Below are 56,571 nucleotides of genomic sequence, written 5' to 3' on the forward strand. Positions count from 1 at the left end.
ATGTATCGACACTCGGTTGTGTTGCGGCAGGTCTCGCCGCCGTTGCCGGGCGGGGAATGCTGGACGGTGCACGTCGCGTCGCCGCCGAGAATGCGGTCGATCAGATCCACGCACTCATTGCCGAACGGGGTACACGCGACGGCCATCTGATCAAGTGGCTCGATGGTGACACGGTCGACGGGAGCCTTGCGGCCGTCCTTGCGCCGCTCGGATTCGCCGTGTCCGCGGAGGTGATTTCGAAGACCATCGACGCGATCGAGAATGGTCTGACGGTCGATGACGGTGTTCACCGATACCGCGAGGACACCTTCTTCGGTGGGGGCCAGTGGCCGTTGCTGAGTTGTTTCCTCGGTCTTGCCCAGAGTGTTGCGGGGCGGAACGATCGCGCGCGGGAACTGCTGACGTGGGCGGCGAGCACTGCCACCGACAGACTGGAGCTTCCCGAACAGGTCAGCCGACATTTGCTTGCACCGGGGATGCGGCAGGAATGGGTTGACCGCTGGGGACCGGTCGCCACTCCGTTGTTGTGGAGCCATGCCATGTTCATCCGACTTGCTGTCGAACTCGGTATCGAGGGCCAGCAGAAGGGCACCGCGCGATGATCCGACACCGGCCGTACGGCTCCGGGCATCCATACTCTGACGACACCGAACAGCGTGTTCCTGCCTTTCCCGAGGCTGAGCAGACAGCGATCCTTGGCGTTCGGACATCGGGCTCCGTTGATGCCGTTTCGTGTGAACTCCAGTGGTGCCCCGATGAGGGGGTTAGTCAGTGCGAACATTTGTCGCTCGTGAAAGTCACTCGCTCGTCGCGCGGGCAGGCCATCGACGGAGGGCATCTGGCCTCCGCCCAGGCACGGCTTGCACGGGAAAGCGGCGGGTGGCAAGTTGAGACGCCGAGTCTACGGCCGGACGGTCGATACCGATACCGCTTTACCGCGCACCGTGAACGCGGAAACATGGAACACACCCGTTGGTTCGAGTTTCGCGCGGGCATCTGGGTCTCCGCGCCGGAGGCCGTCGAGTCGCTCGGGCGATCGCGCGTGATTCGCAATTCGATCGCCGTGCTGCACGACGGCACTCGTGCCAGGCGCATCCGATTCGAGTTGCCGCTTATCGCCGGCGAGCACGTAACAGGGCTCGGCGAACGATTCGACGCACTCGATCACCGCGGGGCAGTTCTGGATTCCGTTGTTTTCGAGCAGTACAAGAGCCAGGGCGCTGAGCGTAAGACATATCTGCCCATGCCGTTTGCGCATATCGTCGGCGGCGATGGATGGGGATTTCATATCCGCAGTTCACGTCGCGCCTTCTTCGACTTCGGGGCAGCGGCGCATGATCGTATTGGTGTTGAAGTCGAACTCGACGCCGAAGCGTCGAACTTGACGAGTGCCATCGCCGTGCGCTTCTACGATGGGAAGCCAAGCGAGGTGCTGCGAGAGTTCCTTGGTGACGTCGGTACACCGGCCGAGCTTCCTGACTGGGTGTTCCGGCTGTGGGCCAGCGGCAATGAGTGGAACACTCAGGCCGAGGTGTTGCGGCAGATGGACCTGCACCGCCAACACGATATCCCGGTCGGCTCTGTGGTGATCGAGGCATGGAGCGATGAGAGCACTTTCACCGCATTCCGCGATGCGCGTTATGCGGTAACCGAAGACGGCCGACCACATGCCCTCGCCGACTTTGACTTCCCGGCCGGAGGTGCGTGGCCGGACCCGAAGGGCATGGTCGACGAGCTTCATGAACGCGAGATCAAGGTTCACCTGTGGCAGATTCCGCTGATGAAGATGCGGCCGCATCCGGTCGGACAGGCCAAGGCAGATGCCGATGCGGCCATCGCAGAAAATGTTCTCATTCGTGAAGTCGCGCCGGACGGAGTACTCCGCCCTTATCGAAATCGCGGATGGTGGTTCCCGCTCGGGCTCATGCCCGACCTCACCGACGACCGTGCGGCGGGTTGGTGGACTTCAAAGCGACGCTATTTGGTCGACGAGGTTGGAATCGACGGCTTCAAGACGGACGGTGGTGAGCACGCCTGGGGACGTGACCTCGTTTACCTTGATGGCTGCGCCGGCGATGCGAAGAACAATACCTTCCCCGTCTCGTATGCGAAGGCATACGGTGACCTCCTGCGCTCAGCGGGCAAAGCACCTGTGACATTCAGTCGAGCGGGCTTCACTGGATCGCAGGCTCACGGTGCGTTCTGGGCGGGCGACGAGAACTCGACATGGCAGGCTTTCCGCTGGTCGATGCTGGCAGGGTTGTCGGCGGCGGCGAGCGGCATTGTCTACTGGGGCTGGGACATCGCCGGATTCTCAGGGGATGTGCCCGACGCCGAACTCTATTTGAGAGCAACCGCGGCGTCCGTTTTCGTGCCGATCATGCAGTACCACTCGGAGTTCAATCACCACCGTTCTCCTTCGGCTGACCGCACACCTTGGAACATCGCTGAGCGCAGCGGTCGCGGCGATGTGTTACCGATCTTCCGTGACTTGACCAAGTTGCGAGAGAGGCTGGTGCCCTATCTCTCGGCGCAGGCGCGCGTGACGATTCAGACCGGCCGACCACTCATGCGGCCGTTATATTTCGATTATCCGAACGACGAGCAGGTCTGGTCGACGCAGCCACAATGGATGCTCGGTGACGACCTCGTCGTCGCTCCTGTGCTTGAGCCCGGGGCGGACCGATGGTCGATATATATCCCACAGGGTTCCTGGGTCGATGCGTGGACGGGCGAGCGCAGCAAGGGGGGCGAATACGTCGAAGCGGCTGCGCCCTTGGACCGCATCCCGGTCTACGTCAGGGAATCGGCATGGTCGACGCTGCATGAAGCGTTCACCGGCGACGTGACGCACGCCTGAGGGTGAGGCGGCGCATCCGTTCACCGCGGCGTAGTCAGTCCGCGTAGTCTCTCCCCATGAGATGGCCTGAGCTGCTTTCGACCCTGATCGGGGTCTGCGCGCTGATAGCCATCGCCACGGCGGTGCTGTGGACGTTTCGGGTGCCGCATCGCTGGGCTCCGGCACTCGCCGTGTTGCGAGGCATGCTGCAGCTGGCTGCAATCAGCGTGGTGCTCGCCGGGGTGATCTCCAGCGGGTTCTGGGTGGGGCTCGCGCTTGTCGTGATGTTCCTCGTTGCCACGCTCACGGCATCCCACCGCCTGGGCTGGTCGCTGCCGCGCACCGCCACGGTCACGGGTGCCATGGCGCTCGGCATCGTGGTCACGCTGACCGTCGTCTTCTCGACCGGCGCCATCGCATTCACGCCCCGCTATGTGCTGGCCATCGGCGGCATTGTGATCGGCAACACCATGACCATCGCGACGCTCGCCGGCCGCCACTTCAATGGCTCGGTCGGCGACCATTGGGACGAGGTGGAAGGCTGGCTGGCTCTCGGCGCGACGCCGCGGCAGTCCACGCTCGAGCTGGCCCGTCGTGCCGTGTACTCGGCGCTCATCCCCTCAACGGACCAGACCAAGACCACCGGGCTGGTGACGCTGCCGGGTGCGTTCGTCGGTGCGATCTTCGGCGGAGTCTCGCCGCTGGAGGCCGGTCGCTTTCAGATAGTGGTTCTGGCCGCGATCATGTCGGCCGGGGCCATCACCGCCGTGGCCATCATCGGTGCGCTCGCGCCGGTGCGTGTGAAGCCGGCGCCGCTGCGCTGAGTCGCCGCGGCTCTACCTTGACCCGCGCACGCGAAGGTCTTATGTTGTGATCACTAGACGCGCAAACGTGCGACTAGCGAACAATCGAAAGCGAGCGGATGCGATGGGTCACGTAATCGACAACCGAGCGGCGTCCTGATGCGCACCTCCATTGCCACGGTGAGCATCGGCGGAACCCTCGAGGCCAAACTTGCCGCTGCCGCCGCGGCTGGCTTTGACGGGATCGAGATTTTCGAGAACGACCTGATCGCCAGTCCGCTCTCCCCGGCGGAGGTGCGCGCACGCGCCACTGATCTCGGTCTCACGATCGACCTCTACCAGCCCTTTCGAGACCTCGAGGGGGTGCCCGAGCCCGCGTTCGCGCAGGGCCTGCGCAGGGCCGAGGCCAAACTCGATCTCGCGGTCGAACTCGGCGCGCCCGCCATGCTGCTCTGCTCGAATGTGGGCACTGCGAGCATCGACGACGACGATCTCGTGGCGAGTCAGCTGCGACGTGTCGGTGACCGTGCCGCCGAGCGCGGCATCCGCATCGCGTACGAGGCCCTGGCCTGGGGCACGTACGTCAATAGCTATGAACACTCGTGGCGCCTCGTCGAAAAGGCCGACCATCCGGCCGTCGGGCTGTGCCTCGACAGCTTTCACATCTTCTCCCGCGGCTCCGATCTCACCATGCTGCCGAGCATTCCCGGCGACAAGATCGTCTTCTGCCAGCTCGCGGATGCCCCGGCGCTCAAACTCGACCCGCTCTCGTGGAGCAGGCACTATCGGGTGTTCCCGGGTCAGGGCAGCTTTCCCCTGGTGGACTTCACGCGAGCCCTGCTGAGCACCGGCTACGACGGGCCGCTCTCGATCGAGGTCTTCAACGACGTCTTTCGGCAGACCGATCCCGAGCGCACCGCCGTGGACGCCCTACGATCGCTGCGCTACCTCGAAGACTCCGCGGCGACGGATGCCGAGAAGCAGGGGCAGGCGTCGCCCTCGATCCTGGCCAGACTCACCGACGCCCCGCCCGCCGAAGACATCGACTTCGTGGAGATTCGCACGGTGGCCCATGGGGAACTGGCCGCGGCGCTGCGCGCGCTCGGCTTCTCCCGCCGCGGCCGGCACCGGAACAAGGCCGTCGAACTGTGGTCGCAGGCGGCGGTGCGTCTCGTGATCAATGAGACCGTTCCGGTGCCGCACGAGCCGAGCATCGCCGCCGTCGGCTTCGAATTCGAGAACACGGATGCCGCGGCTCGCCGCGCCGCCGAGCTGCTGGCTCCCCGGCTCGAGCGCGCCTCGTCTCCCGGCGAGGCCGTGCTGCACGGCATCGCCGCCCCCAACTCGACGGAGATCTACATCGGTGAGGAGAGCAGGGAGGGCGAGCCTCCGTGGGTGGGGGAGTTCGCCGGGGAGCCGGCCACGGCATCCGCGGCGGTGGGGATCACGGGGATAGACCATGTGTCGCTGGCGCAGCCCTGGCAATACTTCGACGAGGCCGTGTTGTTCTATCGTTCGGTGCTCGGGCTGCGACCCGAGCAGAGCGTCGACGTCGCCGATGTGAACGGCCTGGTGCGCAGCCAGGTGATGCGCAACGAGAGCGGGTCGGTCTGTCTCGTCTTGAATGTCTTGCCGATGGGCGCCGTGATCGAACCGCATCGAGACGGGCACGGCGGCGCCGATCACATTGCGTTGCGCACCGACGACCTGATTGCCACGGCGAGTGAGCTGGCCCGACGCGGGCTGCCGATGCTGCAGATTCCGGCCAATTACTACGCCGATCTGAAGGCGCGCTTCGACTTGACCGACGAGTACATCCAACAGTTGAGCGCGCTGAATGTGCTGTACGACCGCGATGCCAGCGGGGTATTCCTGCAGGCGTATACGCGCACGATCGGCAACGTCTTCTTCGAGCTGGTCGAGCGCTCGGGCGACTACAGGGCTTTCGGCGCCTCGAACTCCCCGGTGAGGCGGGCGGCACAGAATCGTGGCGCGGTGCCAGCGGCATCCGCCCCACTTCTTCGCTGAGGGGCAAGCTTTGGCCCCTCAGCGCGCGAATCGAGGGGCAAAAGTTCGCCCCTCAACGAGACGGCGGGGTCGTCGACCGGAGGTCCCTCGCTCGCCGGCTCACTCGGCGGTCTGCGGCTAGCTGCGGCGGTGCTGGTAGCCGACGAGGCCGGCCTCGATGCGGCGCACCGTCTCGAGAATGGGCGGCACGTACAGTTCCGCGAGATCGGCGATGGTCTTGCGCGCGGCATGCGCCGACACGTTCACTGCCGCGATGACGTCGCCGCGGCGATCGCGAACCGGTGCCGCGACGCCGCGCAGCCCCTCTTCCAGCTCCTGGTCCACGGTTGCCCAGCCGCGCTCGGCGGTCTGCGCGATCTCGCTCCGCAACTCATCGATCGGGCGCACCGTGCGTTCCAGGCGCCGGTCGTGCTCGAGGCGCTTCAGGTAGGCCTCGATCTGTTCCTGGGGGAGGCCCGCGAGCAGCACTCGGCCCATTGACGTCGTATGCGCCTTGAAACGCGTACCCACGTTGATCTGGATGGAACTCAGGCGTGAACTGGTCGCGAGATCCAGGTAGACGATCTCGTCGCCATCCAGCACCGTCAGCGACGCGGTCTCCCCGAGCTCCCTGGCGATGCTCTGCAGATGTGGTCGGGCGATCTCGACCAGTGACATGCCCGAGAGATAGGCGTAACCGAGTTGCAGCACGTGCGGAGTCAGCGTGAACTGTCGACCCTGAGAGCTGACGAAGCCCAGATCCTGCAGTGTCAGGAGCAGCCGGCGAGCGGTCGCGCGGTTGAGTCGGGTGGCCGCGGCGACCTCGCTCAGCGTTTGACTCGGATGCTCCGCGTCAAAAGCCTGAATCACCTGCAGCGCCCGCTCCACGGCGCGCACATAATACGGCTCCCTTGCCTCGGGCTCAGCACTCATCGCGACCGCCTTTCACGCGAGTGTTCGTCACGCGCACAATGCACACACTACATCGCGGCGCGGCTCAACTCAGGTGAAGCCCGGGTCTCAGTTGGGGTTCGAAGGGACGCGAGGCGATGAGATCTGCGCTGATGCGTGCGGCGGCGAGCTGCAGCGGCGGCAGCAGATTCTTCTGCATGGACTCCACCGAGTGGTTGCTTGTGGTCGTGGAGATATTGATGGCGGCTACGACGGTGCCGTTGGCGTGCCTGATCGGAGCGGCGATCGACCGAAGGCCGTCTTCGAGCTCCTGGTCCACGAGCGCCCAGCCCTGCTGCCGCACGCGCTCGAGTTCGCCCAGCAGCGCATCCGCGGAGGAAATCGTGCGGCTGGTGAGATGTTCGACCTCCATGGCGGTCAGGTGTGCCTCGAGCTCGGCGCGCTCCATTCCGGCGAGAAGAACCCGACCCATCGACGTGGCGTAGGCCGGAAATCGGGTGCCGATGTTGATGCGCACCGACATGATGCGCCGCGCCGCCACCCGGGCCACGTAGACGATGTCGGTGCCGTTGAGTACCGAGGCGGAGGTGGAATCGTGGATGCTTGCCGCCAACTGCTCGAGGTGCGGCTGGGCGATCTCGGGCAGCGACAGCGCAGAGAGGTAACTGAAACCGAGTTCGAGCACGCGTGCCGTGAGCGAGAAGAGCCGCCCGTCGGCGCGTACATAACCGAGCTCGAGCAGGGTCAGCAAGAAGCGACGACTGGCGGCGCGCGTGAGGCCCGTTGCGCGCGCGATCTCGCTCAGGGTCATCTCGGGGTGGTCGGCATCGAACGCTCGGATCACGCTGAGCCCGCGTGCGAGGGATTGCACAAACTGGCCGCTCGGCTCGTGAATGGCCTCATCGTCGATGGCCGTCGTCTTGATCACGGATCCCTTCCCCGCGCACCCACTTGTACGTACTGCGAACGCATGTTCTTGTGCCGATCGTAACATCGCAATTATTTGACCGGCAATAACTCAAACGCGGCGCTCTTGACTATTGCCACCCATGGCTTTATGTTCTTCCTGAGAACATCCGTTCGCTGGACGCGCATCATTCGAAGAACGACGTTGTACGCTCAGCTCGGAAACGCAGTTGTTTCCGGTCTTTCATCACAGCGAGGTGACTAATGACTCAACGTAAAATGACCCGCTTGTATCCCCTTGTCGTGGGTGCGGCTGCGGCAGCGATGCTTCTGGCGGGATGCTCGGCACCCGGACAGAACAACAACTCAAGCTCCGGTGGCTCCTCAGACAAGGGCCCGATCAAGATCGCCGTCGTTGACGCGCAGAGCGGTCAGAACGCCGACCTGGGTGGCTGGGAGCTGAAGGGCGTCAAGCTGGCGTTCAACGCCGCGAACAAGGCCGGAGGCATCGACGGCCGCAAGATCCAGCTCAAGGTCTATGACGACCAGGCCGACCCGACGACCGGCACCAACCTGGCTCGCAAGGTGAAGAGCGACGGCAACATCATGATGATGGGTACCGCGGAGAGCGCGGTTGCGCTCGCGATGGCGCCCATCATGGCCCAGCAGGAGATTCCGATGATGACCTCGGGTCAGTCGCCTGCACTGGGACAGCTGCACAACAAGTTCGTCTTTCTGAACAGCCCGCCGAGCACCGCCTTCGACCAGACTCTCGCCAAGTACCTCATCGAAAAGAACTACAAGACGTTCGCGATGATCAGCAACAACGGCGCATATGGACAGGGCGAGCACAACGCGTTCCTCGCTGCGCTCAAGACGGCAGGGGTCACCCCCGTCACCGATCAGATCGTCACCCCCGATCAGAAGGACTTCAGTTCCGCCCTGACCACCATCGGTCAGAAGAAGCCGGACGTTCTCTTCATCGGGGCAGAAGAGGTGGAGTCTGGCCTGATCGCCAAGCAAGCTCGCCAGCTCGGAATCAAGGCGGTCTTCGCCGGTGGGGCGCCGATGGGTACCTCGACCTACATGCAGACCGCAGGCACGAGCATCGTCGAGGGCAGCGTGGTGAGCACGCCGTACATCAGCAATGATGAGACGGCCGCCACCAAGAAGTTCGCGGAAGCGTACAAGGCCGCGTATGGCGAGGATGCCGAGTTCCACGGCGCCAAGGCGTACGACGGTGCCGAGATCGTTATTCAGGCGCTCAAGGACACCAAGGTCGGAACGGGCAGCAAGCTGGCCGATGCGATTCGCAGCATCAAGTACACCGGTCTCGTCGGGCAGTTCGACTTCGACGCCGACGGTGTCGGAGTTCACGTGACGAAGATTGCCACCATCAAAAACGGCAAGCTTGTAGCCGAGAAGGTCTAAGAGCGAACTCGGATGCGGTCGGTTCCGTCGCGAGAGGCGATGGGACCGACCGCGTCTCTGAGAAGGAGAGAACAATGCAGTTCTTCATGCAGACCATGGTGGGGGGGATCGGCATCGGCGCAATTTATGTGCTCGTTGCTCTGGGATTCTCGCTCGTCTACCGCACCATGGGACTCGTCAACTTCGCGCACGGCGACATCCTCATGGTCGGTGCGTACATCGCGGCGACCCTGTTCGTCACGAGCAAGCTGCCGTTCTGGATCGCCATTGTCGTGGCGATCATCGCCACCGCCATCATCGGTCTGGTCATCGAGCGAATACTTCGGCCGCTGGAGAACAAAGACTTCGACCTGATGCTGATAGGCACGCTGGGCTTCGGCATCATGCTCGAGGGCGTGGCCATCATCATCTGGGGAACCACGGGACAGGCGGTTCCGAGCCCGGTCGGCGAACAGCCGTTCAACGTCTTCGGTATCTACATCAAGCAGTACCAGCTGGTGGTGATCGCCATCGCGGCGGTCGCATCCGCTCTTCTGTGGTTCTTTCTTGACCGAACCAAGCGCGGCATCGCCATGCAGGCCGTGGCGATGGACTTCGAGGAAGCCACGGCCCTGGGCGTCAACGTTGGGCGCAGCAACGCCTTCGCCTTCGCCATCGGCGCCGGTCTCGCCGCCCTCGGTGGTGGGCTTGCCGGCCCGGTGCTGTACGTCAGCCCCACCTTCGGTTCGACCCTCGGCATCATGGGGTTCGCCGCGGCGGTGCTCGGCGGCTTCGGCAATATCAAGGGTGCGATCGTCGGCGGTCTCGGCTTCGGCATCCTCTACGCGTTCGCGCAGGGTCTGTTTCAGGGCTATGCGGATCTCGCCGCCTTCGTTGCCTTCGCCGTGATAGTCGTTATTCGCCCAACGGGCATCTTCGGAGAAAGCACGGTGAACCGCGCATGATCAAGAAAATCGTTCCGCTGGCCGTGCTGGCCGCTCTCACTCTTTATCTGCCCTACATGCTTGACGGCTACACGGTGCACGTCGCGAACGTGGCCATGATCTTCTGCCTGCTGGCTATCGGGCTGTTCCTCTCGATGGGTATTGCTGGGCAATTCGACCTGGCCCAGGTCGCGTTCCTCGGGATCGGCGCATATACGGCGGCGATTCTGACCACGAAGGTCGGCTGGAATTTCTGGCCTGCCGCGTTGGCCGGCATCGTGCTCACGGTTCTGGTTTCGCTGCTGGTGGGCATCCCCGCGCTGCGGCTGCAATCGCACTATCTCGCGATCGTGACGCTCGGCCTGGCGCTCGCCTTCGTGAGCCTCGTTCTCAACCTGCCGCTGGCCGGCCAGGGTTCCGGGTTGAGCGGCATTCCGGCGCCGGTGTTCTTCGGCATGGATCTCTCCAGTGACTACCTTTTCTATTACCTTGAGTGGGCCGTTCTGGTGATAGGCATCGCGTTCGCCGCCTTCATCGTGCACACGCGACTGGGCCGACGGATGCGCGCCATGCGTGACGACCACCTGGCGGCCGCGGCGATGGGTGCCGAGGTGCCGATCCTGAGAATGGTGGCCTTCGCCTTCGGCGGATTGTACGGCGGCATCGCCGGTGTTCTCTACGCCGGAATGATCCGCTACGTGGCGCCGGAGTCGTTCAACCTCGCGAACATGTTCCTTCTGCTGGCCATGGTGGTTATCGGCGGACGGCACAGCCTGCCCGGCGTGATCTTCGGCGCTGTCGCGTTGATCTTCATTCGCGCGTGGCTGGCCGACTTCTCCATCTACGCCCAGCTCGGCTATGGGGCGCTCGTGGTGATCATCGTCGTCTTCCTGCCCACCGGTTTTGCCGGCATCCCGCCACGCATCATCAAGGCATGGAAGGCGCGTCGAGGCGGCAAGGAGGCGGGCAAGCGGGTGCAGCCCTACGTGTCCATCGCGGACGAGAGTGCGCAGCACGCCCCAGCGGCGGATGCGCCGATCGCCCTCGAGGTGAAGGACATCGTCAAGCGATTCAAGGGCCTGCGCGCGCTCGACGGCGTCTCCATCACGGTGCGTGAGGGGGAGATTCGCGGAATCGTCGGGCCGAACGGCTCGGGAAAAACGACCTTCTTCAACGTGCTGAGCGGCATTCACCCGCCGACATCCGGCTCGGTTGCGCTCTTCGGGCAGCGTTCCACGAATACCGTCGCATACAGGCTGTCGCTGCGGGGCATCGCGCGCACCTTCCAGAACCTGCGGCTCTTCCCGCTGCTGACGGTGCGGGAGAACGTGCTCGTGGGTCTCGACCGCACGCGCACGGCGTGGGGCTGGCGTTACGTGTTCTGGCCATTCGGGGTTGTGCGCGGGGATCGCGAGATGGGCAAGAAGGCCGACGCGATCCTTAACCACTACGGGCTGAGCGAGCTGGCGGATGCCGCACCGAGCGAGCTCTCCTACGGTGCCCAGCGGCGCGTGGAGATCGCCCGCGCGATGGCGACCTCGCCGCGCATCCTGCTGCTCGACGAGCCTGCCGCCGGCCTCAACGGCGACGAGATGAACCAGCTCAAGGCGATTGTGCGTGACATTCGCGCCCAGGGCGTGACGGTGCTGCTCATTGAGCACAACATGGGACTGGTCATGTCGCTGTGTGATCGGGTGACGGTGCTCGCGACAGGCAAGGTGATTGCCGACGGTTTGCCGGCCGACGTGGCACGCACGCCCGCCGTCATTGAGGCATACCTCGGCGATGACGCGGCGATTCAAGACGATGTGCTCGAAGTGGGCGGCCGTGAACCAGGCCAGGAGACGAACGGGGTGACCGCATGAATGCAACAGTCGATCCGACGACACGCAAGGTCGCGGAGGCATCCGACAACCAGGCCGCGAAACTCGTGGTGCAGAACCTGGCGGTCAACTACGGCGGCGTCGCCGCGGTGCGTGGGGTGAGCTTCGAGGTCGAGGTCGGCCAGTCCGTCGGCATCATCGGGGCGAACGGCGCAGGCAAGAGCTCCACGCTGAAGGCAGTGCTCGGCCTGGTGCATCGCTCGGCCGACGGCCTGCGCTACGGCGACACCGACCTGCTCTCCGTTCCGGCGCGCAAGGTGGTGCACGAGGGCATCGGATACGTGCCGGAAGGCCGCCACGTCTTCGGCGGCCTCAGCGTGGAGAAGAACCTGCTGATGGGCGCATACATCAGCCGCTGGAGCGCATCCACCCGCGACCAGGTCGCGGCGATCTACGAGATGTTCCCCGTGCTCGGAGAGATGAAGGGCCGCCTCGCCGGCGCGCTGTCGGGCGGGCAGCAACAGATGCTCGCCATCGGTCGCGCGCTCATGTCGAAGCCCAAGCTGCTCGTGCTCGATGAGCCGTCGATGGGGCTGTCGCCCAAGCTGGTGGACGAGGTGCTCGCGGTGGTGCAGCGCCTCAACAGCACGGGCATGAGCATCCTGCTGGTGGAGCAGAATGCCAAGCTCACCTTCGAGGCAACCACGCAGTGCTACGTGATGGAGAACGGCGAGATCGTCATGGACGGCCCCGCCGATTCTCTGCGCCACGACCCGCGCGTGCGCCAGATCTACCTGGGGATATAACGAACACCGAGACCCGGGCGATGCCGCTGTGGGCGGGGAGAACTTTCGCACTGCTCGGAATAGTTCTTCTCGCCCTTAACCTGCGCACCGCCGTCGCGGCGCTCTCGCCGATCGTCGCGATGATCAACAACGACGTTCCGCTGGACAACGCCGGGCTCGGCGTGCTCGGAATGCTGCCCCCGGTGGCCTTCGCCGCCTCCGCTCTTGTGGCGCCGATGCTGGCCAAGCGCGTGGGCCTGGAGCGCCTCGTGGTGCTCAGCATTGCGGTGGCCGTGGTTGGCCACCTGCTCCGGGCGGTTTCTGGATCGTTCGTGGTGCTGTTCGTGGGGTCGCTGCTCGTGTTCGTGGCCATGGGGGTGGGCAACGTCGTGCTGCCGCCTCTGGTCAAACGGTATTTTCCCGACCGGATCGGCATGGTCACCTCGCTGTACGCGACGATCAATGCGGTGGGCATGGCTGTTCCCCCGCTCGTGGCCTTTCCTCTTGCGGATGCCGCCGGCTGGCGGCTCTCGCTCGGAATCTGGGCGGTACTGGCGGTGCTCGCACTGTTCCCGTGGATCGGTGTGCTCGTGCAGAGCCGGCGCGAGCGGGCCGAGCGCGTGGAGCGGGAGGCGGGAGCAGAGCCGGAACCGGTGGCATCCGCTGCACTGCACAGCCAGATCTGGCGTTCGCGCACCGCGTGGGCTCTTGCGCTGGTCTTTGCCGTGGTTTCGTTTCACGTCTATACGTTGTTCGCGTGGTTGCCGCGGATGCTGGTGGAATCGGCCGGGCAGACGCCCGCCACCGCCGGTGCGCTGCTCGGTCTGTACTCCGCCCTGGGCTTTCCGGTGGGAATCATCGTGCCCATGATGATCGTGCGCATGCGCAATGTCTCGTGGATGATCTATCTGGGCGCGGTGGGCTTCGTGCTGGGCTATCTGGGCTTCATCTTCGCGCCGTCGCTCGCGCCCTGGCTGTGGATCGTGCTGATCAGGGTGGGATCGGTCATGTTCCCGGCCTGCCTCGTGCTGATCAACCTGCGGTCGCGCACCCCCGTTGGCTCGGCCGCCCTGAGCGGATTCGTGCAGGCCGTCGGCTATGCGCTCGCGGCGCTCGGCCCGCTTCTGGTGGGCCTGTTGTATAACGCTGACACCGGATGGCTGGGTGCGTACCTGCTGCTCATCGCCACGGTGGTGGTCGCCTTCGTCGCCGGATCCATGCTGCGCACGCCACGATTCGTCGAGGACGAACTGCGCGAGGTCGCCCGCACGCACCAATCATCGACCCCGCTCTAGAACGGTCGACCGCACGAGAAAGGTTGTTTTCATGGCACACCGACAGATCGGCATCGCCCACCTGACGATGCTGCAGCTTACGCCGCCCGAGCTGGTGGCAACGGCCGCCGAGGCCGGCTACGACTTCGTGGGTGTGCGCGTTGCGGTGGCCACCGCAGGCGAGACGCCGTATCCGATGCAACCGGGTTCGGCGATGTCGAAAGAGACGCTCGCCCGACTCGACGACACGGGGCTGCGCGTGCGCGACATCGAGTTTCTGGTGCTCGACGCATCCGCGGGCCCGGCGCTCTGGATGCCCGCGCTCGAGGCCGGGGCGGCACTCGGCGCGAGTTCGGTGAGCGTGGTCGGCGGCGATGACGATCTCGGCCGACTCGCGGACACCCTGGCCCGGCTCACCGAGGATGCGCGGCCGTATGGCATCCTTCCCACGCTGGAGCCGATCAGCTACCAGGTCGTGCGTTCGATTCCGGATGCCGCGCGCCTCGCCCGCGGTGCCGGCGCCGCTATTCTCGTGGATGCGCTGCACCTGCAGCGCTTCGGCGGCAGCGTCGAGCAGGTTGCCGCTCTCGAACCGGAGCTGGTTCCCATTCTGCAGATTTGCGATGCGCCGCTGGCGACGCCGGAGCATTTGGATCCACCCGCGACGATGCCGCAGGGAATGACCACCAATGGTTCGGTTCTGCAGCTCGAGGCGCGCGCATTGCGCCTCGTGCCGGGAGAGGGTGAGTTGCCGCTACGCGAGCTGATCGCCGCGGTCGCCGCCGACACCCCCATCAGCGTCGAGGTTCCCAACGCCACCCTGAGCGCGAGAATGTCGCCCGTCGATTTCGTTCGGATGAATCTGGTGGCGGTACAGGCATTGCTCGCTGAGCGCGGCGAGTCGCTCGGGCAGGCCGGGGGAGAGGGCGCACGGTGATGATCGCTGATGAGCCGGGTGCGGCATCCGCCCCTGCAGGGCCGCGCACCGCAGCAATCGACTGTGACGTTCTCGTCATCGGCTCGGGGGCCGGCGGGCTGTCTGCTGCGGTGACGGCCGCGTTCCACGGGCTGAAGGTGATAGTCGTGGAGAAAGAGGAGAAGTGTGGAGGCGCCACCGCATTCTCCGGTGGCTGGATGTGGGCGCCGCGTAATCCGCTGGCTGTCGCCGACGGCGTGAAGGAGGATATCGAGCTGCCCCGCGAGTACCTGCGGCAGCGCCTCGGCGAGAACTTCGATGCGGCCCGGGTCGACGCATTGCTCGAGGCGGTGCCGCACATGGTCGGCTTCTTTCATACGAAGACGAAGCTGCAGTTTGTGCCCGGCAGCTCGATCTCCGACATCTACGGCAAGACGCCCGGTGCCGGAACCGGGCATCGTTCGGTGGCGCCCAAGCCGATCAACGCGCGTCGGCTTAGTAAGACGGTGCGCGCGACGATGCGTCGCCAGCTCTACGAGACCTCGTTTCTGGGCATGGGCATCATGGCCGGCCCTGATCTGCGGGCCTTTCTGTTCGCGATGCGCGGCGACGCGAAGGCGTTGTGGCATGCAACGTGGCGCGTGGGGCTGCACCTCTGGGATCTTCTGACCCATCACTACGGGCTGCAGCTCGTCAACGGCACGGCACTCATCGGCCGTCTCATGCAGTCGGCCGAAAACCTGGGCGTCGACATCCGGGTGTCGTCGCCCGCGCTGCGGCTGACGACGGATGCCGGGCGTGTCACGGGCGCGGTCGTCGCCTCTCCCAGAGGTGGGCCGGGCGACGAGCAGGGCGGCGAACTGAGCATCCACGCCCGCCTTGGTGTCGTGCTGGCCACCGGCGGCTTTCCGAACGATGTGGCACGACGCAAACAGTACTTTCCCCGCGTGCCTACCGGCGAGGAGCACTGGACGCTGGCGCCGGCCGGCACCTCGGGTGACGGCATCACGCTGGGCGAGTCGGTCGGTGGGCACCTCAATCACAATGTGGCGGCACCGGCGGCGTACTGCCCCGTCTCACTCGTTCACTATCGCAACGGCCGAGTCGGCGTCTTTCCACACATCATGGACAGGGGCAAGCCGGGGGCCATCGGCGTGCTGAAGAACGGCAGGCGCTTCGTGAACGAGGCCAACGGCTACCACGACTACGTGCTCGGCATGCTCGCCGCGGTTCCCGAGGGTGAGCCCGTCGAGTCGTGGCTCGTTGCCGACCACACCTTTCAGCGGCGGTATCCGCTGGGCATGTCGAAGCAGCGGCCGGTTCCCACCTTCCCGTACCTGCGCAACGGTTACCTGACGAAGGGCCGCACCATCGAGGAACTCGCGCGCAACTGCGGCATCGACCCTGCCGGTCTCGCCGCGACGGTCGTCGAGTTCAACGCGAACGCCCGCCGGGGCGCCGACCCGCTCTTCGAGCGTGGCGAAACACCGTTCAACCGCTACGCGGGTGACCCCACAGTGAAGCCGAACCCCTCACTGGCACCGATCAAGACCGGCCCGTTCTATGCCGTCAAGGTGCTCCCGGGCAGTTTCGGTACATTCATGGGGCTCGAGACGGACGCGCGTGCGCGCGTTCTCGGCGACGGCGGCAAGCCGATCGCGGGGCTGTATGCCGTCGGCACCGACCAGGCCAACGTGATGGGCGGCCACTACCCGGCCGGCGGCATCAACATCGGCCCCGCCATGACCTTCGGCTATGTCGCCGGACGCGACCTTGCCGGCGCTACCGCCTACGAGGACGGCCGAGACGCTGCGGTGGAGAATGGTTCGCATGGATCTTCAGCTCAGCGGTAAACGCGCCATCATCACCGGAGGCAGCCGGGGCATCGGCCTGGCCGTCGCGAAAGCCCTCGCCGCAGAGGGTGCAGATGTGGTGCTGGCAGCCCGCGGTCACGCGGAGCTCGATCTGGCCCGTGCCGCAGTTGAAGAGCTCGGCCACAAGGTAATGGCGATCCCGACCGACACGAACGACGACTCCTCGGTGCAGGCGCTCGTCGCAGCGGCGGTGGAAGGCCTCGGCGGTGTAGACATCCTCATCAACGCTGCCGCACGGGCCGCCACGCCCGGCAGCCCCCGGATGCTCGCCGACCTTCGTGACGAAGACCTGCGGGCCGAGATCGAGACAAAGGTGCTCGGTTGCCTGCGCACGGCGCGCGCGGTGGCACCCCTCATGGTGCAACAGGGCTGGGGGCGCATCGTGAACGTCAGTGGCCTCGCCGCCCTGAACGCCGGCAACACCTTCGGGTCTATGCGCAACGTGGCGGTTGCCGCGATGACCAAGAATCTGGCCGACGAGCTCGGCGCGGCGGGCGTGAACGTGACGGTCGTGCATCCGGCTCTCACCCGCACCGAGCGCACACCCGCCCTGATCGACGCCACGGCGGCCGCGCGCGGAACCACCCTCGGTGAGGCCGAGGCGCTGCTCGGCGGCGGCTCGACCATCGGGCGCATGGTGACGGCCGAGGAGGTGGCGGACGTGATCGTCTTCCTCGCCTCCCCGCGCAGCGTGGCCATCACGGGCGACGCCATCCCGGTCGGCGGCGGAACCCCTGGGCCCATCCGCTACTGAAGACGCGGAATGGAAAACTACTGGGCCAGTTCGCGCTCGGCGATCAGTTCGAGAAAGTGGGCGCGCATCCGTGCCGCGTCGGGTTCGATTCCGGTGATCAGGCGCATTCCCGCGACGGCCTGTCCCACGTTCATGCGGCCGCCGTCGAGGGTGCGCAGGCCGTGGGCACGGGCGTTCAGCAACACCTGGGTCTCGATGGGAAAGTAGACCACGTCGGCGACCCAGGCATCCGCCCGCAGCCGCGCAACGTCGAACGCGACACCGGGGTGATTGGTCATGCCGAGCGGGGTGGCGTTGATGACGCCGTCCGCACGGGCGAGCGTACCGGCCACCTCGTCGGGCCCGTTCACGAGCACCTCGCGATCGGGGAAAAGCTCTCGCAGCCTCTGAGCGAGCCCCTCGACGCGCTCGGGCACGAGATCGGTGAGCGTGAGCTGCTGCGTGCCGAGCGCGAGCATCGCATAGGCGGAGGCCGAGCCGGCGCCGCCACCGCCGAACTGCACGACGTTCTCGAGGGCGGCATCCGGAAGCCCGTCGAGAACGCCGTCACGAAAGCCCACCCAGTCGGTGTTGTAACCGATGAAACGGCCGTCGCGGATGAGAACGAGGTTGACCGCTCCGAGGCGTTCGGCGTCGACATCCACCTCATCGAGGTACTGCATGACGAGCTGTTTGCACGGATGCGTGATGTTCAGCGCCGAGAAGCCCTCGTCGCGTGCCTCATGGAGCAGCCGCCCGACGCTCTCGGCGGGCTCGTTCAGCTCGAGCAGGTCGAGCAGCCGGTATTCGTAGTCGAGGCCGAGTTCGTGGGCCTCGCTCTCGTGCAGCGGCGGCGACAGCGAGGGGCCGATGCCCTCGCCGATGAGGCCGACCAGGTAGGCGGTGCTCGGGACTGAAGCGTTTTCGGCGTCCACGGTGACTGACCCTTCAAAAGAACGGATGTTGTCGATAGCATAGCAAGAAGAGTTCAACTGACGAATAAATGTACGCACAACGAACACGACCGCGGAACGCTCATCGAACCGCCACTCCAGGCGAGCCGGTAAGCGCAGCACGGGCCGACACCGATATGCTCGCGGCAGCCGAGCTCGACGGATAATCTGGATCGACTTCGAGGAATGGAAGTAGGGCGTCCTGCAATGACACGACCACGCGTTCTGGTGCTGAACGGACCCAACCTCAATTTTCTCGGGCGGCGTGAACCGGCGCTCTATGGCTCGGTCACTCTCGACGCCGTCACCGAATCGCTCGCGGGCTTGGCGGCCGGGCGCGGCGTGAGTCTGGACTGCCGCCAGAGCAATAGCGAAGCTGTGCTGATCGATGCGGCGCAGGAGGCGATGAGCGACTTCGATGCCGTGATCATCAACGCGGGTGGGCTCAGCCACAGCTCGGTGGCGCTGCGCGACGCGCTCGCAATGCTGCCGGTGCCGGTCGTCGAGGTGCACGTCACGAACATTCACGCTCGCGAGGAGTTCAGGCACCACTCCTTCATCTCGGATGTCGCTGCCGCCGTGATCGTCGGCGCGGGAACGAACGGCTACCTGCTGGCGCTCGAGCACGTGCTGTCGCTGCTGCCAGCTGCTCAGCCGGCTGCGCATCCGGGCACGGATGCCGGTGCAGCCGGCGGGTCGCAGGCATCCGCTCTGGTTCTCAGCGGACCGAATCTCAACTTTCTGGGGCGGCGCGAACCGGGTCTCTACGGTGATGTCACCCTCGACCAGATCGGCGAGCGAGTAGCGACCGAGGCGACGAGGCTCGGCATGACGGCGGACTTTCGGCAGAGCAACAGCGAGTCTGAGCTCGTGGATGCCGCACAGGAGGCGATGAGCGCCTTCGACGCCGTGATCATCAACCCCGCCGGGCTGTCGTTCACCTCTATACCGTTGCGCGATGCGCTGGCGATGCTGCCGGTGCCGGTCATCGAGGTGCACATCACGAACATCATGGCGCGCCCGGCCGAGTACCTGCATCACTCCCACATCTCGCCGATCGCCACCGCGGTGATCATGGGTGCGGGCGCGCACGGTTACGAGTTGGCGCTGCAGCAGGCGGCGCATCTCGCCGCGGAGAAGCACTGATCGGTCGGGTGGCCCATGGAACTGCGGTGGATCGAGGCGTTCATCGCTGTCGCCGAGGAACTGCACTTCGGCCGGGCCGCGCAGCGGTTGGGGCTGGCGCAGTCGCCGCTGAGCCAGACGATCCGGCGGCTGGAGCGCGAGCTCGGCGCTCCACTCTTCGAGCGCAGCACGCGCTCGGTCGCCCTCACCGGTGCCGGTGTCGCGTTTCTGCCGCACGCCAGAAAGATGCTCGGTGAGCTCGACCTTGCGCATCGATCCGTGCGCCAGATCGAGCAGGGCGAATACGGTCGGGTCACCATCGGCTTCTCAGGCGCGCTGAACCACCTCACGCTGCCGCCGCTCACCCGGGCCGCGCGCGGCCGGTATCCGGGGATCGAGCTGACCCTGGTCAACCAGCTGGTCACCGAGGATGCGATCAGGCGGCTGCACAACGGCGAGATCCACTTGGCCTTCGTCGGCCTGCCGCTCGAGTCACCGCCCCTGGCAACTCGTGCGATCTCGAGGGAGCCGCTGGGTGCGACGCTACCCTCCGACCATCCGCTGGCCCGTCGTGCCGAGTTGACGGTGGCCGAGCTCGAAGGCGAGGATTTCGTCTCGCTGCCGGTGAGCCGGGGCTCGACGGTGGGCGAGAACCTCGTGCGGGCGTGCCTCGGGGCCGGGTTTCGGCCGCGAATCGTTCAGGAGATCGTCGACCCGTACACCGTGCTCTCGTTCGTTGCCGCCGGCGTCGGCATCAGCCTCATGCCGCAGTGCATGCAGCCGATCATGCCCGCCGGCTCAGTGTTCATTCCGTTGCGCGGCGACGTTCCCGTTCAGGAGGCGGGCCTCGCCTGGAACCCCGACGATGTCTCGCCGGCCCTCGCCTCGATTCTCGCGCTCGCCGAGGAGATCCTGCCCACGCCCTAGTGCAACGCGGCGGCGAGCTGCTGCGCGGTGTCGTAGCCGCTGAGTATGGCGTTGCGGATGGTGGCCGGCGACTTCTCGATGGCGCTGCCCGCTGCGAGAACCGCATGCCGGATGCCCAGCCCTGCAGCAAGCTCGCCTTCGCTCTCGGCCGGCACCGTGCCGTGCGAGATCAGCAGCGGTCCCGGGGCGTCGAGCCACGCATCCGTGCCGTCGGCGTCGGTGATTCGAATGCGGCGCTCGGCAATTTCGGCGATGGTGCTGCCCAGGAGAATCCGCACATTCGGGTTCGCCATCAGGCGCGGCAGGGCCAGAATCTTGGCCCGGCGCCCCGAATCGGGCGCGAGCTGCTCCTGCTCGCCCACCAGCAGCACGGCCGTTCCGCGCGCAGCGAGCGTGTCGGCCACCGACATGGCCACGCCGTCCGCGCCCCAGATGGTGCAGGCGGCGAGGGGCTCGTCCAGTTCGTGCGTCTCGAGCCAGTTCCGAACATCCATCACCGGTGACTCGCCCGCCACGACGGTTTCGCTCAAGGCGGGCGCCTGCGGTCGGATGCCGCCGGTGGCCAGCACCACGGCATCCGGCTTCAGTGCCGTCAACAGCGACTCATCGACGTGTGTGCCGAGCGAGACGGTCACGTTCAGTCGCTCGAACTCGCGGGCCGACCAGTCGAGAAAGCGGTGAAAATCGGGGGTGGACTTCATCCGTGCCGCCTCGGCCATCTGGCCGCCGAGTGCCGCGCGCTCGTCGGCGAGTGTCACATCCGCCCCCGCCAGCGCGAGCTCGCGGGCCAGCGTCAGGCCGGCCGGGCCCGCACCCGCGACCACGACGCTGCTGCCCGTGCGCACCGTGGGGGTGGCGAGCGGAACGCGCCCGCGACCGACCGTGGGGTTGACGGTGCAGCCGACGGGGCCGACGCCGAGATTGTCGATGCAGACGTTGCAAGCGATGCACGGGCGGTACTCGCCGCCCTCAAGGCAGGCGGTCGCGAACGTGGGGTCGGCGTGCAGGGCGCGGGCCAGACTCACGAAGTCTGCGGTGCCCTCGGCCAGCACTGTCTCGATGATCTCGGGGCTGTTCAGCCGCCCGGCCATGCCCAGTGGCTTGCCGAAGCGGCGGTATGCGGCGGCGTACTCGCTGAGCAGACCCGGCTGCCATTCGCCCGACTGCACGATCCACTCGCCGGCCTCGTAGCTGCCGGCCGAGAGGTCGAGAAAGTCGAGTGCGGCGAGGTCGGCGCGTGCCACGATGGCCAGCGTCTGCTCGGCGGTCAGCCCGCCCTCGGTGCCTTCGAGCACAGAAATGCGGATGCCGAGGGGCGTGTTCGGCGCGTTCTCACGCACCGCGGCAATCACCAGATTGAGAAACAGCGCGGAGTCGGCGAACTCGTCGCTGCGGTGGTTGTACAGCGGCGACATGAACTGGTGCACGAGGTAGCCGTGCCCGCCATGGATGCTCAGCACGTCAATGCCGGCCGCAACACAGCGAGCCGCCGCAGTGCCGTATTCGGCGGCGAGTTCGTAGATCTCGGCCGTGGTCAGCTCACGCGGCATCTCGCCGCCGGCCACCGCGCACGGCACCGGTGAGGGCGCGACATTCGGATGCCCGCTCACCGTGCTCTGCGCGGTGCGGCCACCGTGGTTTAGCTCACAACCGACGAGCGCGCCCTCGGCGTGCATCGCGTCGGCGAGGTGGCGCAGGCCCGGAATGCAGGAATCGTCGTGGGCACCGAGTTGGTGAGTGCGGCCTTTGCCATCGGCGCGCACGTAGGTGGCCTCGGCCATGACCAGGGCCACGCCAGCGGCGGCACGCTGCACCAGGTAGTCCTCGTAGACATCCGTCATGTGGCCCTCGGTGTCGCAGTAGTTGCGCTCCATCGGGGCCGAGACGAGCCGGTTGCGCAGCGTGAGGCGGCCCAGCGCAAGGGGCGATGCCGTGATGTTCGTGTGTGGCTGCGTCATCGCATCCGCTCCTTCTGGGGTGTTTCGGCTTCATCGGCACGGTACTCGCTCAGGTATTCACCCACACTGAAGGCTCGGGTGATTGCCGAGCCCAGGGTGGCACCGCCGCCGGGGTAGGCGCCGCGAAAGACCGTCGCCGAGCAGTTTCCTGCCGCGAAGAGTCCCTCGATAGCGTGACCGTCACGCCCGAGCATGCGCCCGTGCGCGTCGACCTGGATGCCGCCGGCCGTGCCGAGCACGCCGGCGTGAATCTCGACGGCATAGAACGGGGCCGTGGACAACGGGGCGAGGCAGGGGTTGGGCAGATTGTTCGGATCGCCGAGGTGCCTGTCTTCGGGCGCATCGCCGCGGCCGAATGCGCTGTCGTGCCCGGTCGCGGCATCCGCGTTGAAGGTGGCAACAGTGGCCTCGAGGCCGGCGCGATCGATGCCGCAGAGCTCGGCGAGGGCACCCAGGCTGTCGGCCCGCAGCATCCACTCCTCGGCGATTCCCGGCGTGGAGCCGGCCACCGAATAGCACTGCAGGTAGCCGGAATCGAAGACGAGCCAGGCCGGATTGTTCTGTTGCCGGCTCGTGCCCGGATCGACGTTGGCGAACACGCGCGTGAGGTCGTGGTAATTCAGCGCCTCGTTCACGAAGCGTCGCCCGCGGGCGTTCACGGTGATGGAGCCCGGCAGTGTCATCTCGACATTGGCCATGCGGCCGGAGGGCTGGTCGTCGTAACGCTGCGTGGGTGCGGCGATGACCGGCACGCCCCAGATCGCCGTCATCTCATCCATCGCCGCGCCGGCGCCGAGGGCGAGCATCAGCCCGTCACCCTCATTGCTCGGTGCGCTGATCGGGGTGATCGGCATTGGCAGCAGAGCTTCGCGAAGGTGTCTGCTCCACTCGAAGCCACCGGATGCGACGACCACGTTCGTCGCTGCCACGCTGGCCTCGCGGTCGTTCCCAGCGTCGTTCACGGTGAGGCGCCACCCGCCCGATTCGTCCCGCTCCAGCGCGGTCACCCGGGCATCGCGCGCGAGGTCGATTCCGCGGTCGATGGCCGAGGCCAGAAGGGCCGCCACGAGGGCGCCACCCATGGTGCGGATGCCGGCCTCGCGACGTTCGCGCAGCATCCGCTCGTCGACCGGGGCACCCCGCAGCGCATCGCGTTCGTTCATGCTGATCGGTGGAAAGTAGCTGGGCGGGCGAATGGCCTCGGCCAGACCGGGGACCGCCGCCGGGTCGAACGGGTCATTGTCGAGACCGCGACCCACGGCCGCTCCCGGCCAGTCCAGGTGATAGTCGGGCCGGGCGAGCGGGGTGAAGCTGACCCGCGTCTTGTCGACCAGATAGCGCACGGCGCGGGGCGCGGTACCGATGTACCAGCGCATCTCCGCTTCACTCATGCGCGGGCCGGCCGCTGCGTTCAGATAGGCGAGGGCTGCGTCATCGCTGTCGGCAAAGCCGGCCTCGTTCATCAGATGGTTGCACGGCGCCCACATCACGCCGCCGGAGAGCGCCGTCGTTCCCCCGAATTTCGCAGCCTTCTCCAGCACGAGAACGCGGCGGCCTCCGTCGGCGGCACGGATCGCAGCGACGAGCCCTGCCGCTCCGCTGCCGATCACGACAACATCGTACGAGGCACCGAGCTCGGTCAGCGGGCATCCGATCATGGTCGGGATGCCGGCATGTCGATGGCCACCTTGCCCACCCGCTCGGTGCGTGAACGCATGGTCTCGAAGGCCGTGCCCAGATCGTCGAAGTCGAAGCGGTGCGTGATGAGACTGCGGGCCTCGCTCTGGTGCAGGTCGATCATCTCGAGGGCCTCACCGATGAGATTCATGCTGTTGCGGCTGCCGATCAGATCGACCTCCTTGATGGGCACGACGCGCATGGAGAGCTGCGCCTCGCGGTCGGAGATGCCGACGAGAACGATGCGTCCCGTGGTCGTGACGATGCCGAGCGCGTTCTGCAGCGAGGAGGGCTGGCCTGTCGCCTCGATCACGAGGGAGGGGCCGTCACCGTCGGTCCACTCGGAGATCATGGCGGCCGTCTGCGCGGAGGGGAACTCGCTCGCCGGATCGATCAGAATCGTGTCGAGCGCGCCGAACTGGCGCGCGAAGGCGCAGCGTTCTTCCACGGTGTCCGCCGCGATGACGTGCACGCCCAAATCGCTGAGATACATGGTGGCGAGCAGGCCGATGGGGCCGCTGCCCAGAACCAGGGCCTTCTCTCCGGCGACGGGGCGGCCGCGGTTCACCGCCTGCATGGCGATGCTCATGGGCTCGCACAGCGGGGCGATCTCCAGGGGCAGATTGGCCGGAACCGGGTAGAGCTTCTCGAGCGGGATCGACATGAGCGTGGCCAGCGCGCCGTCTTCGTAGCATCCGTAGATCGACATGTGCGTGCACGCATTCACACGGCCGGCACGGCAGGCGTAGCAGTTGCCGCAGTAGAACATGGGGGAGACGGCGACGCGATCGCCGACAGAGAACGGCGAGCTCGCGGCATCCGCCTCGGTCAGTTGCTCGATGACGCCGACGAACTCGTGGCCCTGGATGATGGGCAGATCGGTGGCGTAGTCGTCCTCCCAAATGTGCAGATCCGTGCCACACAGCGTGACGTGCCGGATGCTCACCAGCGCGTGACCGGCGGAGGCCTCCGGATCGGGGCGGTTCTGGTATTCGATTCGCTCTTTGGAGACGGTGACAGCTGCGAGCACGGGGTCAGCGGGCAATCTCGCCGAAGGCGATGTTCCACTCGGCGATCTCGCGGCGGGCGACGACGCCGTTCTGCATGAACGGCTCGCCATCCATCAGACGGGTGACGTCGTCGATCGATTCGCCGCTGACGATGAGCAGCGCGCCGGCAGCCACGCCGCTCGCCTCGTCGGCGAGCACCCGGCCCGAGAGAAGCAGGCGCTTGGCTTCGAACTGTGCGGTGAGGAACTGCATGTGCGCCTCGCTGTACGGCGCTTTGGCGGCCTCGGAATTCTCGCCATATGTGTATCTGATCGCGAAGGTGGCCACGCGCCGTCCTCTCCCTTGAAGTGCACAGTTGATGACTCCACACTGCCAAAGGGATTACCGCGCGTCTATAGCATTATTACCGCACGATTATGTGTGAATAGCGCCTAATGGATGCGGATGATTGACGATTTGGGCGTGACCGGCGGTGGGTCACGATCAGAACAGCGTTGCATCCAATTCGGGTAATGCGGAGTCAGCGCTTGTGAGCAGGTCGAGGAACGCGACATTGATAAAGAGGCGCTCGCGCCCCATCTTCATGTCGTGAAGCGCTCCGGCATCAACGAGCGCATTCAACCACCCTGTGGCGGTCGGTCGGGAGACCCCGCATCTGTCCATGACATTCGAGATTCGACAGTAGGGCTGCTCGAACATGACGTCGAGAAGGTCTTTGTTTGCGCCACCAGAGGTGACGCGACGTATCTGTTCTTGTGCGCGCACCTGGAGCTCATGAATCGCATCGATTTTCCTTACCGTCGATGTGGCGGTTTGACGAAGCCCTTCAATGATGAAGAGAACCCATTCTTCCCAGGCCCCGTGCGCAGTTACTTCCAGCAGCAAGCGGTAATACTCTGATCTGTTTTCAATCACATATCTCGAAAGATAGAGGATTGGCTGATTCAGCACCCCGGCATCGATGAGGAGCAAAACGTTGAGGATGCGTCCCGTTCGGCCATTGCCATCGGCGAATGGGTGAATCGCTTCGAACTGATAGTGCGCAAGCGCCATTCGCACAATGGGGTCGAGGCCAGGGGACGAGTGGATGAATTGCTCCCACGCCGAGAGTTTGTCCCGGATGAGGTTTTCACCCGTTGGCGGCGTATATATCGCCTGTTTGGTCACGGGATTTCCGATAAATGTGCCCGGAAGACGACGGAGTCCCATGTCTCTCGAGTGAATGTTGGAACATACCTCGATGGCCGTTGTCACCGACAGCGGTCGTGTCGCCAAACTCTCGATCCCGCTGAAGAGCGCGGAACGATATCGCAACGTTTCCTTTGTTTCGGGGCTTGTCGCGGCTGCTTCATCGTCCGCGAATCGGAAAAGGTCGTCGGCTGTCGTGACGATGTTCTCGATCTCTGAACTCGCCTGGGCTTCGAGGAGCGGAATGGCGTTGATGAGGACTGTCGGGTTGGGAATCCTTCGGGCCGCTTGATCGAGGGACGCGAGAGCCGCCCGTGCCTCGACTGTGGCTTTGAGTACGCTTTTCGTTTCGATGTCGCCGGCCGGCGGCAGGGGAGGCAGCTCGTTATAGGGCTGGTTCGGATGCCACGTCATATGCAAACTCTATGACCACATTCGAGAAACGTGTAAAATTTTAGCCATATTTTTTACACATCAACGACATGTGCTCAATCATTTGGCATGTCCTCGCACACTGTCTCCTCAGCGACCAAGCCCTCGGTGTCATCGTCACTTGGGGCAGATTGATCATGACGGTACCGGGCAGGCGGCTCGTGTGCCGCGTCAGATCGACTGGCGGTAGCCGAAGAACTCGTGGTCGTTGTTGTAGCCGCCAAGACCGCCGCCGATCTCCGCGAAGTCTTCGACGAACTCGATGGCCTGTATCCATTTGACCATCTTGAATCCGAGCTGGGTCTCGTTGCGCAGCCGTAGGGGCGCCCCGTGGCCGAACGACAGCGGTGCGTCGTTCATGTCGTAGGCGAGCATGGTCAGGCGATAGCTCATCTGCTCGATGGCTTGGGCGTCGTAGTAGAGGCCGCCCTCCGGGCCGAGGGCGAAGGAGTAGAAGATCACCCATTTGGCTTCGGGCTTCGGCTTCACGGTGTCCAGGATGGTCTGCATGGAGATGCCGCCCCACTTGGCAATACCCGACCAGCCCTGAATACAGAAGTGCTGGGTGATCTGCTCGTGATGCGGCAGGGCGCGCAACTGCTCGAGAGTCAGTTCCACCGGATGCTCGACCAGGCCGTGCACGGTGAGCTTGTAGTCGGCGAAGTTGCCGGCCTGAAGCCGCTGATAGTCGTCGGTGTCAGGGTATTTGCCGTTGTGCCAGAAGTACGGCGAAATGTCGTCCTCCGTGTACTGGCCGGGCTTGGAATCGATGTGCTCGAACAGCCGCTGAGCGGGCCCGATCAGCGCGTATCCGACCTTCTGCACCACGCGTGGATGCCGGTAGGTGAACGGGGTTGCCGCAACCCAGGCGACGACTACGACCACCATCGACGCCGCAAAGATCCAGAATCCGAGCCACGATTCGGAATCCTGGGAGGCGTACATGTGGTTCAGATTGCGCAGGGCCCCCGTGGTCAGCACGAGCGCAACGTGAACGACGATGAAAATGATGAACCAGCACAGGATCAGGAAGTGTGTCGACCGCGCGAACTGAATGCTGAAGACCGAACTGACCTTGCGAAAGCGAGTGGAGAGCACGGGCGACATTCCCAGCCCTGTGATGAGGGCGAGCGGCGCCGCGATGAAGACGGTGACGAAGTACGCGATGAGCTGCAGGCTGTTGTAGTTGCTCCAGCCCGACTCGGTGGGCCAGTCCAGCGAGAGGTATTGGATCGCAACCGAGATCGCGTTCGGAATGACGTCCCAGCGCAGCGGCACCAGTCGCATCCATTGCCCCGTCGTGAACAGCAAGACGAAGAAGACGATGCCGTTGGCCAGCCACAGCGTGTCGATGCCGAGATGCCACCAGCGAGCCAGGCCGATCGAGTGCCTGCGGCCCGGGAGTCCGACGCCGTTCGGCAGGGTGATCGAGTCTTCCTTTGCCGTGTAGAGGGGGTTGGTGGGAACGGGCTTCTGAATTCGAAACCACTCTTTGCCCGGTGTGGAATGCCTCGTCCAGTAGAGCCGGGGGTGGTCGGAGAGGATCGTGACTCCGGAACGGATGATGAAGATCATCAGGAACATGTTCAGGAAGTGCTGCCAGCCGATCCACGCCGGAATCCCTACCGGTGCGTTGTCCGGCAGTTCGGACGTTCCGGGATACGTGCGGATGAAATCGTGCACGGCTGGAAGCCCTCGAATCCCCTGGGCCACGGCCACCCCGATGAGCAGCAGGACGAGCCCGATCGGTATCAACCAGAGCAGGTTGAACCACTTGCTGTGACCGATGCGCACCCGCGGCGCCACGCCGTATTGTGCGGGCACGCCTCCGGCCCAGTCCTCGTCGACGACGGTATAGCGCGTGCGATCGAGTTCCGCTCGAAAACTCGCGCGCACTCCCTCAGCGCCAATATCCGAGGCGGGCAGTGGCCGATCCTTCGAAGGAGGCTCCATGCCCAGAGCGTAGCCGGGTGTCGGAGCCCCGGCTAGCTGCGGGTCGCCGCTGTTCTCCCGCTTACGGAGCGGATGACGGGCGCGCCCGCACGTGCATCCGCTCGCCTTGCCGACCGAACAGGCTGAGGAATTCGACCGCGCCGGTGCCGGCTCGTCCGAACCAGTGCGGGGTTCTCGTGTCGAATTCTGCCGCCTCTCCGGCGGGAAGAATCAGGTCATGGTCGCCGAGTACGAGGCGGAGCTGGCCGCGCATGACATAGATCCACTCGTAGCCTTCGTGCATCTGCGGATTGGGCTCGCCGGGAGGGATCGAGGCCGGAATGACGTGCTTGAACGCCTGCAGCCCATCTGCGCCGCGACTCAGGGGCAGTATCGTCATGCCGCCCCGGGTGACGGGGCGAATGTGGATGCGCGGATCTCCCGTTGCGGGTGCCCCCACGAGTTCGTCGAGGGGAACCCCGTGCTCGCGAGCGAGCGGCAGGAGCAGTTCAAGCGTCGGCTTTCGTTGCCCGGCCTCCAGGCGGGAGAGGGTGCTGACGGAAATGCCTGTCGCTGCGCTGAGCTCGGCCAACGTGGTGTTGCGCCTCAGGCGCAGCGCGCGCAGCCTCGGCCCGACCGAGTTCAGCACGTCTCCTGTCGTGTCATCCACCGCTTCAGTTTGCCAGACCGGCAACAAAGCTTGTCAATTCGCGCCCCATCGTTCCACGATGAACGCGGAGGTCATCATGACGCGAACGAACGAGAACGAATATGACGTGGTCATCGTCGGAGGCGGCGCCGCCGGGCTGAGCGCGGCCGTATCCCTGGGGCGCTCGCGGCGTTCCGTGCTGGTTATCGACGCCGGCGAGCCGCGCAATGCGCCCGCGGCCGGCGTGCACAACTTTCTGAGCCGCGACGGGGTGAACCCGCTCGAACTGCAGCGGCTCGGCAGGGACGAGGTCGAACGCTACGGGGGACGTGTGGCGCGGGGCAGCGCCGTGACGGCGAGCCGCACCGACGAAGGTTTCGTGGTGACGATGGAGGGCGGCAGCGTGGTTCGGGGGCGGCGGCTGCTCGTCGCATCCGGTGTGGTCGATGAGCTGCCGAGTGTGGTGGGGCTGCAGGAGCGCTGGGGCAAGGACGTGGTGCACTGCCCGTATTGCCACGGCTGGGAGGTGCGCGACCAGGCGATCGGCATACTCGCGACCGGGCCGATGGCCATGCATCAGGCGATGCTGTTTCGGCAATTGAGCGCGACCGTCACCTTCTTCGCCCACACCGCGCCGCCGCTCACGGACGAGGAGCGGGAACAGCTCGCCGCGCGCGACATCCGCGTGGTCGAAGGCATCGTCGAGTCGCTCGAGGTGGTGGACGACGCGCTCGCCGGGGTGCTGCTGGCAGACGGGGCGAGACATCCGGTGCAGGCGCTTGCCGTGGCCACGACCCTGACGGCGCGGTCCGAGATTCTCGGCGGTCTCGGAGTGAAGCCGACGGCGCATCCGATGGGCGTCGGCACCTACATCGAATCGGATGCGACGGGGCTGACCTCGGCCGCCGGCGTGTGGGTGGCCGGTAACGTTACCGACCCCGTGGCCCAGGTGGTGACGGCGGCAAGCGACGGTCTGCGCGCCGGCGCCGCCATCAACGCCGATCTCATTGCCGAAGAAGTGCGCGAGGCGATTGCCGCGCGAGCGACCGCCTGATCGCAGGCGCCGCGACCGGCGGCAATGGAGTAGACCCCCTTGTCTCAAACATCATACGTATGATATCCCTTGTTCTGGGGACACTGTAGCCCTCCGAACAAAGGGAGCAATCAGACATGACATTGACGTCAGACACTCAAGGATTGACAACGAAACGAAGGAGGCGCCGAGTTGCGGCGCTTTCCGTGCTCAGCGCCGGGTTCGTCGTCGCATCGGCACTCTTTCCGCTCAGCGCCCAGGCTGCTCCATCGACGACGTACTTCGCGTCGCCCGACGGCAGCGGCTCAGGCAATTGCGTTCAAACCCGGCCGTGCTCGCTCGAGCATGCCCAAAACATCGTGCGGGGTAAGGCACACCGTGGCGACGTCAGGGTGGAACTCGCCGACGGCACCTACCGCATCACCAAGCCGCTGCAGTTTCGGGCGAACGACGGAGGCGGCGAGCACACGATCGAGTGGAAGGCTGCACCCGGTGCGCACCCTGTGATCTCGGGGGCCACGAAAGTCGGTGGCTGGGTGAAATCGGATGCCGGCTCCGGCATCTGGGAGGCCTCGACCCCGAGTGGGCTCGACACCCGCCAGCTCTTCGTGAACGGAACGATAGCGCCACGCGCAGCGATGCGACTGGCAAACTCGGATGTCACGCCCACGGCGACCGGACTGACCATCAAGAACCCCGCGCTCAGCTCCCTCGCGACGCTCCCCGACCAGGGGCGCATCGAATTCGAGTCGCTCGGGGACTTCACCAACCGCTACTCGCCGGTGAAAAGCATCAGCGGCAGCGAGATCACGATGAAGCAGCCGGCCTGGAACAACAACACCTGGGGCTGGGACACCGTGCAGAACTCGTTCCTGGCCGGGCCGAGTTGGTACCTGGACAACTCCCTTCGATTCCTCACCGAGGTCGGCCAGTGGTACATCGATCCCGATGCAGGCACGCTCTACTACAAGCCGGCGGCAGGGATCGACCCGAACAGCCTCGATGTCGAACTGCCGCGCCTGCAGTCGCTCGTCAGCATCGGTGGAACCTACCAGAAGCCGGTGACGGGGCTTGCATTCAGCGGCATCCAGTTCACAGGCACCTCGTGGATGGGCCCATCCGTCGACGGATATGCAGACCAGCAGAACGGAACGTTCATCAAGGGCGCGTACGACTACCGCCCCGCGGATGCGTTCACCAGCTGCTCGCGTGGCTGCGAGATGTTCGAGCGCGCCCGCACCGACTGGTTCCAGGAGCCCGCGGCCGTGCAGGTGTCGGCGGCGAGCCGAATCTCGTTCACGGGTAACACGTTCACCAACCTTGGCCAGTCGGCCCTGGGAATCGGAAACGACGCCAACGCCACCTCGTCTGGAATCGGTCTCGGTGCCAGCAACATCAGCGTGGTGGGCAACCGCTTCATGGAGGACAGCGGGCATGGCGTGGTCGTCGGCGGTGTTCTGCCCGACGCGCATCACCCGAGCGATTCGCGAATGACCAACAAGGACATCCTGATTCAAAACAACACGATCAACCGGGTGTCCGTCGATTACAAAGACAACAGCGGCATTCTCAGCACCTACGTCACGAATGCCAGCATTCTTCACAATGAGGTCTCCAACGTGCCGTACGACGGAATCGACACCGGTTTCGGATGGGGCATCAACGACGCCGGCGGCTCGAACGACTACGTGGATCGCGGCTATTACAAGTGGAACACGCTCTACACGACGCCGACCACGCTGAAGAACACCCGCGTTGAGGCGAACCTCGTTCACAACACGAAGTCGCGATTCGCAGACGGCGGAACCATCTACAACCTCTCCGCCAACCCTGGATCAACCTTCGACAAGAACTATCTCTTCAACATCTCCGGGGTCGGGCTTTACCTGGACGAGGGCTCACGGTCGATGACCTGGGAGAGCAACGTCGTGCAGGGCGGCTCGTTCGTGTTCACAAACGCGTACAGCCTGCGCAATAACACCAGCGACAACGTCATTCAGAACAACTGGTACAACTCCGGTGGCGTGTCGGCGCCGAATGCCGAGGCGCACAACAACAAGCTGGTCAACAACATCAAGGTGAATGGTGCTGACTGGCCGGCTGGTGCTCGCGCAGTGATCTGCGCATCCGGAGTCGAAGCGCAGTACCGCACCGCCCTGAACGCGAACCTGTTCGGGTTCACCGGATGCTCGACCGATTCACCGCTCGCATCGGGGTTCAGCATGGCAGGGGCATCCGCCCTGAGTGCGTACTTCGGCCAGAACGGTAAGGCGTTTGGCATCGCCGCGAAGGGCGCAGACGTCTGGGGCGCCGGTGGCCAGCATGATGACCAGTTCGGGGCCATCTACCGCGCCGGTTCATTCAGCGACGCCTCGAGCGCTTCCGTTCGGGTGGTGTCGGTGAACGACGCCGATCCGTGGGCGAAGTCGGGCATCATGGTGCGCAACGATATGACGAAGGCTGGAGCATCGGGAGGATGCGCCGTCGTGGCTGCGACGGCTCGCAACGGAGTGGTCTTCGAATGGGATTCCAACGGTGACGGCTATCTCGACACGGATGCTAAGGCGAACGTCGACAGCCACAGGCCCGTCTGGGTGCGACTCACCCGCTCGGGAATGTCGTTCTCGGCCTCGTATTCGTACGATGGCGTGAACTATGTGCCGGTCGGCTCGCCGGTCACACTGGCCTCCGCGGCCGGCACGCAGGATGCCGGCATCTTCTCTACCTCGCACAACACCACCCAGTCGGCGATCAACCAGTTCGACTCGCTGACGTATTAGCGCGATCGGAGGGGCGGAGCGTGAAGCTCCGCCCTCTGTGCGCGGTCTATACAAACATCATACGTATGCCCTATTATCTGTACTACGCCTCCTCGGAGTCGTCAATGAAGTCGACAAGACAAGGACATCTCATGATCGGAATCCACCATGTGGTGCGTTCACGCCGCCGATCGGCGCTGACCGTCACCGCACTTGGCGCCGCAACGGCGCTTTTTGCTCTTACCGGGTGCAGCACCGGGACGAGCACAACGAACGGATCGTACGGTTTTCCCGAAGCCAAGCAGAACGCCTCCTCGACGATAACCGTCTGGGTCGACGCGGATCGCCAGGCCGCCGCGAAGGCATTTGAAAAGGCGAACCCCGACACCAAGATCAAGGTCGTCTCGTATGACGGCTCGGCGAACGGGTCGAATTCTTTCCGCACGAAGATGCAGCTCTTCGACAGGGCCGGCAGCGGCTGGCCCGATGTCGTGTTCTCCTCCCAGAATACCGACGCGGCCTGGGCAAGCCAGAAGAGCGGTGGCAAGCAGGCCTTCGCCGCCACCCTCGACAAGGGCCTTGTGCCTCAAAAGACTCTTGACGGCTTTGCTGCGGGCGCGCTCAACCCGTGCACCGTTGAGGGCCACGTCTACTGCCTACGCAACGACCTGGCCCAGGCGGTGCTCTGGTACAACAAGTCGCTCATGGACCAGTTCGGGTACAGCATTCCAAAGACCTGGGAAGACTACGAGGCTCTCGGCGCCAAGGTCGCCAGCGAGCACCCTGGATACATCATCGGTACGGCGGGAGACGCCTGGACCCCCGAGGTGTTCATGTGGGCGAGCAAGTGTGAGGCCAACAATGTGACCGGACCCAAGGCCGTGACGGTGAAGACAGACACAACGCAGTGCAAGCGCGCTGCCTCGTTGCTCGACACGCTTCGCGAAAATGGCACGGTTCCGCCCGTCAGCGTGTTCACGCCGGAGTTCGTGAAGAAGTACACCGGCAAGGTGCTGATGATGCCCGGCCCCGCGTGGTACGCCGGCGCGATCTTCAACAACCCCCAGTCGCTCAACGTGCCCGCCGGCCAGCTGGCTGTTGCCGCTCCTCTTCCCTGGAAGGGTGAGGACAAGGCGGCTACCGGCAACGTCGGTGGCGGCACCTGGTTCATCTCCAGCCACTCGAAGAACCTCAAGGCGGCCGAGAAGTTCGTGCAGTACGTCACGACGGCGGATGCATACCAGGTCGACCTCGCACCGGGCTACCCCGCGTACTCGGCGGCCGCCGACAAGTGGATCGCGAAGCAGGACGCCAGCAAGTACTTTGCAACGCCCCTGCAGCCCATCGTGACCGCGGCCTCCCAGATCTGGGACGGCTGGGGCTACGGAATCTTCAGCCAGGAGGCCATCTGGGCCAAGACCATCACCACGGGCGTCGCCGGAGGCAAGACGATCTCCGAGCTGCTGCCCGCCTGGCAGACGGCGATCGAGAACCAGGCCAAGGTCGACGGATACAAGGTGAACTAACATGACCCTCGCTCCTCCGAGCGACCAACTGACCGCCGGCGCGAATGCGCGCCGGCGGTCGGCTCGGCCCGAGAGACGCCCTGCCGGGCGCGTGCCCATCGGGTACGTCTTCGTCTCTCTTTACACGGTTCTCGCCCTGGCCTTCGGCATCGTCCCGGCCATCTACGCGCTGGTACTCGCGTTCACTACCGGTGATGGCGGATTCGCCGGCCTCGACAACTTCGTCAAGGTCGTCACCGACTTCCGCTTTTGGCCGGCGGTGCTGCACGTCACGCTGTACCTGGTCATCTGGCTGGTGATGCTTGTCATCTTCGTGGTGGCGCTGTCGCTCATCGTTCACGCGGTGAGAGTGCGCTGGGCAGGCACGACGCTGCGCTTTATCTACTATCTCCCCGGGGCGCTTGCCGGAGCATCCAGCGTGCTGCTGTGGCTGTTCGTTCTCGACCCGACTGCCAGCCCGGTCAGCGGCCTTCTGCGCCTGATGGGCATGAACAGCTTTGTGCAGGTGATCCAGCCGGGAAACCTGCCGGTCATCTTCGCGATCATCGCCTTCTGGACCGGAGCTGGCGGCTGGATAGTGATCATGTATGGCGCGTTGAACAACGTGAGTACCGACGTGATCGAGGCCGCCCGCATCGACGGGGCGAATGCGTCGCAAATCGCGATGCGCATCCAGTTGCCGATGCTTCGCAAGTGGATTGCATACATGGGTGTGATGTCGCTCGCGGCAGGAACCCAGCTGTTCGTCGAACCACAGTTGCTCAGCCAGGCCAGTAACGCGGTGGTCCCCAACGACTACTCGCTCAACCAGCTGGCCTATCAGTACGCGTTTCAGCAGAACGACTTCAACGGCGCGGCCGCGATATCGCTCATCCTGCTGGTGGTCGCTCTTCTGCTGTCGTGGGTCTTCGTGACTCGCGGCGGCCTCTTCGAGAAGGAATGACGATGACTTCACTCTCCACCGAACGTCGCCAGGGTGTCGGGCTTCCCGCGTGGGGCGGGCGCTCTGTCGCCGGGCTGATACTCGTTCTCTTCGTGCTGTTCTTCGTGATTCCCATCATCTGGCTGCTCTTCGCCGTCACGAAGACCTCACGGGCGCTGATCGTCTCGAACCCGTTCGCCATTGGCTCGTGGACCGATTTCATTGCGAACTGGAATCAGCTGTTCGGCTTTCAAGACGGGGCCGTGACGGTCTGGATCGGCAACTCCGCGCTGTACACGCTCGGCGCGCTGGTGATCACCCTGATCGCCAGCATTCCCGCCGGGTACGCGCTGGCGCTCACCGATTTCAAGTTGCGCAAGGCGCTGCTGGTTCTGACGCTGGTCGTGATGCTCATACCGAGCACGGCGCTGGTGTTGCCGGTGTTCCTCGAGCTGAACAGTGTCGGATTGATCGGTTCGCCGCTCTCGGTGATTCTGCCGATGTCGTTCTTTCCCTTTGGCGTGTATCTCACGTACATCTATTTCTCCACGAGTATCCCGCGCGACCTGCTCGCAGCTGCGCGCATCGACGGCTGCAGCGAGGTGCAGGTCTTCACGCGCATCGCGCTGCCGCTTGCCGCCCCCATTGTGGCGCTCGTCGCGTTCTTCAGCTTCGTTCAGAACTGGAACAACTTCTTCCTGCCATTCGTCATGTTGCCCTCCAGTGACGGGTATCCGATTCAGGTCGGTCTAACCTCGCTGCTGGCCGCGACCCCGGCGTTCAATCCCAGTTCTGCCGGATCGGACTCCGTACAATTGCCGACCCTGGCGTTGGCCACAATCATTTCGATCCTTCCAGTTCTCATCGTCTTCCTCTTCTCTCAGCGATTCCTCGTTGCGGGCATGACGGCGGGAGGAACCAAGGAATGACCGCATTGGCATATCAGGAGAACATCAAGTGAAAATAACCGGCTACCGCAGCCTGAACACCGTGCACGACTGGGGCCGGGTCACCGGCGACGTCAACGGCGTCATGAGCGGCAACACGACCACCGTGCCGGTGCTCATCATCGAGACCGATTCCGGAATCGAGGGAGTGGGCCTCGGCGCACACGCGGACATTGCCCGGATATTTCCCGCGATCGAGAGCGAAGATCCGAGGTCGGTCACCGCGCTCTACGACCGGATGCTCGACTGGGTGTTCAAGAGCGGTCACGCCGGATCGGTGTTCGGTGCGATCGGCGCCGTGGACATGGCGCTGTGGGACATCAAGGCGAAGGCGGCCGACGAGCCGTTGTGGCGCATGCTGGGAGGCCGCGAACGTTTCGTGCCGGCCTACGCATCCGGTCTGGAATTCGGGCTCTCCGAAGAAGATCTCGCCGCGCTCTACGAGAAGTTCGCCGATCGGGGGTTCAAGGCCGGCAAGCTGAAGGGCGGGCGCGACATCGAGCGGGATCTTCCTCGGCTCGAGATCATGCGGGGCATACTCGAACGCAATTCGCGTCACCCCGCTCTCATGTTCGACGCCAACGAATCATGGAACGTTGCGCAAGCAGGCCGGTACGTGGCTGCCATAGAAGAGCGCTTCGACCTCACCTGGGTGGAAGAACCGCTGCGACGCTGGGATGCTGCGGGGCTTGCGACACTGCGAGGAAAGGTGCGAGCTGCGATTGCCAGCGGCGAGAACCTGACCGGGCTGGAACAGTACCGGCCCCTGCTTGACGCTAACGCCATTGACATTGTGCAGGTCGGCAATGTGTGGGGAATCACCAACTTTCTTCGGGTCGCAACCCTCGCCCATGCGCACGATTTGCCGGTGAGCCCGGTGGCGTACAACGCCAACCCGATAGCGCATGCCGCCGCCGCCGTTCCCAACCTGCTCACCCATGAGGTGCAGGACCTCACCTTTCCCGTCGGCTTGGATGTCGACCAGCAGTTCGAAGATGGAGGGATAGTGCTTGGTGAGCGGCCGGGTCTCGGCATCATCGTCGACGAGGCGAAGGTGCTCTCTGCCACCACGACGCCTGTAGGGCCACCGGCGTCGGGCCCCCACATCAGACCGGAGCGCGCCGCGCTGCGGCTGGTCGCCGAGCCCGATGTCATCGACGAGCCCACGCCGAAGCCGAGGGCCGAGGGATGATGGAGCAGCCCGAGCGGCACGCCTTCGTGGTGGGAGTGCGGCCCGAGAAGCGCGAGGAGTACCTTCGCCTTCACGCGGCGGTGTGGCCCGGCGTCGAGGCCAAGCTGAGCGAACGCAACATTCGTAACTACAGCATCTTCGTCTTCGACGACGTGCTGTTCGCCTACTACGAATACGTCGGCGACGACCATGACGCTGACATGAAGCGCATTGCCGCCGACCCCGTGTCGCAAGAGTGGTGGACGCACACCGACCCGTGCCAGGTGCGGATCGCCGACGAACGCGATGCCGGCTCGCTGTGGCAACCCATCGACGAGGTGTGGCACCTGGCATGACGACTCGTATCGATGCCCACGTTCACCTGTGGAACCGCGCCGTCGACCCACAGCACTGGATCGACCCCGAGACAATGGGTGCAATCGATCGCGACTTTGAGCAGCCCGAGCTGCAGCAGATGCTCGCAGCCACCGGATGCTCCCGAGCGGTCGTCGTGCAGGGAACCAACAGCCTGAACGAGAGCATCCGGCTGTCGCAGCTGGACCACTCCGTGGTGGTCGGTGTCGTGGCGTGGGTCGATCTCACCGCAGACGTTTCCGCACAGCTCGAGCGCCTGCGCTCCGCGGCGTCCGTGCCGATAGTGGGCGTTCGGCATCTCGCCCACATCGACCCGGATCCGCAATGGCTGCTGCGGGAGGACGTGGGGCGGGGACTGTCGGCGCTTCAGTCGCAAGGCCTGCGATTCGATTTCGTGGTGCGGGATTGGCAGCTGCCGCAGGCATCCGCCGTGGCAGCGCAGCATGAGGGCCTGCAGTTCGTTCTTGACCATCTGGGAGGGCCTCCGGCGCCCGGCTGCGAGTTGAGCGACTGGCGTTCAGACCTGCTTGCGCTGTCGCGTTTGCCCAATGTGGCCGCGAAGCTTTCCGGGCTGGTCTCGGGGCTCGCCCCCGGCGCGTGGCAGAGCGACGATCTCCGGCCGGTCGTGGATGTAGCCCTGGATGCGTTTGGCGCGGATCGCCTGCTTTACGGTTCCGACTGGCCGCTTGTTGAGCTGGGCGGAGGTGCTGGCGTGTGGAAGGCATCCGCGGAGCGACTGCTCGGTGCGCTGAGCGGGTTGGAGCGCGAGCACATCTTCGGGCTCAACGCAGCGGAGATCTACTCGCTCGACTGATCGTCGGATTCCTCGGCTCCGTCGGAACGCACATGTGGCGAATGATCGGGAAGACGCCGACGTTCCCACGACACGTGAATGTGGTCGTGCATGGCCTTCTGCGCGCCCGCGACATCGTTTCGTGCGATGGCGTCGACTATCGCTCCGTGTTCGTCCAAGGTGAGAGGCACCGCATCGGGTGGGTTGATTCCCTGATAGCGGCTGGATTCCACGGCGCGCTTGTACAGGTGCTTCGCGATGTTCTCGGCCAGTCCGTTGCCGGAGATCTCCATGAGGGCATAGTGAAAGACGACGTCGGCCTGGCGAAACGAGTCAGTCTCGAACTCGCTTTCGCGCATGGCGGTGAGGGCGTTCTGCAGGCGACGCAGCTCCTCCGAAGTGTGTGACTCGGCAACGGCGCCGGCCATCGCTGACTCCAGGCTGGCCCGCACGATCGTCAGTTCGTCGAGAACGCCGAGGCTCTCATCGTTGTCGATCAGGGCCGAGAGAACCACCGGGTCGAGCATGTTCCAGTAACCAGGGGCGCGTACCTGCGTGCCGCGGCCCTGCGAGACGATGACCAACCCCTTCTCCTCGAGCCGCTTGACGGACTCGCGAAGCACGGTGCGACTGACGCCGAAGTGCTCGCTGAGAACACCCTCCGGCGGCAACAAGTCGCCCTCCTTGAGCTGCTCGGTCACGATCAGGTCAACGAGTTCTGCGACGACGGCAACGCCGAGCCGACCGGCAGGCAAGCGCTGAGGAATCAACCGGGACGCGGCCATCGACTCTGACACCATACGTATGACCTTACTCGCGGTGGCGTCGGCGCCGGTCGATGATGACGCGACGTGCCACCAATATCTCTGAGTCCTCTACGCTTACGCGTCAATCCACGGCAAAGTGCTATATTTGTATAGCAATCTAAGGAGCGATCAATGCCGCAAATCAATCTCCGCGTTGACGATGAAACCGAGCGCCGTCTGCAGTACTTGTCCGCGCGCACTGGGCGGTCGAAAACGTTCTATGCCACCGAAGCTTTGACACAGTATCTGGACGAGAACGAGGACTACCTCCTGGCAAAAGACGCGTTGGAGGAATTCGCTCAGTCCAACGATGATGCGATCGACCTTGCCGACGTGGTCTGGCCTGCGTGAGCTACGCGATCAGATTCACTCCGAAGGCTGCGAAACAGGTCAGAAAACTTGATCCAGTGGCGGCGAAGCGTATCCGGGGTTTTCTTGAGCAAAAACTTGCCCAGCTTGACAATCCGCGCCTGCTCGGCAAGAAGCTCGTGAACGAGGAGTTCTGGCGTTACAGAGTCGGCGACTACCGGATCCTCACAAATATCGACGACGACCAGATCCTCATTCTTATCGTTGAGGTTGCACACCGTCGCGAGGTCTACAGCAAGCTCTGAACACGGACGCACGGCGGTCTAGCTGGACGACCGACACGTGGGCGGAAGCTAGGGCTCAACGAGGCCGGTGCGAATCGCGAACTTCGTCAGGTCGAGGCGGTTGCGCATACCGAGCTTCTGCAGGATGTTCGCCCGGTGCCTGTCAACCGTTTTCACGCTGATGGATAGCGACTCCGCGATCTGTTTGGCCGAATTGCCCTCGGCAATCAGCTTGGTGATCTGCTCCTCCCGCGCGGTCAGGATATTGGCGGGCAGTCGCTCTCCCTGCCGGTCACGCTGCAGGTAGTCGCGGATCAGCGCGGTGATGGCGCCCGGATAGAGAAATGACTCGCCGCGCATCGCCGCCCGACAGGCCTCGATGAGGTCCTGGTCGGCGACCGATTTGAGAACGTAGCCCGAGGCGCCGGCCTTGAGCGCCTCGAAGAAGTACTGCTCGTTGTCGTACATGGAGAGGATCAGAATGCGAATCTCCGGCGAACGACGCGAGATCTCCCGCGCCGCCTGAATTCCGGTCATCTGGGGCATGGCGATGTCCAGAATGGCCAGGTCGATCTCGCCCTCGACGGCGGCCGCCACAGCCTCTGCGCCATCGGATGCCTCCGCCACGACAGTGAGATCGGGCTCGGCATCGAGAATGAGACGCAGACCGCGCCGAACCAGCGCGTGATCGTCGGCGAGCAGAATTCGCGTTCGTGCAACAGACATCCGTTCAGTCCCCTCGTGTCGTGCCGGGCGCGCTCAGGCACACCTCGATGCCGCCGCTCGCGGTGGTGGTGATCTCCAGCTCGGCATCGATGAGCAGGGCGCGTTCGCGCATTCCCCTGATTCCCGCGCCTTCGTGAATGGGGCCGCCGCGTCCGTTATCGGTGATGCGCAGGGTGACCCCGGCATCCGTGGCGCTCAGCGCCAGCTCTGCCTCGGTGGCGCCCGAATGCCTGGCCACATTGGTGAGGGACTCCTGTGCGACCCGGTACAGCACCAGCTCGACCTCGTCGCTGAGGGCGGGCAGCGTGGTGTCGATGGCGGCCGTGACATCGAGCCCGCTCGAGAGCGAGAATTCGCTGCTCAGCGAACTCAGCGCGCTGTGCAGGCCCAGGTCGGCGAGAACGCCGGGGCGCAAGCGGTGGGCAACCTGGCGCACCTCGTTGAGGCTGGAGCGCACCGCGGTCTGCGCCATCAGCGCCTCCTCGCGCAGATGATCGGGCGTCTGCTCGACCACGTGTTTGAGGCCGAGTAACGCCACGGTGAGGCTCTGGCCTATCTCGTCGTGCAGCTCCTGGGCGATGCGTTGCCGCTCGCCCTCTTGCGCGGCCAGGGCGTGCGCGCTGCTGGCCGTGCGTTCGGCCTCGAGACGGTCGAGCATCTCATTGAACGCGCGAATCAGCTGCCCGAGATCGCCCTTCTCGCTGTGGGGTATGCGGTCCCTGGTGCGCAGAAGGTCGACCCGCTGCATTACCGAGGTGAGTGCCGCGAGCGGCGCGAGGCTCGCCCGCACCAGCAAGGCATTGGCGGCGAGAATCAACGCCAGCCCGATGATCAGAATGGGCAGTTCCGCCAGAAGCGGCGCCGATGAACCGGTGGCCGGTGAGAAGGCGAGCAGAAGCGTTCCGACAGCGAAGACAAGCCCATTGATGAGAAACAGGCGCCGAAACAAGGTCTGGATCGGGCGTCTCGCGCGCACATGTGACATTGCTTTGGCCACCCGCCATTCGTCTTGGGCACTGGTTCCACCCATCGTCGCAACATGGGCTGCCCTTGTCCATCCGGGTCGACGCTCACGTTGTGCGGCTCTTCGGCCCGAATGCACGGTGAAGATGGGTGCTGCACCCAATAGTGGCCCGGCGCTATCTCGACAAGGCTGGGAGCAGCCGATTTGCCGAGACGGAACGGAGCGTGCCCGAGAATGGACATCACCCAGACCACCGTGCCGGGTGCAGGAGTGCTGCACGACTGCATCACCCGCGACGGGCAGCACTTCAGAATCCTGGTGGATCGCTCAGGCCAGCGCGAGCTCTACGTCTATGGACCGACCGGCTCCGAGCCGGTGGCGACCATCGTTCTGCAGGCAGACGAGGCAGACCTGGTCGGCGCGATCATCCACAGCAGGCCCCTCACCAACCGGATGGCCGAGCTCGAGCGTCGGGTCGCAGATCTGGCCGGCGACACCGGCGACGGAGGCCTCACCCTGTGAGCGGGGCGATAGCCCTCGCCATCTTCCTCGTGGCGTTCTACTTCATCGCTACGGAGAAGGTCGGCAAGGTCAAGGTTGTTCTGATCGCCTCCGGCCTGATGGCGGTGCTCGGGCTGATCCCGGGTGCCGATGTGTTCTACTCCGAACACGCGGGCATCGACTGGAACGTCATCTTCCTGCTGTTCGGCATGATGCTCATCGTCGCCGTCATCAAGCAGACCGGAGTCTTCGACTTTCTCGGTATCTGGGCGGCAAAGATGTCGCGCGGGCGCCCGTACCGGCTGATGGTCATGCTCATGGTCATCACCGCCATCGCCTCGCCGTTTCTCGACAACGTCACCACCATCATGCTCATCGCGCCGGTGACCATCGTGGTCTGTTCCCGCCTGCGAATCGCGCCCCAGCCGTACCTGATCGCCGAGATTCTCGCCTCCAACATCGGTGGTGCGGCGACGCTCATCGGCGACCCTCCCAACATCATTATCGGCAGTCGTGCAGGGCTCACCTTCAACGACTTTCTCATTCACATGTCGCCCATTGTGGCGATTGTCTTCGTGGCGTTCGTGCTGCTCACCTGGGTGCTGTTCCGCAAGCGGTTCGAGTACAACCCGCAGCATGTTGCCGAGGTGATGGCGTTGCGTGAGCGCGATGCCATCACCGATAGCCGCCTCCTGGTGCGCAGCATGATTGTGCTCGCGGCTGTGGTCGCCGGTTTCGTGCTGCACTCCGTCTTGAACGTCGAGCCGTCGATAGTGGCGCTGCTCGGCGCCGGGGTGATGCTGTTGGTCTCGCGCTCAGATGTCGCGGATGCGATGCGTGAGGTGGAGTGGCAGACCCTCGTCTTCTTCGCCGGTCTCTTCGTGATGGTGGCCGCTCTCGTGAACACGGGCGTGATTGAAGTGATCGGCGGCTGGAGCCTGCATGCCCTCGGAGACAACCCATTCGCTGCAGCGACCGCCTTGTTGTTCGGATCTGCCGTGCTGGGCGCGTTCTTCGACAACATCCCCTACGTCGCCACGATAGCGCCCATCGTCGAGGGCCTCGTTGCGCAGGTTCCGGATGCGCAGACCGGCCAGGCGCTGTGGTGGTCCTTCGCACTCGGCGCCGACTTCGGCGGCAATGGAACGGCGGTGGCCGCCAGTGCGAACGTCGTAGCGATAGGCATGGCGGCCAGAGCCGGGCATCCGATCAGCTTCTGGCAATTCACCAAATACGGCATCGTGGTGACCGTGTTCAGCACCGTGATCGCCTGGGTGTATGTCTGGCTGCGCTACTTCATGTGAGGCGCGCGAATGGCCCGGTGCTCTCCCGCACCACGAGTCGCGTCGGGGTCACCACGGTGGCCGGCCGGCGCAGCCCGTGCTCGATCTCGGTGAGCAGAATCTCGATGGCCTGGCGTCCCACGATGTCGAAGTCCTGGTGCACGGTCGTCAGCGGCGGCCAGAACGAATCCGACTCGGCCATGTCGTCGAAGCCGACCACGCTGACGTCGTGAGGAACCCGGCGACCCTTCTCGTGCAGCGCGCGAAGCACGCCGAGCGCCATCTGGTCGTTCGCCGTGAAGACGGCCGAGACATCCGGCTGCCGGGCGATCTGCAGGCCTGCCTCGTAGCCCGATGCCGTTGACCAGTCGCCCCGGAACACCGGAGGAACCGGTCGACCCGCGGCCTCCAGGGTCTCCCGCCACGACCCCTCGCGACGGGCCGCCGAGTAGGAGGATTCCGGCCCGGCAACATGCCAGACGGTCGGATGCCCCAGCTGCAGCAGGTGCTGCGTGGCCTGCCGAGCGCCGAGCGCCTGGTCGGTGTCGACAACGGGGTAGTCCGTGCGCGCGGACGAGTCGATGACCACGACGGGCAGTCCGGGCGGCAGCTCGACGTCTGCCTCGTCGACGATATGCGCCTCGATCACTATGACGATGCCGTCGACCGCTTGCTCGAGCAGGCGCGTGAACGCGACGCTCACGTCTTGTTGGGTCGGATGCTCGACCGGCACGATGGTGAGCGAGTACCCGGCCCGCGCGGCCGAGAGCGCGATCGCGTCGAGGGTGCGCATGTTGCCGAACGACGACAGCGTGAACATGACCACGCCGATGTTGCGAAAGCGGCCCGATCGCAGCGCGCGGGCCGCCTTGTTCGGCCGATAACCCAGCACCTGCATCGAGGTGAGCACCCGGCTGCGCGTGGTCTCTTCGACGTTGCTCAGCCCATTGGCCACGCGCGAGACCGTCTGCGACGAGACCCCCGCGTGTGCGGCGACATCACCCATCGACGGCCCGCGCGTGGGGCGGGGGCGTCGCGTTGACGGGGTGTCGGTCATCGGGTCACTTTCTGGGAAGGTGTTGCATGTTGACGTCAACATGTTATGTTACCCCTGCAGATGTTGACGTAAACATCCGTCGAATCGGTAAAGGAACATTCATGACGACGACGTCCATACGCGCAAGCGGGAACGCGACGCTCACGCGCCGGCGGGAACGCCGCGACTGGCGGGGCTGGGCCTTTGTGGCGCCCTTCATGATCGTCTTTCTCGCCATGATCGTGGCTCCGGTGATCTACGCGCTTTACCTGAGCCTGTTCAGGCAGCAGCTGATCGGCGGAAACGCCTTCGTGGGCTTCGACAACTATGTGCATGTCTTCACGGACACCAAATTCTGGGAATCGTTCGGTCGCGTGACGCTGTTCCTGATCGTTCAGGTACCCATCATGCTGGCGCTCTCGTTGCTGGCAGCGCTCGCGCTCGACAGTGCGCGGCTGCACGGCTCGAGCTTCTTCCGCATCGCGATCTTTCTGCCATACGCGGTGCCCGGTGTCGTGGCCGCACTCATTTGGGGGTTCATCTACGGTGACCAGTTCGGGCTCACCGCCAGCGTCAACTCGCTGCTCGGCATCCATCTGCAGCCGTTCAGCCCCTCGTGGATTCTCGGTTCGATCGGCAACATCGTCACCTGGGAGTTCATGGGCTACAACATGCTCATCTTCTACGCCGCACTGCGCGTGATCTCCCCCGAACTGTACGAGGCCGCCGAGATCGACGGGGCCGGGGCCATCCGCACCGTCTTCAGCATCAAGATTCCGGCGTTGCGCGGCGCGATAGTCATCGCCACCGTCTTCTCCATCATCGGCAGCTTCCAGCTCTTCAACGAGCCGAACCTGCTCAAGCCGCTCGCGCCCAACGCCATCAGCAGCTTCTTCACGCCGAACATGTATGCCTACAACCTGTCGTTCGCGGGCCAGCAATTCAACTACGCCGCCACCGTGGCCATCGTGATGGGTGTCATCACCGCGGTCATCGCGTACGTGGTGCAGTTACGCGGAACCCGAGAGGAGAACCGCTGATGGCCACCGTGACACCAACGGCGACGACCCGACGCCGCCCGACGCGGCGCGCATACGTTCGGCCGCGGCCCACCTCGCGGCGTAACCCTCGTCAGCGCAAGTCGCTGCTGCTCACCATCCTCATGGTGATCTTCGTGATCTACTCGCTGGTGCCACTGCTGTGGCTCATCATCAACGCCACCAAAGACCAGCCCAATCTGTACTCCTCGTTCGGGCTCTGGTTCGGCGACGGCTTCTCGTTCTTCCAGAACATTGCCGACACCTTTACGTACAACAACGGCATCTTTCTGCAGTGGTTCGGCAACACGCTGCTCTATGTTGTGGTCGGTGCCGGTGGCGCGACGGTGCTCGCCACGGTTGCCGGTTACGGGCTGGCCAAATACAAGTTTCCCGGCAAGCGCGCCGTCTTCGCCGTGGTTCTCGGAGCGGTAGCCATTCCCGGTACCGCGCTCGCCGTGCCCACCTTCCTGCTGTTCAGCCAGATGGGGCTCACGAACACACCGTGGGCGGTCATCCTGCCCTCTCTCATCAGCCCGTTCGGTCTCTATCTCGTGTGGACCTACGCGATAGACGCCGTGCCGAATGAGCTTCTCGAGGCCGCCCGCATGGATGGCGCCAGCGAATTCCGCACCTTCTTCACCATCTCGCTGCGCCTCCTCGCCCCCGGCATTGTCACGGTCATGCTGTTCGCGATAGTCGCGACCTGGAACAACTACTTCCTGCCCCTGATCATGCTCAGCGACCCCACCTGGTACCCGCTCACCGTCGGTCTCGCCCAATGGAGCGCCCAGGCCACAGGAGTGGCGGCGCAGCCGATCTTCAACCTCGTGATCACGGGCTCGCTGCTCACCATCGTGCCCATCGTCGTCGCCTTCCTCTTTCTGCAGCGGTTCTGGCAGTCGGGGTTGAGCGCAGGCAGCGTCAAGCAATAACGGCGTCGTTCGACCCTTGGTTCACCCCTCCCGGGCGTCCTGCCCAATCCTCATCAACAACGAAGTGAAAGGAACACCATGAAGAGCACCACACGCTCGACGTCGGCACTGCGCCGCGTCGCAACCGCTCTGGTAGCAACCGCCATGATCGGCGCGAGCCTGGTTGCCTGCTCGAGCGCAACCACCGGCTCGACCGGTTCGTCGGCATCCGGCAGTGAAGCGGATGTCACGGCTGCGCTGAAAAAGGGCGGCACCATCACCTACTGGTCGTGGACGCCCTCCGCCGAAGCACAGGTTGCCGCGTTCGAGAAGGCGTACCCCAAGGTTCACGTGAAGCTCGTGAACGCCGGCACCAACACCACCGAGTACACGAAGCTGCAGAACGCCGTCAAGGCCGGATCGGGTGCCCCTGACGTCGCTCAGGTGGAGTACTACGCCCTCTCGCAGTTCGCGCTGGGCGATGCTCTCGTCGACCTGAAAAAGTATGGCTTCGATTCGCTCAAGAACGACTACACGCCCGGCCCGTGGAGCTCGGTCAACATCGGCGACAAGTTGATCGGCCTGCCGCAGGACTCCGGCCCCATGGCGCTGTTCTACAACAAGACGGTCTTCGACAAGTACGGGCTCACCGTTCCCAAGACGTGGGATGAGTACGTCGCCGACGCCAAGAAGCTGCACGCGGCAGACCCCACGAAGTACATCACGAGCGACACCGGAGACGCCGGATTCGCGACCAGCATGATCTGGCAGGCCGGCGGGCATCCGTTCACCGTTGATGGCAGCAAGGTCTCCATCAACCTGCAGGATGCCGGAACCACCAAGTGGACCTCGGCCTGGAACGAGCTCGTTGAGAATAAGCTGCTCTCCTCGACGCCCGGCTGGAGCGACGAGTGGTACAAGGCGCTGGGCAACGGCACCATCGCCACGCTCGTGACCGGCGCCTGGATGCCGGGCGTGCTCGAGTCGTCGGTGAAAGACGGCGCCGGTCAGTGGCGCGTCGCCCCGACGCCCACCTACGACGGCACCGCGACCAACTCCGAGAACGGCGGCGGCGCGCAGGTGGTCATGAAGCAGAGCAAGAACCCGGCGCTTGCGGCGGGCTTCCTCAAGTGGCTGAACAACAGCCCCGAGAGCATCGACGTCTTTCTGAAGTCGGGCGGATTCCCGTCGACGACGAAGGATCTGAACTCGGCTGACTTCCTGGCTTCGGCACCCGACTACTTCGGTGGCCAGAAGATCAACGAGGTTCTCGTTCAGGGTGCCAAGGATGTTCAGACCGGCTGGTCTTACCTGCCGTTCCAGGTGTACGCGAACAGCATCTTCGCCGATACCGTCGGCCAGTCGTACGCGAAGAACACCGACCTGAACGCCGGCCTGAAGGCGTGGCAGAAGTCGCTGGTTGATTACGGAAACCAGCAAGGCTTCACGGTCACCTCGAAGTAAAGCACCTCGAAGTTAGGCAAACCGTGGCGTGGCCGACCCCGAGGCTCGGGGCCGGCCACCTCACCGTCACGCAGCGACTGCAGCGGATGCGACAGCGGCAGCACAAGCAGGAGAAATACATGAGCACGTTCGAGATCGATGGAGACGACTTCGTCGCGAACGGTCACCCCTTTCAGATCATTTCGGGTGCGATCCATTACTTTCGAGTGCACCCGGATCTCTGGGCCGATCGCATCCACAAGGCCAGGCTCATGGGCCTCAACACCATTGAGACCTACGTGCCGTGGAACCAGCACGAGCCGCAGTGTGGCTCATGGCAGCAGTCGGGCTGGCTCGATCTGGGGCGCTTTCTGCAGACGGTCGCCGACGAGGGCATGTACGCGATAGTTCGCCCCGGTCCGTACATCTGTGCGGAATGGGACAACGGCGGGCTGCCGGCGTGGCTGTTCGCGCAGCCGGGGGTCGGCATCCGGCGCAATGAACCGCAGTTTATGGATGCCGTCAGCGGCTACCTGAAGAAGGTACTGGCCATCGTGGAGCCGCTGCAGATCAGCAACGGCGGCCCCGTCATTCTGGTGCAGATCGAGAACGAGTACGGCGCCTACGGTGACGACTCCAGCTACCTTGAGGCGCTCGTCTCGGTGACGCGGGGGGCCGGAATCACCGTGCCGCTGACCACAGTCGACCAGCCGCAGAGCGACATGCTCGAGAACGGTTCGGTGCCCGGGCTGCTGAAGACCGCATCGTTCGGGTCGCGCTCGATGGAACGACTTGCCACGTTGCGTGAACACCAGCCGACCGGCCCGCTGATGTGCTCCGAGTTCTGGAACGGATGGTTCGACAGCTGGGGCGGGCACCATCACGTCACGTCGGTCGCCGACAGCGCCGCCGACCTGGATGACCTGCTCGCGGCCGGCGCATCCGTGAACCTGTATATGTTCCACGGCGGCACCAACTTTGGCTTCACGAACGGGGCGAACGACAAGGGCGTCTATCAGCCGGTGGTCACGAGCTACGACTACGACGCACCCCTGGACGAGGCGGGTAACCCGACGGCCAAGTACTGGGCGTTCCGCGAGGTGATTGCGAAGTATGCGGATGTCCCCGACGAGAAGCCTGTGGCGGCGGCGCCCTCCGCGGAATTCACGGCGGCACTGACCCAGACGGTGAGCGTTCTCGCTGTCGCCGACCGTCTCGGCGAGTGGTCACATCATGACGAGCTGCCGACGCTGGATGCGCTGGGGCACTACAGCGGACTCGCGCTGTACACGACAGAGATCGATGCCACCGAGCCGGCCATGCTCGAGTTCGATGACATACGCGACAGGGCATATGTCTTCGTCAACGGTGCGCGCGTGGGCGTGCTGGCCCGCGACCACCACGACCGAGCCATCTCTCTCGCGCCGAGCCGTGGCACCCTGACGATCCTGCTGGAAGACCAGGGCCGTGTGGACTACGGCTCGCGCATCGGCGAACCGAAGGGCCTGATCGGCCCCGCCCGGCTCAATGGCGAGCGGCTCGGACGCTGGAGCATTCTGCCCCTTGCCCTCGGCTCGCTCGCCTCGGTGAACTCGGCGCTCAACGAGGCGCCGGTCGGCGCGCCTGGCTGGCTCGCAGGCCCGATCTTCGCGCGCGGTCACTTCACTGCCCCGGATGCCCGCGACCTCTTTCTCGACACCTCCCGCTGGGGCAAGGGCGCCGTCTGGATCAACGGATTCTGCTTGGGCCGCTACTGGTCACGCGGCCCGCAGCGCACCCTGTTCGTGCCCGGCCCCATCCTCACGCCCGGCGACAACGAGATAGTGGTGCTCGAACTCGAGACCGCCGCGACGAGCGAGGTGTGCTTCGTCGCGCACCCCGACCTGGGACACACCGAGTCGTAGCCCGGGGCACGTTGGTCACGTGTGGGCCCGACCGCTGCCTCAGTCGAGCTCGATGTCGGAGAAAAGACCGGTAAACGAAACCCCGGTACCGACGAGCTGCCCGAAGAAGGCGCCGCCCTCTGGCACGGCCACGGCGGCTGACGCGTCGTCGTAGCTGTCGAAGTACAGATCGAGCGTTCTGTGGGCAGGGGTCGCCGTACCGTCCTCCTTCGGCCAGACCTTGGCCGACTCAAGTCGCTGTAGCTTCGGGAGTTGCCGCGCGAGAGCGACCAGGCTCGGGTAGGCGCCCTCGAATGCATCGGCGTCTGCGGGGTTGTCGATGATGATGGTGATCTTTGTAGACATGATGTTTTCCTTCTGTTTGTTGGCTGGAGTGTAGTCCACCGGGTTAACGGTTGTCGTTCTTCATTGCGCGCTGAAGGCGGATGGCCGAGACGAGGAAGAAGACGCCTCCGAGGGTGGCGTACCCCGCGAGGCCGACCAGAGATCTCCGACTCGCTATTGAACTTCAACTCGTTCTGCTTCAGGTCGACCCTTGTGCCGACTATGGGAAGAGGTGCCCCCCCAAAACGATGAGCGCCGCGATGAAGAACGGGTCGAAAAGGGCCTGAGGTCAGAGACGGGTGCTGTGCGTCTCGATCCAATTAGCAACTTCGATGAACTCGACCTGGTGGTCTGCCACCGAGCGCACAAACTCGTCACCGTCGCTCACGCTGTCAGCGGAGAGGTCATGCCCGTTGAGAGCAAGGAAACCCTTCGTAACGATCCAGGACAGACGCTTGTTGCCATCGGATAGTGGGTGGTCTCTATTGATCGCGGTCAGTAATGCAGCCGCCTTGTTGTAGAGGCTGAGGTAGACCTCCTCACCGAACACAGGAAGCGGAGCTGCGAGGGCAGACAGCAATAGGTTGCGGTCGCGGACATGGAAACCCACCGACGCGATGAGATCGTCAACGTCGGTGGGTTCTAGATACTCCGTCACTTGGAGAGAGCGTCGAGCAGCTCAGCGTCCTCCTGCATGATGCGCTCGAAGATCGCCCTGGTGCGGGTGCTCTTGTCGGCCTTGGCGGCACGCTCTTCGATGGCGATCTTCACAATCTCCGTCTTCGTGCGGCGCTCCTGTGCAGCCAGAGCATCCAGCAGTTCCTCGTGCTCGGTATCGAGTCGCAAATTCATAGCCATGAGCCGTCTCCTTCCGGTGGTGTGTTATGAATGTACCACAAGGTACCTCGTGGTGTCTGGAAGGCCTGAAAAGGGCCTCTTTGAAGACCCGTCTGGCACGCAACTGGCACGAATGGCCTGTCTACGTGAAGAAGTCCCGGTCCGAATCTCCTTCAAAAAGAGGCTTTGACCGGGACTCTTCTATTGGAGCGGATGACGGGAATCGAACCCGCGCTATCAGCTTGGGAAGCTGAAGTTCTGCCATTGAACTACATCCGCGTGCCGGCGTAAGGCGCCGGGCAGCATCCATACTATCGATGACCGCCATCGAGAGTGCCATTTGGTGCCGAGAGCGGCCCGTCGGTCGGCTGAGTTCGGCACGAAGTGACACTCTCGATGCCAGTTGCCGACGGCGCAGTCAGCGAGGAGCGGCAGAGTTCCTGGCGCGGCGATCATAGATCGCTTGCAGTGGGGAGCCGAGCAGCAGGAGCAGCAGCGCAAAGAAGTTGATCACCGGCACTAGCGTGCCCACAAGAAGGGCGACCAGAAAGCACGTCGTCGTCACGATATTCGCAAAGACCTTGCGATCGTCGATCGGGTTGCTTTCAAGCTCAAGCAGCGGATGTCGGCGAACGAGCAAAACGATCACGGTCACCGTGAGGCTGCTGGCCGCCATGGTGCCAATGTAGAGGGCGATGGTGGCCGGCACGGCGTCGAACTGGGAGATCATCGCTGTCGGAAGCGGCAGGAACACGATGGTGAAGGCCCACGTGAGGCTCAGCAGCAAGAGTGGGCGGTTGTACGCCGCGATGTGCTCGAAGGTCGAGTGGTGCGCGACCCAGAGTCGGGCGATCACGACGAAGCTGAGCGCAAATGCGGCCAGCTCGAAAACGTTGTCCGCGAGAAACTGCGTCGGGCTGAGGCCGGATTTCGCGGCCTCCGTCACGGAATCGACGAGCGGCAGGATGAGCAGAGTGATGGCGATGGCGGTCACGGCATCAGTGAAGAACACCAGTCTGTCCAGGCCGCGCGTCGTTGGCATGCATTCAGGCTATGGCGAGCGGTTCGCCCGCGTAACCACGCACCGTGAATTGGGGGTAGAGATGGCGGTATCCGATGCGAATCGGCGCTGACCTGGCCCGCCTGAACACATAAGGTATTCCGAGGGGAGCGTGGATGGACGGCACGGGAATGCAACGGGGTGACGGCTCTCGCTTCTTCCAGCCCCGACGCAGGCTGTTGTCTGCGGCGTGGATCGTGTGGTTGGCCTTCACCACTCCGCTCTTCTTCGCCGTGTATTTGGTGACGATCCCGCCCGGGCGCTGGGTGCCCTTTGCCATCGCCCATCTCGCGCTTCTCGCCGCGTTCGCGCTCGGGTCGGCGCGGTTGCGGGGCGCCGGTGTGCTGTTGAGCGCCGACGGCATCCGCGAGCGTGAGTACTTCAGTCGCATGACGTTCACCCCCGCCGAGAACATCCGCGCGGTTTTGATAGTCAAGGTGCGCGATTCGTACACCGATGAGATCTCCCAGCAGGTCTTCGTGACGGATGCCGCGGGCCGCACCCTGCTTCGCCTGCGCAGCCCGCTCTGGCATCCCGAGGATCTCACCGCGATGATCGACTTCTACGACGTGCCGGTGCGCGTGGAAGAAGCCGAGATGACGTGGCCGCAACTGCGGCTCGAATATGGCGGCAACCTGCAGGCCTGGGAGCGTCACCCCGCGCTGACCGCCGCGTTCGGCATCCTCGTGTGCACCGTGCTGATGGTCGGCGCGGTGGTGGCGGTCAGGTTCGCCATCGGCTGAGGTCGGCGCACGGCGGCCGTGCCGCTGGAGCAAGCGCAACCGACGCCAGTAGCACGCCCAGTAGGCTAGAAACGTGCTGCTTTCTGATAAAGACATCAAGGCCGAGCTGGGCACCGGGCGCATCGCGCTCGAGCCGTACCAGCCCGAGATGATCCAGCCGTCGAGCATCGACGTTCGCCTGGATCGTTTCTTTCGTCTGTTTGACAATCACAAGTATCCGTTCATCGATCCCGCCGAGGATCAGCCCGATCTGACCCACCTGGTGGAGGTGGATGGCGAGCAGCCGTTCATTCTGCACCCCGGCGAGTTCGCGCTCGGCTCCACCTACGAGCAGGTCACGTTGCCCGACGACGTGGCGGCGCGCCTCGAGGGCAAAAGTTCGCTGGGCCGCCTCGGCCTGCTCACGCACTCCACCGCCGGCTTCATCGACCCCGGCTTCACCGGCCACGTCACCCTCGAGCTCAGCAACGTCGCCACCCTGCCCATCAAGCTGTGGCCGGGCATGAAGATCGGCCAGATGTGCTTCTTCCGGCTCTCCTCGCCAGCCGAGCACCCGTATGGCTCGGGCGAATACAGCTCGCGCTATCAGGGCCAGCGCGGGCCGACCGCCTCGCGATCGTTCCTCAATTTTCACCGCACGGATGTCTCATCCACCGATGCGGGCAGCCTCGGCAACTGAGCGGCACCGGCTGACGCCACCACGAGAGACGGGAGCAGACATGAATGAGGAATCAGAGTTTGCGCGCGCGCTCGTCTCGCCGGGACCGACGCAACGCTACGCCGAGCGGATGCGTCGCTTCGGTCGCCTGGTCGGCAGCTGGTCGGTCACCAGTCGGCTTCTCGACGAGCACAGTGGCGAGTGGGGTGAATCGGCGCGCATCTGGACGTTCGGCTATATTCTCGACGGTCGTGGCGTGCAAGACGTGCTCTCGGCACAGGTGGCTGGGGATCCCGCGTCTCTTGAGACGCAGGGAACCACCGTGCGTATCTACGACCCCACCCTCGGCGTGTGGCGCGTCAGCTGGTTCGGGGTGACCGACGGCGAGTATTGCTCGCTCATGGCGACCGGCCACGGCGGCGGCATTCGGCAGGACGGCACGCAGACCGACGGCAGGCCGATTCGCTGGAACTTCAGCGACATCACCGACGACTCCTTCAGCTGGGACGGCTGGGTCTCGAACGACGACGGCGCCACCTGGTGGCTGCAGCAGCACATGGACGCGGTGCGCCTGAATCAGTCGGCGTAGAGCAGCGGCAGCTGCAGCGTGATCCACGGGCTGAACGCCCACGGCGCCGCGTCCACCGCAGCCAGCAGCGCGGTCGGCTGCACCCACTGCCACTCGGCCACCTCGGTGGCGGCGGGGGTCACGGCATCCGTCGTCGTCGCGGTGAATACGGGGCACACCTCGTTCTCCACCACGCCGGATGCGTCCACCGCGCGGTAACGGAAGCTCGGCAACACGAGCTGCAGATTCGACAGCGTGATGCCGAGCTCGTGCTGCGCCCGCCGGGTCACGGCATCCGTCATCGCCTCGCCGGGAGCCGGATGCCCGCAGAAGGAGTTCGTCCACACTCCCGGCCAGGTGCGTTTGCCGAGCGCCCGCCGGGTGACGAGAATGCGGCCCTCGCCGTCGTACACATGGCACGAGAACGCGAGGTGCAGCGGGGTGTCGACGCCGTGAACGCTCGCCTTGTCGGCCTCGCCGATGGCCGCGCCGCTCTCGTCGAGCAGCACGACCCGTTCGCCAGCATCCGTCATGCTCCCATTCTCGCTGAGCACGCGCCGAGTTCGGAATTTGTGTGATTTCGTCCCGCACCCGCAGAAATTCCGAACTCGGGAGGATGGAGCTGCGGGAGCCGGGGCAACGAGTGGGGCAGGCTCAGCGGCCCAGCCAGCCTCCGTCGACCGGCAGGGTGATGCCCGAGACGTAGTCGGCCGCCGGGCTGGCCAGAAACACCGTTGCGCCGCCGAGATCGGATGCCTGACCCCAGCGGCCGGCCGGGATGCGCTCCAGGAGCGCCCGCGAACGATCCGGGTCGTCCTGCAGCGCCTGCGTGTTGTCGGTGGCGATATACCCGGGCGCGATGGCGTTCACCGTCACGCCGCGAGAGGTCCACTCGTTGGCGAGCGCCTTGGTGAGACCGGCGATACCCGACTTGGCCGCCGTGTAACCGGGCACGTTGATACCGCCCTGGAACGAGAGCAGCGACGCCGTGAAGATGATCTTGCCGCGCCCTCGTTCAAGCATGCCGCGCGCGACCCGTTGCGTGAGAGCGAACTGGCTGGACAGGTTGATCTCGAGCACCCGATCGAACAGCTCCAGCGGATGCTCCGCGGCCGGAGCGCGTTCGATGGTGCCCGCGTTGTTGACCAGTATGTCGATGGGCCGGTCCAGCGCATCCAGTTCGTCAGCGAAGGCGAGAACCGCGGCGCGGTCGGCGTAGTCGACGGCAAAGCCGGTGAAGCTGGGGCCGAGCTCGGTGACGCGCTTCTCGATGGCGCTGCCGTGTGGCTCGAGCGTCGCGCTCACGCCGATGATGTCGGCCCCGGCCGCGGCCAGCGCCTCTGCCATCGCGAATCCGATGCCGCGCTTGGCTCCGCTGACGACGGCGAGGGTGCCGGTGAGATCGAACGGGCTGCTCATGCCTGGGCTCCCGCCTGGCAGTCGATGAGGATCTTCATGGCCTGACCGGCCTCGAGCGCGGCGAAGGCATCCGCCGTGGCCGAAATCGGCTCGATGCGGGTGATGAGCAGATCGGCGGGAATGACCCCGGCGTCGAGCAGTTCGACGGCCTTCTCGAAGTCGGGCCGTTCGTAGACCCGCGCGCCGATGATGGTGAGTTCGCGCCAGAACAGGCGCTGCAGGTTGATGGGTCGGGGCTGCGGATGAATCGCCACGACAACCAGGCGCCCTCGCACCTTGGCCAGATCAGTGGCCCCCAGAACAGCGGATGCCGCTCCCGAGACCTCGAACACCACGTCGGCCCCCGCGCCGCCGGTCCACTGCGTGACCCACTCGACCTGATCGGTCGCGGTGGGGTCGAGCACCTGGAAACCGAGGTCGGCGACCGCCTGCCGCCGGGTGGGGTCGAGCTCGATCACCACGACCTCGCCGCCGAACTCGCGCGCGGTGGTGGCGATCAGCACGCCGATGGGTCCGCCGCCGATGACCACGGCCTTCTCGCCGGGCACCAGCCCCGAGCGGCGCACATCGTGCACCGAGACGGCAACGGGCTCCACGAGCGCGGCGTGGTCGAGGCGCAGCGTCTCCGGCAGAGCGACGAGAACGGAGGCGGAGACATTCCAGCTGCCCTGCAGCGCGCCGGGGGAGTCGATGCCGATGAAGTTGAGGTTCTGGCAGATGTGCTGATTGCCCGCGAGACAGGCCGGGCAGGTGCCGTCCCAGTCCAGCGGCATCACGGTGACCGGGTCACCGATCGACCAGCCGGTCACGCCCTCGCCGAGCGCTGCGATGCGGCCGGACATCTCGTGACCGATGATCGCGGGCTGGGTGACGCGGGCATCCATGGAGCCGTGAAAGACGTGCAGGTCGGTGCCGCAGATGCCGGTGTACGCCACCTCGATCTGCACCTGCCCGGCTGCGGGCGGCACGGGGCTCGCTTCGCGGATATCAATGGTGCGGTCTCCGACATAGTTCGCGGTCAGCACGAATACTCCTTTGTTCTCGAGGGTTCGCACGAGCCGGTCACATGCTCTACCGACGATGGCGTGCGATGCCAGCATAGCGCGATTCTGCGAATACATCAGATGATTAAGCCGGATGCCACGGTGCGCC

At 64.7% G+C, this 56,571-nt stretch carries 54 protein-coding genes and 1 tRNA gene (1 of these 55 running past the window's edge); 33 read left to right on the top strand and 22 right to left on the bottom strand.

The window, feature by feature from the left end:
- The 4 genes from ASC63_RS05190 to ASC63_RS05205 all read left to right on the top strand — a co-directional run.
- On the top strand, positions 1 to 602 hold the 3' portion of the coding sequence (locus ASC63_RS05190; protein ID WP_157487584.1) for a glycoside hydrolase family 15 protein. Its footprint begins 556 nt before the window's first position; only the last 602 of its 1,158 coding nucleotides appear in the window; its start codon lies beyond the left edge, outside the window; its stop codon occupies positions 600 to 602.
- Positions 599 to 2,860, top strand: a complete 2,262-nt coding sequence (locus ASC63_RS05195) for a glycoside hydrolase family 31 protein (RefSeq protein ID WP_055810533.1) — start codon at positions 599 to 601, stop codon at positions 2,858 to 2,860. The genes ASC63_RS05190 and ASC63_RS05195 overlap by 4 nt, the downstream gene beginning before the upstream one ends.
- 56 nt (positions 2,861 to 2,916) lie before the next feature.
- Positions 2,917 to 3,663: an ABC transporter permease gene (locus ASC63_RS05200; RefSeq protein ID WP_055810535.1), complete on the top strand. Its 747-nt coding sequence runs from the start codon at positions 2,917 to 2,919 to the stop codon at positions 3,661 to 3,663.
- 138 nt (positions 3,664 to 3,801) lie between these two features.
- Complete coding sequence (locus tag ASC63_RS05205) at positions 3,802 to 5,670, top strand: bifunctional sugar phosphate isomerase/epimerase/4-hydroxyphenylpyruvate dioxygenase family protein (protein ID WP_055810537.1); 1,869 nt, start codon at positions 3,802 to 3,804, stop codon at positions 5,668 to 5,670.
- Positions 5,671 to 5,787: 117 nt separating this feature from the next.
- Here ASC63_RS05205 and ASC63_RS05210 read toward each other — a convergent pair whose 3' ends face one another.
- Positions 5,788 to 6,582: an IclR family transcriptional regulator domain-containing protein gene (locus tag ASC63_RS05210; RefSeq protein WP_055810539.1), complete on the bottom strand. Its 795-nt coding sequence runs from the start codon at positions 6,580 to 6,582 to the stop codon at positions 5,788 to 5,790.
- 64 nt (positions 6,583 to 6,646) lie between these two features.
- Positions 6,647 to 7,489 (bottom strand): IclR family transcriptional regulator domain-containing protein, encoded by an 843-nt coding sequence (locus tag ASC63_RS05215; RefSeq protein ID WP_235491826.1) that lies wholly within the window; start codon positions 7,487 to 7,489, stop codon positions 6,647 to 6,649.
- Positions 7,490 to 7,731: 242 nt separating this feature from the next.
- Here ASC63_RS05215 and ASC63_RS05220 point away from each other — a divergent pair, with 242 nt between their 5' ends.
- From ASC63_RS05220 to ASC63_RS05255, 8 genes are all read left to right on the top strand, one after another.
- On the top strand, positions 7,732 to 8,898 hold the full coding sequence (locus ASC63_RS05220; protein ID WP_082487249.1) for an ABC transporter substrate-binding protein: 1,167 nt from the start codon (positions 7,732 to 7,734) through the stop codon (positions 8,896 to 8,898).
- Between the two features lie 74 nt (positions 8,899 to 8,972).
- Positions 8,973 to 9,842, top strand: coding sequence for a branched-chain amino acid ABC transporter permease (locus tag ASC63_RS05225; protein WP_055810542.1), 870 nt, complete (start codon positions 8,973 to 8,975; stop codon positions 9,840 to 9,842).
- Positions 9,839 to 11,686, top strand: coding sequence for a branched-chain amino acid ABC transporter ATP-binding protein/permease (locus tag ASC63_RS05230; RefSeq protein WP_055810544.1), 1,848 nt, complete (start codon positions 9,839 to 9,841; stop codon positions 11,684 to 11,686). The genes ASC63_RS05225 and ASC63_RS05230 overlap by 4 nt, the downstream gene beginning before the upstream one ends.
- Positions 11,683 to 12,450 carry an ABC transporter ATP-binding protein gene (locus ASC63_RS05235; RefSeq protein ID WP_055810546.1) on the top strand — a complete coding sequence of 256 codons (768 nt, stop codon included), beginning with the start codon at positions 11,683 to 11,685 and terminating at the stop codon, positions 12,448 to 12,450. The genes ASC63_RS05230 and ASC63_RS05235 overlap by 4 nt, the downstream gene beginning before the upstream one ends.
- A gap of 20 nt (positions 12,451 to 12,470) precedes the next feature.
- Complete coding sequence (locus ASC63_RS05240) at positions 12,471 to 13,724, top strand: MFS transporter (protein ID WP_055810548.1); 1,254 nt, start codon at positions 12,471 to 12,473, stop codon at positions 13,722 to 13,724.
- 31 nt (positions 13,725 to 13,755) lie between these two features.
- Positions 13,756 to 14,640: a sugar phosphate isomerase/epimerase family protein gene (locus ASC63_RS05245; RefSeq protein WP_055810550.1), complete on the top strand. Its 885-nt coding sequence runs from the start codon at positions 13,756 to 13,758 to the stop codon at positions 14,638 to 14,640.
- The gene (locus ASC63_RS05250) at positions 14,640 to 16,472 is read left to right on the top strand and encodes an FAD-dependent oxidoreductase (protein ID WP_055810552.1); all 1,833 of its coding nucleotides are present in this window, start codon (positions 14,640 to 14,642) and stop codon (positions 16,470 to 16,472) included. The genes ASC63_RS05245 and ASC63_RS05250 overlap by 1 nt, the downstream gene beginning before the upstream one ends.
- A complete protein-coding gene (locus ASC63_RS05255) occupies positions 16,450 to 17,247 on the top strand; it encodes an SDR family NAD(P)-dependent oxidoreductase (protein ID WP_055810553.1) in 798 nt (265 codons plus the stop codon). The genes ASC63_RS05250 and ASC63_RS05255 overlap by 23 nt, the downstream gene beginning before the upstream one ends.
- Before the next feature lie 17 nt (positions 17,248 to 17,264).
- Here ASC63_RS05255 and ASC63_RS05260 read toward each other — a convergent pair whose 3' ends face one another.
- Positions 17,265 to 18,161: a shikimate dehydrogenase gene (locus tag ASC63_RS05260; RefSeq protein ID WP_055810555.1), complete on the bottom strand. Its 897-nt coding sequence runs from the start codon at positions 18,159 to 18,161 to the stop codon at positions 17,265 to 17,267.
- 225 nt (positions 18,162 to 18,386) lie between these two features.
- On the opposite strand from ASC63_RS05260, the gene aroQ reads away from it, so the two are divergent.
- A complete protein-coding gene (gene aroQ, locus ASC63_RS16785) occupies positions 18,387 to 19,325 on the top strand; it encodes a type II 3-dehydroquinate dehydratase (RefSeq protein WP_327063329.1) in 939 nt (312 codons plus the stop codon).
- Positions 19,326 to 19,340: 15 nt separating this feature from the next.
- Complete coding sequence (locus ASC63_RS05275; protein WP_055810557.1) at positions 19,341 to 20,231, top strand: LysR substrate-binding domain-containing protein; 891 nt, start codon at positions 19,341 to 19,343, stop codon at positions 20,229 to 20,231.
- Here the strand turns inward: ASC63_RS05275 and ASC63_RS05280 are convergent.
- The 7 genes from ASC63_RS05280 to ASC63_RS05310 form a co-directional block, all read right to left on the bottom strand.
- Complete coding sequence (locus tag ASC63_RS05280; RefSeq protein ID WP_055810559.1) at positions 20,228 to 22,189, bottom strand: oxidoreductase; 1,962 nt, start codon at positions 22,187 to 22,189, stop codon at positions 20,228 to 20,230. The two genes, ASC63_RS05275 and ASC63_RS05280, sit on opposite strands and share 4 nt — an antisense overlap.
- Positions 22,186 to 23,799 carry an FAD-dependent oxidoreductase gene (locus tag ASC63_RS05285; RefSeq protein ID WP_235491827.1) on the bottom strand — a complete coding sequence of 538 codons (1,614 nt, stop codon included), beginning with the start codon at positions 23,797 to 23,799 and terminating at the stop codon, positions 22,186 to 22,188. Before ASC63_RS05285 ends, ASC63_RS05280 begins: the two co-directional genes overlap by 4 nt.
- Before the next feature lie 44 nt (positions 23,800 to 23,843).
- Positions 23,844 to 24,911, bottom strand: a complete 1,068-nt coding sequence (locus tag ASC63_RS05290) for an alcohol dehydrogenase catalytic domain-containing protein (protein WP_200936785.1) — start codon at positions 24,909 to 24,911, stop codon at positions 23,844 to 23,846.
- Positions 24,901 to 25,203 carry a YciI family protein gene (locus ASC63_RS05295; RefSeq protein WP_055810565.1) on the bottom strand — a complete coding sequence of 101 codons (303 nt, stop codon included), beginning with the start codon at positions 25,201 to 25,203 and terminating at the stop codon, positions 24,901 to 24,903. Before ASC63_RS05295 ends, ASC63_RS05290 begins: the two co-directional genes overlap by 11 nt.
- A 156-nt stretch (positions 25,204 to 25,359) precedes the next feature.
- A complete protein-coding gene (locus ASC63_RS05300) occupies positions 25,360 to 26,478 on the bottom strand; it encodes a Fic family protein (protein WP_055810567.1) in 1,119 nt (372 codons plus the stop codon).
- A gap of 189 nt (positions 26,479 to 26,667) precedes the next feature.
- Positions 26,668 to 28,449, bottom strand: a complete 1,782-nt coding sequence (locus ASC63_RS05305) for a molybdopterin-dependent oxidoreductase (protein ID WP_082487254.1) — start codon at positions 28,447 to 28,449, stop codon at positions 26,668 to 26,670.
- 61 nt (positions 28,450 to 28,510) lie between these two features.
- Positions 28,511 to 29,098 carry a helix-turn-helix domain-containing protein gene (locus ASC63_RS05310; protein WP_055810571.1) on the bottom strand — a complete coding sequence of 196 codons (588 nt, stop codon included), beginning with the start codon at positions 29,096 to 29,098 and terminating at the stop codon, positions 28,511 to 28,513.
- A 76-nt stretch (positions 29,099 to 29,174) separates the two neighbouring features.
- Here ASC63_RS05310 and ASC63_RS05315 point away from each other — a divergent pair, with 76 nt between their 5' ends.
- The 8 genes from ASC63_RS05315 to ASC63_RS05350 all read left to right on the top strand — a co-directional run bounded on the left by ASC63_RS05315 (position 29,175) and on the right by ASC63_RS05350 (position 38,624).
- Complete coding sequence (locus tag ASC63_RS05315) at positions 29,175 to 30,131, top strand: NAD(P)/FAD-dependent oxidoreductase (RefSeq protein ID WP_055814957.1); 957 nt, start codon at positions 29,175 to 29,177, stop codon at positions 30,129 to 30,131.
- A 143-nt stretch (positions 30,132 to 30,274) separates the two neighbouring features.
- Positions 30,275 to 32,890 carry a right-handed parallel beta-helix repeat-containing protein gene (locus tag ASC63_RS05320; RefSeq protein WP_055810574.1) on the top strand — a complete coding sequence of 872 codons (2,616 nt, stop codon included), beginning with the start codon at positions 30,275 to 30,277 and terminating at the stop codon, positions 32,888 to 32,890.
- A gap of 131 nt (positions 32,891 to 33,021) precedes the next feature.
- Positions 33,022 to 34,395 carry an ABC transporter substrate-binding protein gene (locus ASC63_RS05325; protein WP_055810576.1) on the top strand — a complete coding sequence of 458 codons (1,374 nt, stop codon included), beginning with the start codon at positions 33,022 to 33,024 and terminating at the stop codon, positions 34,393 to 34,395.
- Position 34,396: 1 nt separating this feature from the next.
- Entirely contained in the window at positions 34,397 to 35,338 is a 942-nt protein-coding gene (locus tag ASC63_RS05330) for a carbohydrate ABC transporter permease (protein ID WP_055810577.1), read from the top strand.
- A gap of 2 nt (positions 35,339 to 35,340) precedes the next feature.
- A complete protein-coding gene (locus tag ASC63_RS05335; protein WP_235491829.1) occupies positions 35,341 to 36,246 on the top strand; it encodes a carbohydrate ABC transporter permease in 906 nt (301 codons plus the stop codon).
- Between the two features lie 28 nt (positions 36,247 to 36,274).
- Positions 36,275 to 37,456, top strand: coding sequence for a mandelate racemase/muconate lactonizing enzyme family protein (locus ASC63_RS05340; RefSeq protein ID WP_055810581.1), 1,182 nt, complete (start codon positions 36,275 to 36,277; stop codon positions 37,454 to 37,456).
- Entirely contained in the window at positions 37,453 to 37,791 is a 339-nt protein-coding gene (locus ASC63_RS05345; protein WP_055810583.1) for an L-rhamnose mutarotase, read from the top strand. Before ASC63_RS05340 ends, ASC63_RS05345 begins: the two co-directional genes overlap by 4 nt.
- A complete protein-coding gene (locus ASC63_RS05350) occupies positions 37,788 to 38,624 on the top strand; it encodes an amidohydrolase family protein (protein ID WP_235491854.1) in 837 nt (278 codons plus the stop codon). The genes ASC63_RS05345 and ASC63_RS05350 overlap by 4 nt, the downstream gene beginning before the upstream one ends.
- On the opposite strand, the gene ASC63_RS05355 is transcribed toward ASC63_RS05350, so the two are convergent.
- Positions 38,609 to 39,403, bottom strand: coding sequence for a FadR/GntR family transcriptional regulator (locus ASC63_RS05355; protein ID WP_055810587.1), 795 nt, complete (start codon positions 39,401 to 39,403; stop codon positions 38,609 to 38,611). The genes ASC63_RS05350 and ASC63_RS05355 overlap by 16 nt on opposite strands.
- A gap of 138 nt (positions 39,404 to 39,541) precedes the next feature.
- On the opposite strand from ASC63_RS05355, the gene relB reads away from it, so the two are divergent.
- Positions 39,542 to 39,760, top strand: coding sequence for a type II toxin-antitoxin system RelB family antitoxin (gene relB / locus ASC63_RS05360; RefSeq protein ID WP_055810589.1), 219 nt, complete (start codon positions 39,542 to 39,544; stop codon positions 39,758 to 39,760).
- Positions 39,757 to 40,023 (top strand): type II toxin-antitoxin system RelE family toxin, encoded by a 267-nt coding sequence (locus ASC63_RS05365; protein ID WP_055810591.1) that lies wholly within the window; start codon positions 39,757 to 39,759, stop codon positions 40,021 to 40,023. The genes relB and ASC63_RS05365 overlap by 4 nt, the downstream gene beginning before the upstream one ends.
- Before the next feature lie 48 nt (positions 40,024 to 40,071).
- Here the strand turns inward: ASC63_RS05365 and ASC63_RS05370 are convergent, their stop codons facing one another.
- Together ASC63_RS05370 and ASC63_RS05375 are read right to left on the bottom strand one after the other, a co-directional pair.
- Positions 40,072 to 40,728 (bottom strand): response regulator, encoded by a 657-nt coding sequence (locus tag ASC63_RS05370; protein ID WP_055810593.1) that lies wholly within the window; start codon positions 40,726 to 40,728, stop codon positions 40,072 to 40,074.
- A gap of 4 nt (positions 40,729 to 40,732) precedes the next feature.
- Positions 40,733 to 41,713 (bottom strand): HAMP domain-containing sensor histidine kinase, encoded by a 981-nt coding sequence (locus ASC63_RS05375; RefSeq protein WP_055810596.1) that lies wholly within the window; start codon positions 41,711 to 41,713, stop codon positions 40,733 to 40,735.
- Between the two features lie 213 nt (positions 41,714 to 41,926).
- Here ASC63_RS05375 and ASC63_RS05380 point away from each other — a divergent pair, with 213 nt between their 5' ends.
- Both ASC63_RS05380 and ASC63_RS05385 read left to right on the top strand, forming a co-directional pair.
- The gene (locus tag ASC63_RS05380; RefSeq protein ID WP_055810598.1) at positions 41,927 to 42,214 is read left to right on the top strand and encodes a hypothetical protein; all 288 of its coding nucleotides are present in this window, start codon (positions 41,927 to 41,929) and stop codon (positions 42,212 to 42,214) included.
- Positions 42,211 to 43,497: an SLC13 family permease gene (locus tag ASC63_RS05385; protein ID WP_055810600.1), complete on the top strand. Its 1,287-nt coding sequence runs from the start codon at positions 42,211 to 42,213 to the stop codon at positions 43,495 to 43,497. The genes ASC63_RS05380 and ASC63_RS05385 overlap by 4 nt, the downstream gene beginning before the upstream one ends.
- Here ASC63_RS05385 and ASC63_RS05390 read toward each other — a convergent pair.
- Positions 43,490 to 44,533 carry a LacI family DNA-binding transcriptional regulator gene (locus tag ASC63_RS05390; RefSeq protein WP_082487257.1) on the bottom strand — a complete coding sequence of 348 codons (1,044 nt, stop codon included), beginning with the start codon at positions 44,531 to 44,533 and terminating at the stop codon, positions 43,490 to 43,492. The genes ASC63_RS05385 and ASC63_RS05390 overlap by 8 nt on opposite strands.
- A gap of 101 nt (positions 44,534 to 44,634) precedes the next feature.
- Between ASC63_RS05390 and ASC63_RS05395 the strand changes: the two genes are divergently transcribed.
- From ASC63_RS05395 to ASC63_RS05410, 4 genes are all read left to right on the top strand, one after another.
- Complete coding sequence (locus tag ASC63_RS05395; RefSeq protein ID WP_055810604.1) at positions 44,635 to 45,552, top strand: carbohydrate ABC transporter permease; 918 nt, start codon at positions 44,635 to 44,637, stop codon at positions 45,550 to 45,552.
- On the top strand, positions 45,552 to 46,484 hold the full coding sequence (locus ASC63_RS05400) for a carbohydrate ABC transporter permease (protein ID WP_055810606.1): 933 nt from the start codon (positions 45,552 to 45,554) through the stop codon (positions 46,482 to 46,484). The genes ASC63_RS05395 and ASC63_RS05400 overlap by 1 nt, the downstream gene beginning before the upstream one ends.
- Positions 46,485 to 46,562: 78 nt before the next feature.
- Positions 46,563 to 47,927, top strand: coding sequence for an ABC transporter substrate-binding protein (locus ASC63_RS05405; RefSeq protein ID WP_055810608.1), 1,365 nt, complete (start codon positions 46,563 to 46,565; stop codon positions 47,925 to 47,927).
- Between the two features lie 119 nt (positions 47,928 to 48,046).
- Positions 48,047 to 49,810 (top strand): glycoside hydrolase family 35 protein, encoded by a 1,764-nt coding sequence (locus ASC63_RS05410; RefSeq protein WP_055814960.1) that lies wholly within the window; start codon positions 48,047 to 48,049, stop codon positions 49,808 to 49,810.
- 39 nt (positions 49,811 to 49,849) lie between these two features.
- Here ASC63_RS05410 and ASC63_RS05415 read toward each other — a convergent pair whose 3' ends face one another.
- From ASC63_RS05415 to ASC63_RS05440, 5 genes are all read right to left on the bottom strand, one after another.
- Positions 49,850 to 50,155: a hypothetical protein gene (locus tag ASC63_RS05415; protein ID WP_055814963.1), complete on the bottom strand. Its 306-nt coding sequence runs from the start codon at positions 50,153 to 50,155 to the stop codon at positions 49,850 to 49,852.
- Between the two features lie 268 nt (positions 50,156 to 50,423).
- A complete protein-coding gene (locus ASC63_RS05425) occupies positions 50,424 to 50,792 on the bottom strand; it encodes a type II toxin-antitoxin system death-on-curing family toxin (protein ID WP_055810612.1) in 369 nt (122 codons plus the stop codon).
- Positions 50,789 to 50,992, bottom strand: coding sequence for a ribbon-helix-helix protein, CopG family (locus ASC63_RS05430; protein WP_157487585.1), 204 nt, complete (start codon positions 50,990 to 50,992; stop codon positions 50,789 to 50,791). The genes ASC63_RS05425 and ASC63_RS05430 overlap by 4 nt, the downstream gene beginning before the upstream one ends.
- A 184-nt stretch (positions 50,993 to 51,176) precedes the next feature.
- A tRNA-Gly gene (locus ASC63_RS05435) sits at positions 51,177 to 51,250 on the bottom strand.
- Between the two features lie 139 nt (positions 51,251 to 51,389).
- Positions 51,390 to 52,013, bottom strand: a complete 624-nt coding sequence (locus tag ASC63_RS05440; RefSeq protein WP_055810616.1) for a TMEM175 family protein — start codon at positions 52,011 to 52,013, stop codon at positions 51,390 to 51,392.
- Between the two features lie 134 nt (positions 52,014 to 52,147).
- On the opposite strand from ASC63_RS05440, the gene ASC63_RS05445 reads away from it, so the two are divergent.
- The 3 genes from ASC63_RS05445 to ASC63_RS05455 all read left to right on the top strand — a co-directional run bounded on the left by ASC63_RS05445 (position 52,148) and on the right by ASC63_RS05455 (position 54,021).
- A complete protein-coding gene (locus ASC63_RS05445) occupies positions 52,148 to 52,774 on the top strand; it encodes a hypothetical protein (RefSeq protein WP_055810618.1) in 627 nt (208 codons plus the stop codon).
- Between the two features lie 73 nt (positions 52,775 to 52,847).
- A complete protein-coding gene (dcd, locus tag ASC63_RS05450; protein WP_055810620.1) occupies positions 52,848 to 53,453 on the top strand; it encodes a dCTP deaminase in 606 nt (201 codons plus the stop codon).
- 40 nt (positions 53,454 to 53,493) lie between these two features.
- The gene (locus ASC63_RS05455) at positions 53,494 to 54,021 is read left to right on the top strand and encodes a hypothetical protein (protein WP_055810621.1); all 528 of its coding nucleotides are present in this window, start codon (positions 53,494 to 53,496) and stop codon (positions 54,019 to 54,021) included.
- On the opposite strand, the gene idi is transcribed toward ASC63_RS05455, so the two are convergent.
- The 3 genes from idi to ASC63_RS05470 form a co-directional block, all read right to left on the bottom strand.
- Positions 54,009 to 54,533: an isopentenyl-diphosphate Delta-isomerase gene (gene idi / locus ASC63_RS05460; protein WP_055810624.1), complete on the bottom strand. Its 525-nt coding sequence runs from the start codon at positions 54,531 to 54,533 to the stop codon at positions 54,009 to 54,011. The two genes, ASC63_RS05455 and idi, sit on opposite strands and share 13 nt — an antisense overlap.
- A gap of 121 nt (positions 54,534 to 54,654) precedes the next feature.
- Positions 54,655 to 55,419 (bottom strand): SDR family oxidoreductase, encoded by a 765-nt coding sequence (locus ASC63_RS05465; protein WP_055810626.1) that lies wholly within the window; start codon positions 55,417 to 55,419, stop codon positions 54,655 to 54,657.
- The gene (locus tag ASC63_RS05470) at positions 55,416 to 56,519 is read right to left on the bottom strand and encodes a zinc-dependent alcohol dehydrogenase (RefSeq protein ID WP_235491872.1); all 1,104 of its coding nucleotides are present in this window, start codon (positions 56,517 to 56,519) and stop codon (positions 55,416 to 55,418) included. Before ASC63_RS05470 ends, ASC63_RS05465 begins: the two co-directional genes overlap by 4 nt.
- Positions 56,520 to 56,571: the final 52 nt, after the last annotated feature.

Origin of the sequence: Leifsonia sp. Root112D2 (genome assembly GCF_001424905.1) — a bacterium.
Classification (GTDB): domain Bacteria; phylum Actinomycetota; class Actinomycetes; order Actinomycetales; family Microbacteriaceae; genus Root112D2.

Coding starts and splice junctions, on each gene's coding strand:
- ASC63_RS05195 (WP_055810533.1), top strand. CDS start 599: ATGATCCGACACCGGCCGTACGGCTCCGGGCATCCATACTCTGACGAC.
- ASC63_RS05200 (WP_055810535.1), top strand. CDS start 2,917: ATGAGATGGCCTGAGCTGCTTTCGACCCTGATCGGGGTCTGCGCGCTG.
- ASC63_RS05205 (WP_055810537.1), top strand. CDS start 3,802: ATGCGCACCTCCATTGCCACGGTGAGCATCGGCGGAACCCTCGAGGCC.
- ASC63_RS05210 (WP_055810539.1), bottom strand. CDS start 6,582: ATGAGTGCTGAGCCCGAGGCAAGGGAGCCGTATTATGTGCGCGCCGTG.
- ASC63_RS05220 (WP_082487249.1), top strand. CDS start 7,732: ATGACTCAACGTAAAATGACCCGCTTGTATCCCCTTGTCGTGGGTGCG.
- ASC63_RS05225 (WP_055810542.1), top strand. CDS start 8,973: ATGCAGTTCTTCATGCAGACCATGGTGGGGGGGATCGGCATCGGCGCA.
- ASC63_RS05230 (WP_055810544.1), top strand. CDS start 9,839: ATGATCAAGAAAATCGTTCCGCTGGCCGTGCTGGCCGCTCTCACTCTT.
- ASC63_RS05235 (WP_055810546.1), top strand. CDS start 11,683: ATGAATGCAACAGTCGATCCGACGACACGCAAGGTCGCGGAGGCATCC.
- ASC63_RS05240 (WP_055810548.1), top strand. CDS start 12,471: ATGCCGCTGTGGGCGGGGAGAACTTTCGCACTGCTCGGAATAGTTCTT.
- ASC63_RS05245 (WP_055810550.1), top strand. CDS start 13,756: ATGGCACACCGACAGATCGGCATCGCCCACCTGACGATGCTGCAGCTT.
- ASC63_RS05250 (WP_055810552.1), top strand. CDS start 14,640: ATGATCGCTGATGAGCCGGGTGCGGCATCCGCCCCTGCAGGGCCGCGC.
- ASC63_RS05255 (WP_055810553.1), top strand. CDS start 16,450: ATGGATCTTCAGCTCAGCGGTAAACGCGCCATCATCACCGGAGGCAGC.
- aroQ (WP_327063329.1), top strand. CDS start 18,387: ATGACACGACCACGCGTTCTGGTGCTGAACGGACCCAACCTCAATTTT.
- ASC63_RS05275 (WP_055810557.1), top strand. CDS start 19,341: ATGGAACTGCGGTGGATCGAGGCGTTCATCGCTGTCGCCGAGGAACTG.
- ASC63_RS05280 (WP_055810559.1), bottom strand. CDS start 22,189: ATGACGCAGCCACACACGAACATCACGGCATCGCCCCTTGCGCTGGGC.
- ASC63_RS05300 (WP_055810567.1), bottom strand. CDS start 26,478: ATGACGTGGCATCCGAACCAGCCCTATAACGAGCTGCCTCCCCTGCCG.
- ASC63_RS05305 (WP_082487254.1), bottom strand. CDS start 28,449: ATGGAGCCTCCTTCGAAGGATCGGCCACTGCCCGCCTCGGATATTGGC.
- ASC63_RS05315 (WP_055814957.1), top strand. CDS start 29,175: ATGACGCGAACGAACGAGAACGAATATGACGTGGTCATCGTCGGAGGC.
- ASC63_RS05325 (WP_055810576.1), top strand. CDS start 33,022: ATGATCGGAATCCACCATGTGGTGCGTTCACGCCGCCGATCGGCGCTG.
- ASC63_RS05330 (WP_055810577.1), top strand. CDS start 34,397: ATGACCCTCGCTCCTCCGAGCGACCAACTGACCGCCGGCGCGAATGCG.
- ASC63_RS05335 (WP_235491829.1), top strand. CDS start 35,341: ATGACTTCACTCTCCACCGAACGTCGCCAGGGTGTCGGGCTTCCCGCG.
- ASC63_RS05345 (WP_055810583.1), top strand. CDS start 37,453: ATGATGGAGCAGCCCGAGCGGCACGCCTTCGTGGTGGGAGTGCGGCCC.
- ASC63_RS05350 (WP_235491854.1), top strand. CDS start 37,788: ATGACGACTCGTATCGATGCCCACGTTCACCTGTGGAACCGCGCCGTC.
- ASC63_RS05355 (WP_055810587.1), bottom strand. CDS start 39,403: ATGGTGTCAGAGTCGATGGCCGCGTCCCGGTTGATTCCTCAGCGCTTG.
- relB (WP_055810589.1), top strand. CDS start 39,542: ATGCCGCAAATCAATCTCCGCGTTGACGATGAAACCGAGCGCCGTCTG.
- ASC63_RS05370 (WP_055810593.1), bottom strand. CDS start 40,728: ATGTCTGTTGCACGAACGCGAATTCTGCTCGCCGACGATCACGCGCTG.
- ASC63_RS05375 (WP_055810596.1), bottom strand. CDS start 41,713: ATGTCACATGTGCGCGCGAGACGCCCGATCCAGACCTTGTTTCGGCGC.
- ASC63_RS05380 (WP_055810598.1), top strand. CDS start 41,927: ATGGACATCACCCAGACCACCGTGCCGGGTGCAGGAGTGCTGCACGAC.
- ASC63_RS05390 (WP_082487257.1), bottom strand. CDS start 44,533: ATGACCGACACCCCGTCAACGCGACGCCCCCGCCCCACGCGCGGGCCG.
- ASC63_RS05395 (WP_055810604.1), top strand. CDS start 44,635: ATGACGACGACGTCCATACGCGCAAGCGGGAACGCGACGCTCACGCGC.
- ASC63_RS05400 (WP_055810606.1), top strand. CDS start 45,552: ATGGCCACCGTGACACCAACGGCGACGACCCGACGCCGCCCGACGCGG.
- ASC63_RS05405 (WP_055810608.1), top strand. CDS start 46,563: ATGAAGAGCACCACACGCTCGACGTCGGCACTGCGCCGCGTCGCAACC.
- ASC63_RS05410 (WP_055814960.1), top strand. CDS start 48,047: ATGAGCACGTTCGAGATCGATGGAGACGACTTCGTCGCGAACGGTCAC.
- ASC63_RS05415 (WP_055814963.1), bottom strand. CDS start 50,155: ATGTCTACAAAGATCACCATCATCATCGACAACCCCGCAGACGCCGAT.
- ASC63_RS05430 (WP_157487585.1), bottom strand. CDS start 50,992: ATGGCTATGAATTTGCGACTCGATACCGAGCACGAGGAACTGCTGGAT.
- ASC63_RS05440 (WP_055810616.1), bottom strand. CDS start 52,013: ATGCCAACGACGCGCGGCCTGGACAGACTGGTGTTCTTCACTGATGCC.
- ASC63_RS05445 (WP_055810618.1), top strand. CDS start 52,148: ATGGACGGCACGGGAATGCAACGGGGTGACGGCTCTCGCTTCTTCCAG.
- ASC63_RS05455 (WP_055810621.1), top strand. CDS start 53,494: ATGAATGAGGAATCAGAGTTTGCGCGCGCGCTCGTCTCGCCGGGACCG.
- idi (WP_055810624.1), bottom strand. CDS start 54,533: ATGACGGATGCTGGCGAACGGGTCGTGCTGCTCGACGAGAGCGGCGCG.
- ASC63_RS05465 (WP_055810626.1), bottom strand. CDS start 55,419: ATGAGCAGCCCGTTCGATCTCACCGGCACCCTCGCCGTCGTCAGCGGA.
- ASC63_RS05470 (WP_235491872.1), bottom strand. CDS start 56,519: ATGCTGGCATCGCACGCCATCGTCGGTAGAGCATGTGACCGGCTCGTG.